The organism is Gottfriedia acidiceleris, assembly GCF_036421055.1.
GTDB classification, from domain to species: Bacteria; Bacillota; Bacilli; order Bacillales; family Bacillaceae_G; genus Gottfriedia; species Gottfriedia acidiceleris_C.
On record NZ_JAZGQS010000001.1, the window covers coordinates 173,015 to 230,685 of the forward strand.

A 57,671-nucleotide genomic window follows, 5' to 3' on the forward strand; every position below is an offset into this window, starting at 1 on the left:
TTACAGGTGGCTGGTCTGGTTTCTTCTTTGCACTTTCACTAGTTGTTGGAGCTTATCAAGGCGTTGAATTAATTGGTATTACAGCTGGAGAAGCAGAAAATCCGAAAAAAACATTAAAAGACGCGATTCAAAGTCTAATTTGGCGTATTTTAATTTTCTATATAGGCGCAATTTTTGTAATTGTAACAGTTTTCCCTTGGGATCAACTAAATTCGCTTGGTAGCCCGTTTGTTGTAACTTTTGCCAAATTTGGTATTACAGCGGCAGCTGGAATTATTAACTTTGTAGTAATTACTGCTGCGATGTCAGGTTGTAACAGTGGGATTTATAGTGCAGGACGCATGCTTTATACATTAGGTATAAATGGACAAGCACCAAAATATTTTACGAAAGTCTCAAATAACGGAGTGCCTTTATTCGGTACGATCGGTGTACTAATAGGTTTAGTAATAGGCGTTATTTTAAATTTTATTGCACCAAAAAACTTATTCGTGTATGTATACAGTGCAAGCGTACTTCCTGGAATGATCCCGTGGTTTGTCATTTTAATAAGTCATATTCGTTTCAGAAAAGTAAAGGGAGATGAAATTAAAAATCATCCTTTTAAAATGCCATTTGCACCATTTACTAACTACTTAACTTTAGCTTATCTAGTAATGGTATTAATCGGTATGTGGTTTAATGATGACACACGTATCTCACTTATTGTAGGAATTATTTTCTTGGGAATCCTAGTTATTTGTTTCTATGCTTTCGGTATCGGAAAACGTGTTCCAATAGATACTCAAACAGATGAAGATATAGCTAACTAATAATTGAATTGGTTTGATGGTAAGTTGTTCCTTCGAACATAGCTTTTCAATAATAAAGTAAACAATCAATGCGTTCGTATGATTAGATCAAACAGTAATAAACTGGATGAGACTAGAATACGAACGCATTTTTTAATTAGCTGAATGATGAAATCTATAAATACTCAGTGCAAAATAAAAAATTTTTTAAACAGTGCAAAAAATAAAAAAATAAATATTTTGACTATTTTTATATTTTATGACAAAATGTTAAAAACTAAATAGTAGGGAATAGGTGTAAATGAATTTAAAAGTTTGAAATCATTTACTTAAAAGGGAAGTTTGGTTTAATTCCAACACGGTCCCGCCACTGTAATAGAGGAGTAAATAAGAAGATGCCACTAATTAAAATAGGGAAGGCTTTTATTTACTATGATTCTTAAGTCAGGAGACCTGCCGATTCTAACGACGCTGTTTGACCTACGAGAGATAGGGAGGTGCCTTATGGAAAGAAAGCTTAAGTTAACGTATTCTAATTATTTATGTTTTCCAACTTAAAGGCATTTTTGTCTCTTATGAGGTAAAAATGCTTTTTTATTTTAGTTAAAAGGAGAGGGAAAGAATGACATGCATAAGTAATCTGGGATATCCGAGAATTGGTGAAAATCGTGAATGGAAAAAAACGTTAGAAAGCTTTTGGCAAAATAAAATTAATGAAGAAGAATTTGAAAAAGAAATGAAATCACTGAGATTAAGCTCAATAAAGAAACAACATGATTTAGGTGTGGAGCTAATTCCTGTAAATGATTTTACGTATTATGATCATGTGTTAGATTTTGCGACTATGTTTGGTTGGATTCCTAGCCGATTTGGTGACATAAATGAAAGACCAAGTCTAGATACATATTTTGCATTAGCAAGAGGGAGTAAAAATATCGTAGCTTGTGAAATGACGAAATGGTTTAATACAAACTATCACTATATCGTTCCTGAATATAATAAAGACAAGCAATCAAGATTACTATTCAATAAGCCATTAGAAGCTTACAAAGAGGCACTAGTTGAGCTTGGCATAAAAACGAAACCTGTCATTCTAGGAATCTATACATTTGTACAGTTAGCTAAAGGTTACCAAGAAGAGGAAAAACGAAACATAATTAGTAATTTAGTATACCTTTATATTCAAATGCTTAAAGAGCTTGAGAATGAAGGTGTTGAGTGGGTCCAAATTGATGAACCATGTTTTGTGTTAGAAGAATCGAGCGAAGATATTCGTTTTATGAAAGAAGTTTATGAGCAAATTGCTAAAGCTGTACCTTCATTATCAATCATGCTTCAAACATACTTTGAAGCGGTTGAACAATATAAAGAACTAATTTTGTTCCCAGTAGCTGGCATTGGTCTTGATTTTGTACATGGTAAAGATGGAAATTTACAGTCGATTATGGAATACGGATTTCCAAATGACAAAGTACTAGGTGTTGGAATAATTAATGGACGTAATATTTGGAGAAATGATTTAAATGATTCCATTGATTTTTTAAATTCTCTCAAAAAAGAAGTAAATCCAAAAGATTGGTGGATTCAACCGTCATCTAGTTTGCTTCATGTACCAGTTACAAAAATTGAAGAGAATTTCTTAAATGAAACATTATTCGAGGCATTATCATTTGCCGATGAAAAATTAAAAGAGTTAGTTTTACTAAAAAGTTTATTTATAAATAAAGCGAACATATTTGAAAATGAAGTTAAATATGTAAGCAATTGTTTAGTAAATTTAAAACAGCTTAGCGAAAAAAATCACTCAACACGTAATGAATTGGATTCAATTAATGAAGAAGATTTTAGAAGACCAGTACCATTTCATTTAAGATATCCATTACAAAATAAAGTAATGAATTTACCGGTTTTACCAACGACAACAATTGGAAGTTTCCCTCAAACGAAGGAAATTAAACAAATAAGACAGCAATGGCGGAAAAAAGCAATTGATGAATCAGAATATATGGATCAAATAAAATTAAAAATTAAAGAATGGATTGAAATTCAAGAAAATATTGATATGGATGTATTAGTACATGGTGAGTATGAGCGTACTGATATGGTTGAATATTTTGGTGAGAAACTTGAGGGATTTGCATTTACGAAAAAAGCATGGGTTCAATCTTATGGATCACGCTGTGTTAAACCGCCAATTATTTATAGTAAGGTCGAATTTACAAAGCCGATTACTGTAAATGAATCTGAGTATGCTCAAAGCTTAACAACTAAACCAGTCAAAGGGATGTTAACAGGTCCAGTTACGATATTAAATTGGTCATTTGTCCGTGAGGATCATACAAGAGAGGAAATAGCAAATGAAATTGCATTAGCTTTACGTAAGGAAGTAAAAGCACTTGAAGCTGCTGGCATTTCAATTATTCAAGTTGATGAACCGGCAATTCGAGAAGGTTTACCTTTGAAGCGAAAAGATTGGGATCAATATTTACATTGGGTAACGAGAGCATTTCGTTTAGCTACTTCAAGCGTTCGAAATGAAACGCAAATACATACACATATGTGTTATAGCAACTTTAGCGATATTATGGAAACAATTATTGATCTAGATGCAGATGTTATTTCAATTGAACATGCAAGAAGTCATCAAGAATTTTCTGCTTATTTATCAGACTCCCCTTATCCATTTGGAATTGGTTTAGGCGTGTATGATATTCATAGTCCGAGGGTACCGTCAATTGAGGAAATGGAAGAAAATATTTTAAGTTCATTAAAAGTTTGTGATGCAAATAGATTTTGGGTTAATCCAGACTGTGGTTTAAAAACGCGCAATGAAGCTGAGGTAATAGATGCCTTATCAAACATGGTAAAATCTGCGAAAAAAGTCCGACAAAAATATTATTCAATTATTTAATGATAGGGTGAAATCGATGAATGGTAGATATGTAAAAGAATCTAGAGTATTTGATAGTAGTAGAATATTTCCAACTGATTTAAATAACCATGGTACATTATTCGGAGGAAAAATGCTTGCCGCAATGGACTTAATAGCCTCTATTTCAGCCACAAAGCATTCAAGAATGGAATGTGTAACCGCATCGATGGATTCAGTAGAATTTTTATGTCCAGTTCGAGAAAGTGACTGCATATATTATGAATCGTTCGTGATCTTAACAGGATCAAGCTCAATGGAAGTATTTGTTCGAGCAACTGCCGAAGACCTACTTTCAGGTGATAAAAGAGTTGCTGCAACATGTTTTGTAACTTTTGTTGCACTTAAAGATGGAAAACCACATAAAGTAGTAGAGGTTATACCGGAAACTGAGGAAGAAGTTAAATTACAGCAATTAGCATTTAAGCGATTAGAAAGTCGCCAATTAAGAAAGAAATTGAGTAAGGAATTGGCATTAATTTGGAAAGAATAAAAAGAAAGCATTGAAATCATACTAAAAGTAAGCTAATATGTAATTAATAATTTTAAGGAGGCATCAAATTTAGACACTATGTACAATATCCGATAACTTTTTAAGCTAACGAATTTTATAGCAAAAAAGTACTCTGCCTGAAATCAGAGAAATTGGATAACTATGTCTATTTTTTGAGCCCATAATTAATATTAAATTAATCCATTGTAGTAAATTGCACGGGTTTATTTACTATTACATTTCATTTGAAATATAAACAACGTATATATTTTTCATATATACTCGGCTTATTAAATCACATCCAATTTACACACAGGCAGATACTGCTTGTGTGTTTTTATTTTCTCTCGTTTTAAGGATGGAATTATAAGAGAGAATGATATTTTAAAATCGGATGGAGTGAAGTATATGTTTATTATAAAAGCAACGAATATAGAAATAGAATTAAATGGAAATACAATATTTAAAAATGGAAACTTAGACATAAAAGAAAGTGAAAGGGTAGCATTAATTGGTGAAAATGGAGTTGGAAAATCAACATTTATTAATGCCCTATTAGGTAATATTCCATTGAAAAAAGGAATGCTGCAAATTCACTATTCAAAAGATGAGATTGGTTGGCTTTTAACAGATGAAGAGAATCAGGAAATTTTGTTGGCAAGGGAAGTGATCGAATCATTTGATCAAGAGCGATATTTCATTAAAAAGAATTTAGAAAAGTATTTACTTGATTTGTCTAATGAAGAAAATCTCGCTAAATATAACGAGAGTTTAAGTAAATATTTAGAATTAGATGGCTATGATTGGGAAACAAAAATAGATCAAGTTTTGAAGAAATTTCAATTACCGCAAGAGTTATGGAATATCCCGTTTAGTCATTTAAGTGGTGGGCAAAAAACAAAAGTTAAATTGGCTAAAGTAATGATGAAGCAACCAAAGCTTTTAATTTTAGATGAACCAACAAATCATTTGGACACTGAGTCAATTAAGTGGTTAACGGAATGGTTACAGAACTTTAAAGGTAGTGTTCTTTTTATTTCGCATGAACGACAATTCATTGATGATGTTGCGACTGTTACAGTTGAATTAACTGAAAATGGTACATTTAAGTATAATGGTGGCTATTCAACATATAAAATACAAAAAGAACATGAGCGAAAAACCCAGCAAGCACAATATGAAAAACAAGAAGCAGAAAAGAAAAAACTTATTGAAACAATTAATCAATATAAACAATGGTTTACAAGCTCGCATAATGCTGCTAGTGAACGAGATCCATTTGCTAAGAAAAAAGCAGCAAAGAACGCATTAAGATTTAAATCTAAAGAAAAGGATTTAGATCGATTAGAGAAAAGAAAAGTCGAAAAACCAAAGGAAGTAAAAACAATTTCAGCGAGCTTTGAAAATGAATCATTTTCAGCAAAACAAATGATCACAATTGAAGGTGTTAATTTTTCATATGATGAAAAATCGTTATTTAACCAAGTGGACTTTATATTAAATCGAGAGGATCGTTTAGCTGTAATCGGAAAAAATGGTTCTGGAAAATCTACATTTTTAAAATTATTAACAGGATTATTGATTCCTAATAATGGATCTGTAAGGCATAATCCACAATTAAAAATAGGTTATTTTATGCAGGAGCTTGAAGCGTTAAATGAGGATTCAACAATTTTAAATGAAATTTTATCACTACCAAATATGACTGAAACAGAAGCAAGAACAATTTTAGCATGTTTCCTTTTTAGAAGAGAGGATGTATACAAAAATATCGCTCAACTAAGCATGGGTGAGAAATGTAGAGTTGCTTTCGTAAAGTTATACTTTTCTGATGCTAATCTACTAGTGCTTGACGAGCCAACAAACTATTTAGATATTCACACGAGAGAAAGAATTGAAGAAGCATTAGCTGCATATCCTGGAGCAGTAGTTGTAGTGTCACATGATCCTTATTTACTAAAAAAGGTCTCAAATCGAGTAATTCATATTGAAAATGGAAATCTTTATGAATTCAAAGGATCTTTTGCGGAATGGAACGGTAGACAGAACATCTCAAACGATCGACAAACTTTATTAAATGAACGAATTAAAATACAACTAGAAATAGCTGCAATGAATGCAGAAGAAAAAGATACGGATGAAGAAAAGAAAGTTCAAATTTCACAAATCGTTAAATTACAAAAGGAACTAGATGGAATAAATGAAAGGTTAAGTGTAGATATAAAAGGAAAAACAATATAAAATAGATTTACAATTCGACTTAACCATTTAATTTCATATAATAACAGATAAAGATGTTACAGACTATTGAAATATGATAACGATTTAAATAAATGGACTAAAGTGCATAAAAAAAACAAATCACTTAAGTTTGAGTACTTAACGCGATTTGTTTTTTGCTTTTCCTAAACCTTTTAACTTGCTTTCAACACATCATTTACATCATGAATAACGACAAACGCTTTTGGATCAATTGTGTGAATTATTTTTTTAAGTTCAAATAGTTCTTTATTATTAAGAATAATGTATAAGGACTCTTTTCTTAGGCCAGAGAAGTGGCCTTTTGCAGGATAAATCGTTACGCCTCGATTCATTTCATTTGATACGATTTGTGCAATTTCATTTGCTTGATCGGAAATAATCGTAATCGCTTTTTTAGGATTTAATCCTTCCATAATAAAATCTAAAACTTTAATACCGATATAAATAGAAATAACAGTATATAACGTTTTCTCAAAGCCGATGACAAAATAACCACCTAAAACGACAATTAGATCAAATAATAGTAAAGATTTGCTAATACTCCACCCAAATGATTGATGAACCATTTGAGCAAGAACCGTCGAACCACCTGTTGTACCACCCGCACGAAAGACAATTCCTAACCCTAGACCAATTAAGACACCTGCAAAAATAGTACCTAGTAAAGTTTCACTAGTTGGTACGCCATAACCGTCGGTAATACGTAAGAAAAATGAAATCGCTACGATTGAAATAACTGTATAAATTATTAGTTGTTTCTTTAAATATTTATATCCAATTATTAACAAGGAAGCATTTAGAACAAAATACACCACATCAGGTGACCAGTTAAATAGATAATAAGTAATCATCGTAATACCGGTAAAGCCACCTTCAGCTAATTTATTCGGTATGGCAAAGAAGTTAACACCGACTGCAAATATAGCTGATCCAACAAGGAGATATAAAATATCTACGAAGTTTTTACGCACAGTTACCCCTCATTTTCTATCAGATTTTTTTCACTTCTATCATTCTACCGAATAATAAGTTTTGAATCAAAATATTTCTATTAAACAAATTATTTATTATTAGTCATAGTAATATCCACATTTTCATAGGTTTATAAAGAGACAAGCTATTAAGGGGGAATAATTATGGTATTTGCTACACCTGGAAAATCTGGTTCATTAATTACGTTTAAAAATCGTTATGACAATTTTATTGGTGGGGAATGGGTACGACCAGTAAGGGAACAGTATTTTGGAAATGTATCGCCTGTAACTGGACAAGTCTTTTGCGAGGTAGCTAGATCCACTTCCGAAGATATCGAAAAAGCACTAGATGCAGCACATGGTGCAAAAGGTAAATGGGGGAGAATGTCAGTAACTGAGAGGGCAAATATTTTACATAAGATTGCTGATCGTATGGAAGCGAATAAAGAATATCTTGCTGTCGCTGAAACTTGGGAAAATGGTAAACCTGTTCGTGAAACTTTAGCCGCAGATATTCCATTAGCAATTGACCATTTCCGTTATTTTGCCGGATGTATCAGGTCGCAAGAAGGATCACTCGGTGAACTTGATGGTGATACAGTTGCATATCATTATAAAGAGCCATTAGGGGTAGTCGGTCAGATTATTCCATGGAACTTTCCAATTCTAATGGCTGTTTGGAAGCTTGCTCCAGCCCTAGCTGCGGGGAATTGTGTTGTACTAAAACCGGCTGAGCAAACGCCAACTTCAGTATTAGTTTTAATGGAACTAATTCAAGATTTATTGCCACCTGGAGTTGTTAACGTTGTAAACGGATTTGGACTTGAAGCAGGTAAACCATTAGCTTCAAGTGATCGAATTGCGAAAATTGCATTTACTGGTGAAACTTCAACTGGCCGATTAATTATGGAATATGCTTCAAAGAATTTAATTCCTGTTACATTAGAATTAGGTGGTAAATCTCCTAATATATTCTTTGAAGATGTAGTAGACAATGAAGAGTTTTTCGATAAAGCACTTGAAGGCTTTACGATGTTTGCTTTAAATCAGGGAGAAGTATGTACATGTCCTTCAAGAGCGCTTATTCATGAATCAATTTATGAGGAATTTATGGATAGAGCAGTAAAGCGTGTTAAAGCGATTAAACAAGGAAATCCATTGGATCCTGAAACAATGATTGGTTCTCAAGCTTCGCACGAGCAATTGAATAAGATCTTATCTTATTTTGAAATTGGAAAGAATGAAGGTGCTGAAGTTTTAGTTGGTGGTAGTCGCAATGTGCTGGATGGAGAATTGAAAGATGGTTTTTATGTAAACCCGACCATTTTTAAAGGGAACAATAAAATGAGAGTATTCCAAGAAGAAATTTTTGGTCCTGTTGTTTCGGTTACTACATTTAAAACAAAAGAAGAGGCATTGGAAATCGCTAACGATACATTATATGGATTAGGAGCGGGTGTATGGACACGTGATATGGATACTGCTTATCGATTCGGACGCAACATCGAAGCAGGTAGAGTTTGGGTAAACTGCTATCACGCATATCCTGCGCACGCAGCCTTTGGTGGATATAAAAATTCAGGCGTAGGTCGTGAAACACATAAAATGATGTTGGACCACTATCAAAATACAAAGAATTTGCTAGTTAGTTATTCACCGAGTAAACTAGGATTCTTTTAATAACTTTTACACTCTAGTATTCATTTACTGGAGTGTTTTTATTTAAGTTGAAAGAAGACATTAAAATAATATTTTCTAAAATCCATACATAAAAACTAGTAGCTATTTAATATGTTAAATAAAAAGTATAAATTGGAGGGACTAAATATGTTAGAGCTAGTAATCTATGTATTGATCATTATAGTACTGTATAGTTTCATTCAATTATATTTAAACCGAAAGTGGAAGTTAATCTATACTACGTTTGGATATGAAAACTATTTTATCATTATTGGTAAATTGAAGAAGAATGGAATTGAGTATAAAACGAAATTACCGATGAATTTTAATGGTAAGAGATTTAATGAGAATACACAATATGATATATATGTAAAAAAAGATATAGAACATTTGGCATTACAGTCTTTATATCAAAATTGATAGATATTATTACAATAACAATCAAATTTTATGAAAAAATATGTAAATTTCCACTGCAAGAAGCTCGCTTTCAAGGGGTGAGATTTAGCTTCCTAGTTTGTTAGCAAAGTAACTTTTAAATTTTGGCTAATAATTTCCTATAGGAAGCGAGCATCCTTTTAAATATAAGGTTATAATATTACTCCAGCAAAGTTTCCACGTAATACTTGTTTATTCTTCTGATTTGTACATAAGAAGGATGACATGATTGATATTCTATTAGCTTGTTTTTCAAATTTCTCGATTGTAACTTCACAGGTTATTGTATCTCCTGAGTAAACTGGGCTTAAAAATTCGAAATTTACCGTTCGTGCTAGTACGTTGTGATCTCCACCTATTTTAGTTGGTAAAGTTTGGAGTTAACAAACCTTGAATGACAAGTCTTCCTTGTTCATCAGGCGTGATATGATGTGCGCCTGCATCACCAGAAACCTTCGTAAACAATTCAACATTTTCAACTGTAAAAGTTCGTTCAAATGTAATAATATCGCCTACTTGTAATGACAATTTTTTCACTCCCAAAAATAAAAGTATTAATTCTCTTAATTAATAGTTCAATTTCTTATCATACTATCCTTCAAGATCGTTAAATAAATGGCAATAATTAATTACGGGGTGCCCATAAAATTACAGACACACCGATTAAACAGATTGCTGCACCAATCCAATCATAAAAATCAGGTGATTTTTTATCGACACCCCAGCCCCATAAGATTGAAAGAACGATAAATACGCCTCCATAGGCAGCATAAACTCTACCAAATGATGGGAAAATTTGAAACGTTGCAATGACACCATAAAGTGCCAAAATAAGCCCTCCTATTAATCCAAAATATGCAGATTGACCTTCTCTTAGCCATAACCATATAAGGTATCCTCCACCAATTTCAGCTAAACCGGCTAATAAAAAAACAAATATTGCAGTTATCAAAATTACTTCTTCCTTTCAATTAAAATATGTTCCTTATTTTAACAATAAAGTATAAAAGAAACTATATTTCTATTTTGTATATCATCGTTCTTAGAAATGAATTTCGGTACTAATAGAACTATTCCTATCATAATTTTGTAGAAGAAAATAATATGAAGGAGGTGTAATGTTAGTTGTTAAAAGTTAAAGTAAATTTACGTCCCGTTGTTAGTAAGATTAATTTACCGACTGTTTTGAAAACAGCTATTCTTCCAGGCGATTCAATTGAAAGACTCTTTATCGCAACACAGGTAGGAGAGATCTTTTACATAGGAAATGGAGAAATCAGGACTTTTTTAGATATTCGCCCTCGGGTATTAAAATTAGGTGAAGAGGGAGGCTATGATGAACGCGGATTGCTTGGGCTAGCATTTCATCCTAATTTTTATCATAATGGGTTGTTTTATCTTCATTATTCAGTAGCTGGTTCTCAGGGTCCAGGTGCTCTTTCTACCCATTTTAAACCTAATCCGTGTGATCCTAAAACATTAAATCTAAAATGGCTAAATAGGGAAACTAAATATAATCATATTGATACAGTTGAAGAATGGGTTTTACAATCAAATGGTCAGCCACAAAAACGACGGACATTATTGAACATCAGAAGACCATTCTTGAATCATAATGGTCTTAATACCTTAAATTTTTCACCTGAAACTAGTAAACTTGTTTTAACAACAGGAGATGGTGGATCGGGCTATGATCCGTTTAATTTAAGCCAGGACAACTTGGAAATTGCGGGTAAAATAATTGAAATTGATGTAGGGAAAAATATAAACGGCAATAATCCCCCTATTGTCACTCGATTTAATGAACTTCCAACAAGTATTCAGGAAACTCTTACAGTAATGGCTAAAGGTGTTCGGAATATAATGGGTATTTCCTATCAAAGATTTTATAATCAATATATCAAATATGTAGGGAATGTCGGTCAGGACTTGGTGGAATCGCTTTTTTCATTTGTTCACTATAAACCTATACCAGTTTCACAGTTAATCCACATGAATTCTGAAGCTGAAATGGAAGGATTTATTAACTTCGGCTGGAGAGGCTGGGAAGGTGCTTTTCCGACCTCAACAATAGAAGGTTGCGCTGAAAATTCAGATTTGGATAAGAAAACAATAGCTTATTACAATGAATCAGTAACACTTTCAGCCAGCCGTCTTCAGCCTTTAACTAGCTATTTTCATAAAGATCCAAGACATGATAAATTCGAAGGAACTGCACTTACAGGAGTCCAAGCATACATGGGGAATGAAATACCTAGTTTAGCTGGTAGCGTCGTATTTACCGATTTGGTACGAAAGGGATCTCAAGCACAAGTTAAAGGAGTTTTAGCTTATACGAAATTAAGACCAGATGGTAAACAAAGTGATTTCAGTGTTATACAAACAGATTATGACTTTGGATCTCAACCGGCCTATTTTGTAGGTTTGGGAACGAATTTAAATCAAACAAAAATCTATTTAGCCGTTTATGGTTCGATGAAAGTGACTGATTTAAACATGGGAACGATTTTTGAAATTGTACAGTGACTTTTAGAATTTTGTCTTTTATGAGTTTATCTATTATGTAGATCATTATAACATTCCAGTTGTTGTAAGGATAAGTCGATCTAAATTTTTGACTGAGAGAAGTAACGTTTGTATCTTTTCCGTATACAAATGTTACTTCTCTTTTTGTTTATAGTTAAAGCTACTGACTATATAAGGAATTTAATTAGTAAAATCCTTCTGTAAACCCTACTTTTTTGTTTAATAGTTTTAAAGAGAGCTACCGGATTTTCAGAATGTAGCTTGTTTTTTTGAAGTAATTGTCAGTTATGTGGAATAAAATGGAATTGTTTGATACAGTAGGATTAAACATATCATCGCATACTGGGGAGAAAATCAATGGGATATATTATGGATTTAAGAAAAGTTGTCGGTAGTCGACCTATCTTAATGGCAGGTGCAAATGTTATTCTACTAGATTCAAAAAAGAGGGTATTATTACAATTAAGAAAAGATAATAAGACTTGGGGATTACCTGGTGGGTCATTAGAGTTGGGAGAAAATTTAGAAGAAGTAGCTAAAAGAGAATTGAAGGAAGAAACTGGACTAACAGCATTGAATCTTGAGTTTTTTAATATTTTTTCTGGGAAAGAATTTTATTATAAATATCCTCATGGAGATGAGGTGTATAATGTAATTGCGACTTATCTTTGTACTGAATATACAGGTCAATTAGAGAAAGAAGAAAGCGAAGTGCTCGAGTTAAACTTTTTTAGTTTTGACCATCTTCCAACAGATATTAATCCACCCGAACTTCCTATTTTAAATTCGTTTAAGGATTCCAACTATTTAGAAAATAGAATTAAGACCAAATAAAGATAAAAAAGGATCTTTTTGTAAGATCCTTTTTTCATTTTCAATTATATATTTTGATATTTTGTTAAACCTTTAAAAATTAAGTTAATTTTTAATAAAGGTCTAGATTACAATATTAGCTTTTTGTTTTATGTTATTTTGTAGTTGAAGTTGCAGCTTCGTTTTTGCAGTTTTCGCAAGTTGAATAGATTTTCACAACTTTTTTATACTCCGCGTATTCAATCGTTTCTTCGCATTCTTTACAGATTAAAATTTGCATTAGAAACACCTCCTAAACCCACTATAACACGTTCGAATCACGATTTCTCCAGGGACTTTACCCACCCTGTGGACGTGAATTGTCCCAGTTGAAAAAACGTTGAAATAGCAAGGTTTGCAAGCAGAAATGGACTTGAAAAAATTTTTTATCGTTTTAAAAAAAACAAAAAATAGTATCGTGTGATTCTGTTTCTGGTATCAATTCTGTCCATGAAAAACAAATAACAATTTATCTATTTTTTTATCTATTTTTTTATTTTAATTAAAGGCTATTTGAAAAGTTAGTTGTTGAAGGGGGAGGTTATCCGTATTTGAGCCAAATAGCCGTTGGTTAGCTCAGATTGTTTCCAGTTTCATTATATTTATTGGTTATATAATGATTGCTTCTTTTACAAAAGGAAAACAGACTTGCATGAAATTAGCAAATACTTATGTAGTGTATAAATAAAGTAAGCTTTTTAAGAAGGAAAGTGCATTCATTTATAGAACTATCAAGTATAATTATTGAAGTAAAACAACTGATTTGACTAATAAAAAATAAGTAGGTGATTCTTTATGACAAATAAAGCAAAGATAAAAGATATTATTGAAGAATTGGAAATGCAAATTGATGGTTATCGTTCATTTGTAAAGATAAAAACTGGTGAAGTTTTTTCGGTTGCTGAAGAGGATCTTATTGATGCTGAAGATGAAAAGCCTATAGATGATGATTTACAAGATTGGCAGGTAGAAAATTTAGAAATCGCAAATGAAATTGTGGGAAATTTTGAGGACTATAAAGAATTACCTTCAAAATATGAAATTGATGAATATAAAATGATGAAAGACTTTTGTTTAACAGTTAAAGATGAGAAAATACAAAACTTATTACTTATAACAATCGAGGGAAAAGGCGCATTTAGAAGATTTAAAGATGTAGTTATAGAGTTAAATATTGATTTGGATTGGTATAGTTATCGTGACAGACGCTATAAAGACTTAGCAATCGCATGGTGTCAAAAAAATGATATCGAATACATAGATTAGGAATTTTAAAAAATTAGAGTTGAGAGATTCGTGCCAGTTTGATTCTAAAGTCAATCAATTAAATATTCGCAAAGTATACATGCAAGGAATGTTGACGAGTCTTACAAATCCAAAAGTATCTTTATTTTTTCTTTCGTTTCTTCCTCAGTTCATCGATACAAACGTCTCAGGTCCTATTCCTTTTCTAATCTTAGGTCTGACTTTTACATTTACAGGTTTGTTGTGGTGTTTATTTGTTGCGTATTTTTCTTCGTATTTTACAAAAAAACTAAGAGGAAACCGAAAAGTTGGCATAGTATTAAACAAACTATCAGGAATAATCTTTATTGGCATGGGGATCAAGCTTCTTCAAACAAAATCTCTTAACTAAATTTATTAAAGCTTAGATCCCCCCTAAAACAATTAAAATGTAAAAAATTCCTTCAGTTCTCGCTGAAGGGATTTTTTACGTTTTCTATGTAATTAGTTAGTTTTGCAGAGCCAATCTTCTAAAAATAAGTAAAGTAATTTCAACCCAGAACCAGCAATAAAAGAAAGAAAATAATAAAATAATTAGAACAGTATTGATTGAAAAAGTATCAGAAAAACTCGGCCCTAAGACTGGAAAGTGGAAAAGAAATAATAGATTCATAATACCTAACATTAAAAGAGTCGCTCCAGCCGCAATAATTGATAATCTCTTTTTAAAAAAGTGAAAAGCTAAGCCTGTACCAAGTCCCAATAATCCTGTTGTAAAAGGAAAGACAATTAGTTCAGTTGGCTGTAAAATGAATAACAACATAATTGTTAGAAAATAGGATTTTACTCCATCAGTTACGGAAAACATGGAACATAATAGAATGGGTGCGGTGGCGAGGGGACTTAAAAATAATCCTATACCTGGTAATAGGCCACCTGCAGCTTGAAAAAGTGCAGCAATACAAGCAAATATAGATGCTAAAATAAATTTTTTGGTTTTATTATGTTTAGTGAATTTTAGTTGAAACAATCGGACCTCTTCAGTGATTGGTTTAAAAAAATACACATTTTCACCTCATTTAATTTTCGATATACATCATTTATATGAGAATAATCACATAGCAATGCGACAAACATGTTAAGGCAGGACGATGTATTGATAACAAACATAAATAAATGTATGATAAATACATTAAGAATTGCATGAAAATTTCAAAATTGAGGGGGAAAGCTATGAATATTAAAATTGATAAAGAATATGTACTACAAACCGCAAAACAATTACTAGAGTTTAATAGCCCAAGTGGTTTTTGCTTTGAAATTATGGAGTTAATTCAGTCTTGGACAAATAGTTTAGGATATGATTTTGAAACGACTAATAAAGGTTGTGGCGTAATCACAATTCCAGGTAAAAGCAATGAGCAAGTCATCGGATTATCTGCACATGTTGATACATTAGGGGCAATGGTTCGATCAGTTACAAGTAAAGGTACTTTAAAATTTACAATTATTGGAGGACCAATCGTACCAACACTTGATAGTGAATATTGTCAAATTAGAACACGTGATGGGAAAATATATACAGGTACATTTTTATCGACAAGTCCTTCAATTCACGTATTCGAAGATAGTAAAACAAAAAAACGTGACCCAGAAAACATGGAAGTTCGTATTGATGAATGTGTTAAGTCAAAAGAAGATGTATTAAATCTTGGAATTTGCCCAGGGGATTTTATTTTCTTCGATCCAAAAACGACAATTACTGAAAGCGGATTTATAAAATCAAGATTTATTGATGATAAAGCAAGTGTGGCATGTTTAATTGGCTTACTTGAATTATTTAAAAGAGAAAAAATTGTACCTACATACACAACAAAATTATTTATTTCAACATATGAAGAAGTTGGTCATGGTTCTTCTTATATTCCATCTGATATTACTGAATTAATTTCAGTTGACATGGGTTGTATTGGAGATGATTTAAGCTGTACTGAATACGATGTCTCGATTTGTGCAAAAGATTCTGGTGGACCATATGATTACAATATGACGACTGATTTAGTCAACTTAGCAAAAGAAAATGAACTTAGCTATGCAGTAGATATCTATCCAATGTACGGCTCTGATACAGTTGCTGCTTTACGAGGAGGACAAGATATTCGTGGCGCGTTAATTGGACCAGGTGTTCATGCTTCTCATGGTATCGAAAGAACGCATTATAGTGCGATGGAAAGTACGATGAAATTATTGTACTTATATTTAACAAAGTAATCATATAAAAGGGGCAGTCCATTGGGACGCCCCTTTTTTTATCTCTAGTACGAGGTATTTATTATTTTAAGTTGAAAAAATGGAGCTTTAGTGAAGAATTTAGCAAAATTTTTATTCTATAGAGTATATATACTAGTTTTCATTTAGAAAGGATCTGTTATTGTACAAGATTTAGTCCAAAAAACCTTAACTGGTATGGGTAATAGTTTAATTTAATTGTGATTCTATGGTATTTAATTGCAGTTTTGCTAAATTTAATTGCGATAACCAGATTTTATTTGCAGTCCACCTTTTTTTCACTATTAAAAAACAAGGCTTCCATTAAAAGTTAGACTTACTGATACCCTCTACTAGTTTAATAATTTAATTTTTGAACGCCATTTAATCGACTATCAAAACGGTCTTCACCATTCGTTTTTATATTTTTCTTTAATGTAAGTGTATAAAAATAAGCAGATACTAACTCACGGTTTTTTTCATGGAGTTTGTCTAATAATAATTTTTTTGTACTAGCACCAACAACGCCATCACTAGTTAAGCCATGATCTAGTTGGAATGCTCTTACTGCCTGATCTGTGCCTTTAGCAAAATAGCCATCGACCCCGTTTGTTGAGTAGCCTAATTTTGTTAATGTATCTTGCAGCCATTCAACCTCTGAACCCACACTTCCAAGTTGTAAACTAGTAGGAATATCTGTTGGTTTTGTTACAACAACACTTCCAGAATCATCATCAAATAAATGATTTGCAACGGCGATGTCTTGGAACGATTGGTTAGATGAAGTGATTAAAACAGTAGCACCTTTTTGAACACGATCATATAACCATTCTACTTCCTCGTCATACATTCGCACACAACCGTGACTAGCATAAGTTCCTATCGAACTTGGATTATTATTCCCGTGGATTGCATAGGTTGTACCCCATGTCCCTCTAGCATTTAAACCTAACCACCGATTACCAAGCGGATTTCTCGGATCACCCCCAGGAATATTCTCTTTATAATAAGGGCGATTAACAATTTTAACGACGATTTTAAACTTGCCTTCAGGAGTTAGATCCTGATTCTTGCCGGTTGCAACTTTAAATACTTTTACCAATTTACCATTTTCATAAAAAGCTAATCTGTTAATTGATTTATTAATAATGATAAATTGTGAAACAGGTTTTGTTTCTGCGGCGAAAGATTGAACAAAAGAAGTGCTCAAAAATAAAAGTAGTACTAATAAAAATAGTAACAAGCGCTTAAACAAAATTTTCACCCCAACAATATATAGAAAATACATAGCTTTATATATTATGAAAGGATCGCTTGTCCTATCTAATAAAATTACAAATTACGAAAAAAATAGATTAATTCAAAAACTAGAATAGGTAAAACGATATAAAAAATGTAAATGGTTGCATTAATGAACAATCTTGTTAAAATAGAAAATGTAAGCGGTTAAATAAGGTATATAAATAAGTGTTTTTTAAAACTAGGGCGCTTTTAATACAAATGAATGCACACGATTGCACAGGTTTGTAAAAGGGTTTGAATGATTTAAAATTTCACATACCATAATTATTTAGAAATGACAATTAAATTTTTTAGTTTTTAAGATTGATACATAATCTAGGAGGCAATTTAAATGGAGAAAAAATGGTGGCATAATAGTGTAGTTTATCAAATATATCCTAGAAGTTTTATGGATAGTAATGCTGATGGAATCGGTGATTTAAGAGGAATAATTGAAAAGCTGGATTATTTAAAGCTTTTAGGAATTGATGTTATTTGGTTGAGTCCTGTATATAAATCTCCTAATGATGATAATGGTTATGATATTAGTGATTATTGTGACATTATGGAAGAGTTCGGAACAATGAATGATATGGATGAATTAATTTCTGAAGCAAATAATCGAGGGATTAAAATCGTAATGGATTTAGTCGTGAACCATACATCTGATGAGCATCCGTGGTTTATTGAGTCTCGCAAGAGCAAAGATAACCCATATAGAGACTATTATGTTTGGAGAGATCCTGTGAATGGCAGTGAACCAAATGACATTCCTTCTGTGTTCAGTGGCAGTGCATGGGAATATGATGAACAAACTAGACAATATTTTTTGCATTTATTTAGTAAACGGCAGCCAGATTTAAACTGGGAGAATCCAAAAGTCCACGAAGAAGTATATAATATGATGAACTTTTGGCTTGATAAAGGAATTGGTGGATTCCGAATGGATGTAATTGATTTAATTGGGAAGATTCCAGATCAAGAGATTACAGCAAATGGTCCAAAGCTACATGAATATTTGCAAGAGATGAATAAAAAGACTTTTGGAAATCATGATGTCCTAACTGTTGGTGAAACTTGGGGAGCAACTCCAGAAATTGCAAAGCTTTATTCGGATCCTGCTCGAAATGAATTAAGTATGATTTTTCAATTTGAGCATATTGGTCTTGATCAACAAGAAGGTAAAGAAAAATGGGATTTAAAGCCATTGAATTTGTTAGAATTAAAAGAAGTTTTTAATAAGTGGCAAACAAAGCTTGATGGAAAGGCTTGGAATAGCCTGTTCTGGAACAATCATGATTTACCACGAATTGTTTCTAGATGGGGGAATGATAAAGAATATCGTATCAAAAGTGCGAAAATGCTGGCTACAATCCTTCATTTAATGCAAGGTACACCATATATTTATCAAGGTGAAGAAATAGGAATGACAAATATTCGATTTGAAAGCATTGATGAATATGATGATATTGAAACGAAAAATATGTATCATGATCGAATTTCAAAAGGATTCAAGCACGAAGACATAATGGAATCGATTTATTCAAAAGGTAGAGACAATGCACGTACTCCAATGCAATGGAATGGAGAAAAGCATGGAGGTTTTACAAAAGGTAAACCTTGGTTAACAGTAAATCCGAATTTTACTAAAATAAATGTCGAACAATCGATAAACGATCCAGATTCAATTTTTCATCATTATCGCAAGTTGATTCAATTGCGAAAAGAAAATCCTGCAATTGTTTATGGTTCTTTCGAAATGCTTGCTGAAAAGGATAATAAAATATTCGCATATGAAAGACAGTATAATGGTGAAAAATTCTTAATTGTAGCAAACTTTACAAATGAGGAATCAAAATTTACTCATAGTAATAGCTATGAAGAAGTAAGTATAATTTTAAGTAATTATAAAGATTCAAGTTTACCGGGTGTGAATAAATATTTAAGACCGTATGAAGCGATCGTGTATAAAATTAAATAAATAAATAAATTATTAAAAATTGTTTGACATTTCAAAGTCCACTCGTATATGATAAGAATATCAAATAAGAAGGAGGTAGGTTAACATGATGATTGTAAGAAAATTAAACGCTGTAGCATCACATAATTTCATAATGATTATGAACCCTATCTCTACGCAGGACGGACCACGTTGAAACATAGATTTCAATTGACGATCTAGCCATGGGTTTATATTACCCATGGCTTTTTTGTGCCAAAAATAAACGGTTCATAACTGTTTATTTTTGGGCGAAACGTTTCTTTATGGCCATGGGGTATGGAAAATATTCCCATGGCCTTTTTTTGTCAAAAAAAGTGGAGGGTTGCGTAGAGTTAGGTTAATTGATACAAGGGAGGTATAAATTTGTCTCGAATTTTAAAATATGTCTTTAGACATAAGCTTTCATTTATTATTGGTTCAATTTCAATGGTTTTAGTAATAGGTGTGGATCATTTAATTCCTTATTTACAAATGATTCTAATCGATGATGGTATTACGAAAGGTAAGGCATCTGTTGTCCTACCAGTAATTGGAGGTATTATAGGTGTTACAATCATTAAATCAATTTTTGGTTATGTGAAAGAATATTTATATGACTTAGTAAGTTCAAAGGTTCATGAAGATATAAAAAATGATATGTTCAAGCATATACAAAGTTTTGAATTTAAGTATTTCGACTCGATGAATACGGGTGAATTACTTTCGAGAATCAATGAAGATGTGGAAAATATCTGGCAAACAATTGCGTTTGGTTTAAGATTGTTTGTTGAAAACATTATTTACTTTACTGTCAGTACGGTTATCTTATTTGTTATTAATTGGAAGTTGGCACTAATCTGTTTAGTAATCATGATCCCAATTGGATATATGGGGACGCGTTTAAATCGCTTACTTAATAAAGGTTACGGTAAAATAAGTGACCATACAGCTGAAATCAATACAACAGCTCAACAAAACATTGCCGGTGTAAGATTGGTAAAAGCATTTGCTAGAGAAAAGCATGAGACGTTGAAATTTTTGAAAATGAATCGTGGCTATTATGATTTAAATATGGCTCAAGCTAAAACAATGCGTAAATATTTTCCTAATATTGAATTTTTAACAAATATTGCGCTTGTCGCAATGATTATTATCGGTGGATATTTCGTTTTACAACAAAGTATGACACTAGGTGAACTAGTAGCATTCAGTGGATATATTTGGAACTTAATTTGGCCGATGAGAATGCTAGGCTGGCTAACAGATGTACTTTCTAAAAACCAAGCTTCTGCGAAGAAGATTTTTGAAATTTTAGATCGTAAAACAGCAATCAAAAACAAAGAAGGTGCATACACACCTAATCTTGTTGACGGTTCAGTGGAATATAAAAATGTAAGCTTTAAATACAATGATGAAATTGTTTTAAAAGATATTAATCTATATATTCCAAGCGGTAGTAAAGTAGCGATTATGGGAACGACAGGTGCCGGGAAATCTTCAATTCTTCATCTGATTGGTCGTTCATACGATGTGGATGAAGGTGAAGTTCTAGTAGATGGCGTTAATGTTAAAGATTTCAATCTAACATCATTACGTCAAAATATGTCTCTCGTTTCTCAGGATACTTTCCTTTTCTCAGATACGATTGAAAATAATATTAAACTAGGAAACCCAGAAGCTACAATGGATGAAATCCGTGATGCTTGCCGTATTGCTTGTTGTTTAGACTTTATTGAAGAGCTAGAGGAAGGGTTCAACACGGAAATTGGTGAACGAGGAATTGGTTTATCTGGTGGGCAAAAACAACGTATATCAATTGCTCGCGCATTACTAAGAAATGCTCCGATCCTAATTTTAGATGATGCAACTTCTGCATTAGATATGGAAACGGAATATGAATTATTACACAATTTAAATAAACGCTTCTCACATAGTACAACATTTATCATTGCACACCGTATTTCAGCAGTAAAAAATGCCGATGTCATTTTATTTGTTGAAAATGGAGAAATCGTTGAAAAAGGAAATCATAAACAATTACTTGATAAAAAAGGAAGATACTTTGAAGTCTACGAAGAACAATTCAAAGATTTTGAAACAGTAGAAAGCGGGGTGGTTTAATGGCACAAAATACGATAAATCGTGATGAAGACCAACTAAATCGGAGTAAAACTGAGCTTATACTTAGGCTCGGGACTTATTTAAAACCTTATAAATTAAAAACATTTACCGTTATTTGTTTAATGCTATTTGTAATGGTAATTGGGATATTAAACCCATATTTACTAAAGGTAGCGATTGATACAAATATTAAAAATCACGATGTAAAAGGGCTAATAATAATTGGAGCAGTACTATTAGCACTAAATTTCTTAGCAATGATTGCTTCAAAAATACGTTGGACGATGATTAGTTCCGTAACGAATAATATTTTAGTTAATATTCGTCATGAGCTATACACACATATTCAAAAACTATCATTTACGTTTTTTGATAATCGACCTGTTGGAAAAATTTTGGCTCGAGTAATGGGGGATATTAGTGCTCTCCAAAATTTATTCAACCAAAGTATTCAAACATTAATTCCGGAATTATTAAGCTTAGTTTGCGTCACAGTCGTCATGTTTATCTTAAATGTAAAACTTGCAATCGCATCTGTATCAATTCTTCCATTTTTAGCAATTGCTATGTTTTATATTGAAACACGTGCACGTAAAAGATGGGATGATTACAGAAAGAAACGTTCAAATTTAATTGCGTTTATACATGAAGATTTTTCAGGAATAAAAGTCGTTCAATCCTTTGCGAAAGAAAAAGATAAAGAAAAAGACTTCAAAGAAAAGGTTTCTGAATTAATGGGATCATTCATGAGAGCAGTAAAAATGAATGACTTCTTCTGGCCATTAGTAGAGCTTTCTTGGGGTGTTGGTACTGTAATTGTATTTTATGTTGGATATAAGCTTGTAACTAGTCAAGATATTGAAGTCGGAACATTAATCGCATTTTCAATGTATATTGGCATGTTCTGGCGTCCAATTATGAACTTATCAAACTTTTATAATACATTAATATCAAACTTCTCGGCAGCTGATCGTATTTTTGACATCATGGATATCGATCCAGAAATTATTAGTGAAGAAAATGCACCTCCAATTGGACGAATTAATGGTGAAGTTCAATTTAGAAATGTGACTTTTGGTTATGATGAAAACTCTACAGTCTTAAAAAATGTGAATTTTACAATAAATCCTGGTGAAAAAATTGCATTAGTAGGTGCAACTGGGGCAGGAAAAACGACGATTGTTTCACTTTTAAGCCGATTCTATGATCCTTTAAAAGGTGAAATTTTAGTAGATGGAAACGATATTAAAAAAGTAGATTTAGAATCCTTTAGAAGTCAAATGGGAATTATGCTACAAGATACATTCCTATTCTCAACATCGATTATGGAAAATATTCGATACGGTAAATTAAATGCTACAGATGAAGAAGTAATTGCTGCAGCTAAAGCAGTCCACGCTCATGACTTTATTATTAAAATGGAGAATGGGTACGATACTGATGTAAACGAGAGGGGCTCAAGACTTTCATTAGGTCAAAGACAATTAATCTCATTTGCTCGTGCTCTACTAGCTGATCCTAGAATTTTGATATTAGACGAAGCTACTTCCAATATCGATACACATACAGAAAAGCTTGTCCAAAACGGAATTGAAAAGTTATTAGAAGGTCGTACTTCATTTGTCATTGCCCACCGATTATCAACAATCCGTGACTGCGACAAAATTATGGTAATCGGAAACGGAAATGTTGAGGAAAGCGGTACACATGAAGAATTATTAAGATTAAAAGGACATTATTATAAGCTATACATGGCGCAATATAGCTTCATTAATGATGGAGCATAATTGATTTGTTTTGATTAGATTGGGGCTGTCTCAAAAGTCAGGTTAACTGACACATGAGCGGCCCTTTCTTTATTGGAAAATGTACTAGTTCAAACTTTGAGGCTATTTCAACGGAGTTTTTTTATTTGCAGTTAATTTAATCAATCTTATATAAGAGTTCTTTTTAGATAGAAGGCATATTTACAAGTTTTCGATTTGAAATGATCTGCTTTTTTATGTTTTTTAGAGTGAAATACTTAACTGGTATGGGTACTTTTTTATTTTAAGTCTCTGTTAAAAAAAGAATGTTGATTTTCTTATTCAGCTAAATGGCAGTTTTGTTCAATAAGACATTTAGAATTCATTATGATAAATTATTATATATGAACCGTTATTCAATGCATTCCATCGAAGGAGAAAATATGAGTATGCAGAATGAGTTAAATCAATTAATTAAGGAATCAATATCAATTGCACCTTTATTTAAAGCAAAAGGATTTAAGAAGAAAGGAAAAAACTTTGCTAAGATATTTTCTGACTTTGCTTGAACTGTTAACATCCAATCTTCTAAATGGAATACAAAAAATGAGGTAGAGTTTCTATTTAATACGGGTATTTACTGCGATAAAGTATATACCACTTTATCAGAAATGAAATCCCCGACATTTCCATTAGAAGTAGATTCGATGTTAAGACTACGAATAAGTGATATAAAGAATATACGTGAAAATTGGTATAAGATATCAGATAAAACGGATATCGAAGAAATAAAAAAGCTGGTGGAAAGTGACATTGTAAATGTAATACTTCCATATTTTGAACAATATCAAAACGTTGAAGATATTATAAATGTTTTGGAGATAATGGATGAAAAAGGGGAGTTTGAATGCCCTCATCATTTAACACTTCTCTATCATTATTACGGTTATCCTGAAAAAGCACAAAAAAGAATGAAAGAAGTGTATTTAACTTCACAAAAAGAGTATATAAAGGAACTTGCCACAAAGATTGGAATAAACGTAAATTAATAGAATACCTTATTCAACTACCATGAAAATAAACTTCTGAAAAATGAGTAAAAAGGCAACACTAAATATAGTTGAAGATCACAAGCTGCTAATATGCGGCTTTTTGTGCGACGGGTATATCTCCTAAATTTTCACTTATTATTGGATTGGCTAACGATACTTGATTTTAATTTGTAAGCATTAATTAAGCTTTAAAAAAAGTAGATTATATAATACAATTTTTTTAGCACATACGTTTGTTCGGTATTTACTAATGGTAGGTTAAATGCTTGTGAGAAAAAATTCAACTAATGGGAGTGAAGGAAATGACAATTTCTGATATTGCCAAACTAGCTGGGGTTGCTAAGAGCACGGTATCTCGTTATCTTAACGGAGGATCAGTTAGTGAAGGAACAAAAAGAAAGATTGAAAATGTTATTATAAACACTGGGTATATTCCAAATACTTTCGCACAAAGTCTCAAAGCAAAGAGAACAAATATTATAGGCACAGTTATTCCTCGACTAGATTCATATGCGGCTGCTAAAACATTAATTGGAATTGATGAGGAATTAAGGGCTTTAAATTGTCAAATGCTTATATCAAATACTAGTCAGGAATTAGACCGAGAGCTTGAAAGCATTTATGGCTTTGCAAGACAAAAAGTAGCTGGAATAATCTTGATGGCTACACAGATAACAGATGAGCATTTAGAGGCGTTTAAAAAAATACAAATACCTGTCATCATAGTTGGTCAACACCATCACGAAATATATAGTTTAATTCATCAAGATTACGAATCTGGTTACGAGATGGGTAAATATGTTTTGTCAAAGGGACATCGTAACATTGCATTCCTAGGTGTTACAGAAAAAGATATTGCTGTAGGTGTTAGACGCAAAGAAGGATTTAAAAAAGCTTTAGAGGAGGTAGTAGATTGCAATGTTAGATTCCATGAAACAAGTTTTAGCATGATGGAAGCTTTAAAACAAGCCACATTGATTATTGAAAAATATAAACCTTCAATTATAGTGTGCGCAACAGATAATATAGCGCTTGGAGTTTTAAAAGCTGCATCTTTAAAAGGGTTAAGGATTCCCGAAGACTTATCAATTACAGGATTTGGTGGATACGATGTTACAGAGGTGATTCATCCAGGATTAACCACTATTAAGTATTTTTATAAAGATGCAGGTAAACTGGCCGCTAGGAATATAGTTAAATTAGTTAATGGGGAAGATGTCAATAAAGTTACATATTCAAAATTTAAATTAATCGAAAGAGAAAGCGTTGACAATCGAATTGTGAATATTTTATAATCAAGTTGAAACCGGTTCCGAAAAGTATGATTTATTTTGAAACCGGTTCCTTTTGAGTATCAAACCAGGTGTTTTGTTTTTTTAATTTATTATGGAACCGGTTCCAATAAAAAAGGGGGTATTTATTTTGGATTTTAAAAAGATTGCAGAAGAGACATTCGAAGCAATAGGTGGAAAAGAGAACATAACTGCCGCGGCTCATTGTTCAACACGTCTAAGACTAGTATTAAAAGATGAAGAAATTATTGATCAAAAAAAATTAGATGAACTAGAAGAAGTGAAAGGGACGTTTTCTACGGGTGGACAGTATCAAATAATATTTGGTGCGGGTATAGTAAATGAAGTGTATAAAGAGCTTGCAAAGTTAGCTGGCATTTCAGAAATGTCAACTAAAGATGTAAAAGATGCTGGTACAAAGAAAATGAATATACTTCAACGTTTTGTGAAAATGCTTTCAGATATTTTTGTTCCAATTATCCCAGCCATTGTCGCTGGAGGCTTACTAATGGGGATTAACAATGTGTTGACGGCACAGAATTTATTTATTGAGGGTAAGTCATTGGTGGAAGCTAATCCTGCACTTGCAGATTTAGCTTCACTTATTAATACGTTCGCTAATGCAGCATTCGTATTCCTTCCAATATTAATTGGTTTTTCAGCAACGCAACGTTTTGGAGGAAATCCATATCTAGGTGCGGCACTTGGGATGTTAATGGTTCATCCGGACTTACTAAATGGATACAGTTATGGTGCAGCATTAATAAAAAATGATATTCCGGTATGGAAGATTTTTGGTTTCGAGATTGAAAAGGTAGGGTATCAAGGTAGTGTATTACCAGTTCTCGTTTCATCTTTTATTCTTGCTAAAATAGAAATAAACTTGCGAAGAGTAATTCCTTCAGCAATAGACAATCTATTAACTCCATTACTTACTATTTTTATTACAGGTATTTTAACTTTCACGGTAATTGGACCAATTACACGTACAGCAGGTAACTTATTAACGGATGGTTTAATATGGTTATACGATACAACTGGATTTATTGGTGGAGCCATATTTGGCCTTATCTATGCACCAATCGTTATAACTGGAATGCATCACAGTTTTATTGCAGTAGAAACTCAATTATTAGCTGATATTGGTAAAACAGGAGGATCATTCATATTTCCAATTGCAGCAATGTCTAATGTAGCACAGGGTGCAGCAACAATTGCCATTTCTCTTATCACAAAAGATAAAAAAGTTAAAAGTACTGCCTCGGCTAGTGGTATCTCAGCACTTTTAGGAATTACTGAGCCTGCAATGTTTGGAATTAATTTAAAATTAAGGTATCCATTTATAGGGGCAATAATTGGATCGTCTGCTGGTTCTTTATTTGTAACGTTATATAAAGTAAAAGCAGTTGCGCTCGGAGCAGCTGGTATCCCTGGTATTATTTCGATAAAACCTACAAGCATTATTCCGTATATTGTTGGAATGGTGATATCTTTTTCGATAGCATTTGTTGTAACACTGGTACTAGCAAAAAGAGATGAAAGAATAACTGCTACTAAAATGTCATCCGAAAAAGCAATTTATTCATAAGTGCTTCAAAAGAAGAGGGGGAATTTAAATTTTCCTCTCTATTATTTTAAAGGAGTGAAAAAAATGGAGTGGACAAAAGAACTACTTTACCGCCAGTTAGAAGAAGTTAGTAATGAAGAATTGGCTGTACTAAAATCTAAAGTAGATAATTGTCCATGGAGGCAATCTTTTCATATTCAACCAAACACAGGGCTTTTAAATGATCCGAATGGATTCGCGTATTTTAATGGGGAATATCATCTGTTTTATCAGTGGTTTCCACTTGGTCCTGTGCATGGGTTAAAATATTGGTATCATGTTAAATCAAAGGACCTTGTACATTGGGAAAACGATGGAATTGGAGTAAAGCCGAATAAATACTACGATAGTCATGGAGTATACTCAGGGTCAGCCATAGAACATAAGAATAATCTGTATTTATTTTATACAGGAAATACACGTGATGAACATTGGGTAAGACATCCTTTTCAATGCATTGCTATAATGGGTAAAAAGGGGGAGATTACAAAACTAGATACCCCTGTAATCTCTTACGTACCACATGGATACACAGATCATTTTCGTGATCCAAAAGTATGGAAGGTAGGAGAATTGTTTTATGCAATAATTGGAGCACAAAGAAGTAATAAAACTGGCTGTGTAGTTTTATATAGTTCACCAGATTTGTTTAAATGGACATTTGAAGGGGAAATTAGGACAAAAATGGATTCATTTGGATACATGTGGGAGTGCCCTGATTACTTCGAATTACAAAATCAAGGAGTACTCATTTTTTCACCTCAAGGTATAGAACCAGAAGGAGACAAGTATCAGAATATTTATCAGTCTGGATATGTGTTAGGTAAAAAATTAGATCTACTGCAAAAAGTTATGGAACATGGAGAATTTATAGAGCTTGATCGTGGCTTTGATTTTTATGCACCCCAAACTACAATTGATTCATCAGGGCGTCGTCTTTTAGTAGGATGGATGGGTTTACCTGAAATTAAGTATCCTACAGATCAAAATGGATGGGCGCATTGTTTAACGATTCCTCGAGAATTGTCAGTACAAAATGGGAAATTAATTCAACAGCCAGTGAAGGAGCTTGAGTCACTTCGTAAACAGGAAGCTAGAACAAAAAATATTATTAATAGAGAATTAAAGATGATAAATAATTTCACAGGAACATCATATGAGATGATTTGTGAGTTTGAAAATATAGATGCATCTGAATTTGGGGTTGAATTTAGGACAAGTAAAAAAGAAAAAACGGTATTGACCTATGATGTTATAGAGAAAAAGGTTATACTCGATCGTACTTTTTCTGGAAAAACCATTGATTCTCCTTTTGGAACGATTAGGAAATGTAGTCAGGAATTAAAACAAGATAAAATTAAGATTCATATGTTTGTCGATGTTTCTTCAGTTGAGATTTTCATAAATGATGGTGAAGAAGTAATCACGAGCAGGATTTTCCCAAAAGAAGAAAGCACTGGAATTCGTTTCTTTGCATCAGGTGGAAGTGTTAAACTTCAAGCAGTGAAATGGGATTATTAACTTTTTAAAATTTTAACATGTTAAAGCTGATAAAGTAGAGACTTTAAAAATGATGAGGTGGAAAAGTGGGACAACTATATTCAATCGGTGAAGTATTAATTGATTTTATTCCTTTACAGAAAGGTAGACCTTTAAAGGATGTTACTTCTTTTGAGCGTGCACCTGGTGGCGCACCCGCAAATGTCGCTGCAGCAGTAGCTAAGTACGGTGGCAGCGCGTCCATGATTACAAAAATAGGAGAAGATGCTTTTGGTGACTTTATATGTGATCAATTATCGGCTGTTGGTGTCAAGATAGATAAAGTTTTAAGAACTACTGATGCTAATACTGGCTTAGCTTTTGTTTCCCTTCAGGAAAACGGTGAGCGTGACTTTTCATTTTACAGAAATCCTTCAGCCGATCTATTACTAACTGAGGAAGAAGTTAAAGATGAATGGTTTACAAAAAACGATATTCTTCATTTCTGTTCCGTTGATTTAGTTGAAAGTCCGATGAAGCAAGCTCATATAAAAGCAATAAAATCAATTATTACAAAAGGAGGAATTGTTAGCTTCGATCCAAATGTACGTCTTCCTCTTTGGAAAAACCCCGAGGCATGTAAAAATACTATTTTAGATTTTATTCCACTGAGTCATATTGTAAAGATTTCTGATGAAGAACTCGAATTCATAACTGGTATTACAGATGTAGAAGAAGCAATTTCTACTTTATTTAGGGGTGAAGTAAAGGCTGTTCTTTATACAAAAGGTTCAAAGGGTGCGGAGCTTTACTTAAATGATAAAAACTTTGAATCAAAAGGATTCAAAGTTGAAGTACAAGATACAACTGGTGCAGGTGATGCTTTTATTGGGGGGATTTTATTCAAATTGCTTGAGAAGAAAGCAACTCAGGTTAATTTAGTGGAATTATTTGAGAAAAACTATCAAGAATTCCTTGCATTTGCTAATGCCAGTGGAGCCCTTACAACAACAAGTAAAGGTGCAATTTCTTCACTTCCAGATCGTGAAACAATTATTCAGTTAATAAATGGATAAAAAATTGTTTAATTAATGCAATTGCTGGTCTATTATTATGCTTATTAACTTTAATATTCACGGAATAATTTAGTTGTATATATGAAATTATTTTCTTCTAATATTATAATTGTAATGTTTCAAATCAAATAAATTAAAAAGTCGATTTTCAAATTTATGAAAATCGACTTTTATTTTCCTATAACTACCGTATATACAAAATGAATTACAGACTAAGACAAATGCAACCAGATTACGATAGTGCGATTCGATTCCACCTTCAAACCACATAATTAATAAAATTTGCAAAAAAAGGGTGGGAAATCCTAATTCCACCCCAAATAAAAAAAGCAAAAAACTGCTTGCAACTTGTCGATTCTCCCTTCTGAAGGCTAAAGAAAATAAATTTCATTTTCAACTAACACATTGCGTTAGTTGTTCAAAAATAGGCTATTGGGGTAGTCTATTTTTTATTTCGCCAGGCAGGAGAATTTAATTAGAAATCCCGAAAAAAACCCAATATATGGTAAAATCAATTGGTTAAGTAACTAATTTTTTTAGGGGGATAGGTATGAAAAGAGATTCATTTATCCTTGAACTAACGCATGCATAAGTTGAATAAAATTTTAAATAATTGAGGTATTTTGAACTCTACCAATATTTTTAAAAATTGAAGGAGCAAATAAGTTGAATAATAATTTAACATTACGAATTAGACCAATTTATGAAGAAGATTTATTTTCACTTTGGACTTTGATGTATAAAGAGAGTTCACCAGAGTGGAAGAAATGGGATGCACCATATTTTGAACATAAAGCTGTCACTTTTGAGGAATATTTAAAAACTAAGAATTCTGTTGTTAATCAAGAGGATAAATGGATTATAGAGGTAGATGGGAAAGTCATTGGAACAGTCAGCTTCTATTGGGAACATAAACCATCTAAATGGCTTGAAATGGGGATAGGTATCTATGATCCCAACTATTGGAGTGGAGGTTTTGGTACAAGAGCTTTAAAACTTTGGATTAATCATTTATTTAATACACTACCTCTTGTACGTGTAGGTTATACAACTTGGTCGGGTAATCATCGTATGATTAAAGTTGGAGAAAAATTGGGAATGACAATGGAAGCAAGATTAAGAAAATGTCGTTTTTATGATGGGAATTATTATGACTCAATTCGTATGGGATTATTGAGAGAAGAGTGGTATGAATTCTTAGAAAAAGATGGTTTAATTGTAGGATAGAAAATATGAATTAAGACATTTAAAAAAATTTCTTATTCAACTAAAGCAGTGCATTAGTTGAAGATCACGAGTCACAAAAATGACTCGTTTTTTTATTGAACAAAATGGCAGTTTAGTTGAATAATTATTAGGAATTTTATGGTAAAATTTATGTAATTTACGGTAAATGTTAGGAGATTTTATGAAGAAAAAAATTATTTTCGTTTTTATTTTTTTAATTACATTTGGCTTAATTGTTAAATCGTACAGTTTCTTTGAAGATGGTCCATTCTATACAAAATTTATAAAATCGACAGACCTTTCAAGTGAAACCTTTGATAGAGTAGGGCTACACGATAATATTAATCGGTCATCTTTCACAAAACGGTTTGGAGAACCTTTGGAAACAGTAGATAATGATTTTTATGATTACTATCTATGGAAAAACGGATTAGAAACGGCTTCAATCATAAGTGGGAAAAACAAAGGAGAAATCGTAAGACTTATTATTGGTGATATAAATAATATGTCACGTCATTCTGAACTCGAAACCATAAAAGGAATAAAATTAGGCAATTCAAAAGAAGATATTATTTTTTTATATGGACCAAATTATTTTAAACGAGTCGAGCAGGGGTGTGACATCATAGGATATGTTGATAAAAAGAATAAAATTATAATTGAATTTTGGTTGGCGGATAAAGTAGTTGAAATTCGTTTAGACGATATAAATACATAACAGACAGAACCAACTTATTAAAAATATTCTTATGGAACTAATTCATGCAATAGTTATATAACATTTTGGAGCTGTGATCGGCTCTTTTTATATTGAAATAACGTAATGCATTATGAAGTAAAAACAATTAATCATTCATTTATCTATTGACTTAGAGTTTACTCTAATCTGTATAATTAAAAAAAATGAAGTTGTACTGTAATCAGTTTAAGATTGGGTATTTTATTAATATATGATTTAGATAAAAAATTCGCTTTGACTAATGAGAACAGTGATTTTTTCGATAAAAAAAGTAAAAGGAATAAAAAATTTAGTAAATTAGAATAAGAATGTTGGGAGTAGGTTTTATGGAGCAATCAAATAAAGCGTTTAGTGATTCATTAATTAAATCATTAAGAGGAGAACGTGGTCATATTCCTATCAAGAATGCTTTGTTGGATATAAACATGGATCTTGCGGGGAGAAGAATAGAAGAGCTACCTTATACTATTTATCAATTAGTCAAACACATGACATACTGGCAAGAATTTCTCTTATTATTCGCACAAGGAGAGAAACCAGAATTACCTTCCGATGTAAAAGAAAGCTGGCCTGTTGAAGAGGGGCCAAGTAATGAGGAAGAATGGAAACAGGTTATTCAACATTTTCTTCAAGGGATAGAACAGGCATGTACGATTGCTAAAACTGTTCAATTGGACAAATCATTGGAGAAATGGCCAGGCGAATCACCAGGTGGTGTACTACGCAATATTGCATCTCATAACTCTTATCATTTAGGTGAAATCGTACTAATACGAAGATTATTTAGCGCTTGGCCACCACCAACTGGAGGATATCCAGCCTAAACTTTGGATCAATAGTAATTTTATAACACATGGGAGCCAATGAGGCTCCTATTTTTCTTTTGAATAGTGTTTAAATTTTGTTCCTTTTAAAGCCATAATAAATCCTCCTATAGTAGACTACCTATCCATTTTATCAGATAGGCTTTTTCGCGTGTCTACCTATAAGGGGATAATATCAGAAAATCGTCTTTTTTAGTACGCAAAAATCAACATTTTAGTTTAACAGAGCCTATTTTAATTGCGATTTTCAGTTTTTAATTGCAGTTCACCAACAAATTGCAACAACCCCTCATAAATTGCGATACTCAAAGACTTAATTACAGAGCAGAGCTTATCGCTATTCATTCTGATTTACAGTTAGGAAATCTATTATTATGCCACAAATTTAAAATTAGAACTTTGAAAATGAATTATTACTAATTTTTAATAAAAGAATTAATTCTATGAATCTTGAAAAGTCAACTTAACATAAGTAGGTAAAATATCTTTATTTTCTGTTTTTTTCTAATGTTAAAATAGTAGTGAATAAAATATTTTTGTGAAAATGGAGGTCAAGTATGAAGCTTAATTATGAAATTAAATTGGATGATTATATTGAATTTAATTTACATCATTTAAAACACTCAAAAAGTGTTCAAAAGTCGTTAATTAATCAACGAATTGCTGTGAGTTTAATCTATTTAGTAATACCATTTTTAATTTCCTTTCTTTTCAAACAACCGCTTTTTGGTTATTTACTTGCCTTTTCGATTGCAGCCATTCTTTGGTTCATTTATTTTCCAAAGTATTTTTACCGTTCATCAAAAAATAAATTGATTAAGCATTTAACTGAAAAAACCGATCAATCATTATTTGGAGAACATTCTTTAAAAATCGATGAGAATGGGATCAAAGAAATTACACAATCAAGTGTTCATGAAATTAAATGGAATGACATAGTTGAAATAAAAGGAACGAAGAATTACTTTTATATTTATTTTACAAGTATGCAAGCCATTGTATTGCCTTTAGAAGCCATAAAAGATGATATGGAGAGATTGTTACAATTTTACAGAAAATATAATATTCAAGTTTTATATTGCTAGTTGGATAGTACATTCTGTTCTCTAAAAAGTTCAAGTTATTTTAACTTGAGCTTTTTTATTGTTAATTTTCATTCTTAATCAAGAAAGTAGATTTATGATAAAATGTAAAAAAGGAGGGTACTCACTTGGAGAATTGTATAAAGGTTTCAGTTCGAACGCTTGTTGAGTATGCTCATACAGCGGGAAGTATCAATGTAACTTATAAAAGTTCGGTTTCATTAATTGAAGGGACAAAGGCACATCAAAAAATCCAAACAGAATATGGTGAACAGGATGTAAAAGAGCGACCTATTTCCGGCACTATAACATTAGATCAATTGGTGTTTCAGATAGAAGGCCGTTGTGATGGATTATTATTTAAGGATGATCAATATATAATAGAAGAAATTAAATCGACAATGAAGGATTTAAATGAAATAAATGAAAACTCATATCCTGTTCATTGGGCTCAAGCAAAAGTTTATGGGTATTTTATTTGCGATGAATTACAGCTTAAAAAGATTACACTTAGACTTACATATATTAATATTTTAACTGAGCAAAGAATAAGCTTCGATCTTTTGTTTACAAAGGATGAATTAACAAATTACTTATATAAAATGCTAGCCGTTTATTATCCTTTTGCAAAATGGAAATACGATCATATTGGATTAAGGAATGAGACAATAAAAGAATTAAATTTTCCTTTTCCTTCTTTTAGAAAAGGTCAAAGAAAGTTAGCTGGTGCTGTTTATCAAACGATTCAGGAAGGTAATAATTTATTTGCTGTTGCACCAACCGGAATAGGAAAAACGGTATCGACTATTTTTCCAACTGTTAAAAGTATTGGTGAAAATAGTATAAATCGAATGTTTTATTTAACTTCTAAAACAATTACTAGGACTGTTGCTGAAGAAGCATTTAAGCGCATGACAGATCAAGGACTTTGTCTAAAGTGTACGACGATTACAGCAAAAGATAAAATCTGTTTTAAAGAAGAGACGATGTGCCAAAAGGATTATTGTGAATTTGCCAATGGTTATTATGACCGGATAAATGATGCTGTTCTTGACATTCTTTCATCGGAAAAAGCGCTAACCAGGGAAAAAATAGAAGAATATGCAAGAAAACATACAGTCTGTCCTTTTGAATACTCATTAGATTTATTAAATTCTTCAGATGCTATTATTTGTGATGTAAATTATATTTTCGATCCACGGGTATCGTTAAAACGATTATTTGATGAACATAAACGAAGTTCAGTTTTATTAATTGATGAAGCACATAATCTTGTTGATCGTGCAAGAGAAATGTATTCTGCAAGTCTATTCAAATCCAAATTTTTAGAGTTGAAAAATCGACATAAAAATTTAAAGGACGAACTTTATGCCATTATAAATGAAATAAATAAGCGATTTATTGAACTAAGAAAGCAGTGGAAGGCCGTTGTAAACCCAGTTTCAAAGGAAATTGATGGGGATTTATTGGAACTTCTACATACATTTAATGAAATCGTAGAAATTAAATTACAGGAAATGGACGAGGACGAAAATAAACAACTACTACTAGATACTTATTTTGAGACACTCAACTTCGTCAAAATTGCAGAGTTTTTTGATGAAAATTACGTTTGCTATTATGAACTATATAAAAGTGAGGTACATTTAAAGTTATTTTGCCTTGATCCTTCTAAAGTAGTAAATGACGTTATAAAAAGATTTCGCTCAACAATTTATTTTTCAGCAACTTTAACGCCAATACAATATTTTCAAGATATGCTAGGTGATCAAAGTCGCGATTATACAATTTCAATCGATTCTCCATTTCATAGAGAACAACTACAAGTAACAATTGACTCTTTATCAACTCGATACCAAGATCGTGAAAGAAATTTAGAAAGGTTAATTGATTCGGTTTATAAAGAAATTTCGAAAAGAAAAGGTAATTATTTAGTCTTTTATCCGTCATATCAATATTTAACTCAAAGTTTTGAATTATTTAAAGAGAAATACCCTAATATCAAAACAATCGTTCAAGAAAATGGTATGGCCGAAATTGCACGAGAAGAGTTCCTTTTACAGTTTGATAGTCTCAATGAGGAAACGTTGGTTGGCTTTGCTGTATTAGGTGGAATATTTTCTGAAGGGATCGATTTGAAGGGTAATCGATTAAACGGTGTCATAGTAGTTGGTGTAGGATTGCCACAAATTTGTTTAGAAAGAAATATTTTAAAGGAGCATTTTCATTCGGTTGGTAAAAATGGGTATTATTATGCATATGTGTTTCCAGGTATGAATAAAGTAATGCAAGCGGGTGGTAGAGTTATTCGATCTGAATCAGATGAAGGGACTTTATTACTAATTGATGATCGATATAAGAGCACACTTTATCAAAGTTTATTACCTGATGAATGGAAAAGAAAAGCAGATAATTAAATAACGAAAAAAAATGATTGATAATTATCAGAGTTTTTAATATACTTATCAATATAATTTAATAATCTTATCAAGAGCGGTGGAGGGACTGGCCCGACGAAACCCGGCAACTCTAGTGAAAACTAGAAAGTGCTAAATCCTGCAGGTGAAAAACCTGGAAGATAAGAGCGATATGTATATTTTGCGGACATAACCACTTCTTATTTTTTAGGAAGTGGTTTTTTATTTGACTAAAATGGAGGATTTATAATGACCAACACAAAAGAGGCTTTAAACACGAATAAAAAATCGATTGAAACAGTAGCTGTACATGGAAGTAAAGGCTATGATTCATTAACTGGTGCGATTAGTTATCCAATTTATCAATCTGCAACATTTAAGCATGCAGGACTTCATCAATCGACTGGATATGATTATGCAAGATTACAAAATCCAACTCGGGAAGAAGTCGAAAATACTGTAGCAAAATTAGAAAGTGCAAATTATGGTGTTGCATTTTCAACAGGTAATGCAGCCGTTACAGCAGTGTTAAGCTTATTTAAAAAAGGTGACCACCTAATTGTTTCAGATGATTTATACGGTGGTACATATCGTTTATTTGAAGAAATTTATTCGCCATATGGACTTGAGCATAATTTTGTGGATACGACTGAAATTGAAAATATTCTTGATGCAATTAAACCGAACACAAAAGGTATCTTTATTGAAACACCTTCAAATCCAATGATGAAAGTAACTGATTTAAAAAGTGTAGTAGAGATTGCAAAAGAACGAGATATTACTGTGATCGTTGATAATACATTTTTAACACCTTATTTTTTTAGACCAATTGAATTGGGGGCAGATATTGTTGTTCATAGTGGAACGAAATATTTAGGTGGCCATAATGATACACTTGCTGGTTTTGTTGTCACAAATTCAGAATATACAAATGAGCGAATTCGCTATTATCAAAAATCGACTGGTGCTACATTGGCTCCATTTGACTCTTGGTTAATCTTAAGAGGCATAAAAACATTACATTTACGCATGGAATATAGTCAAAAAAATGCGATTGTACTTGCAAAGTTTTTAGAAAATCATCCAAATGTTACTGAAGTATATTATGTTGGGTTACCAACGCATAAAGGGTATTCAATTATTAAAGAACAAGCTACTGGATTTGGAGCAATGATTTCATTTAAAGTGAAGGATTTAAGTTTAGTTGAACAGGTTTTAGGAAGCGTAAAAGTAATCACATTCGCAGAAAGCTTAGGTGGAGTTGAATCATTAATTACGTATCCACATACGCAAACTCATTCAGAAATGCCAGAGGATTTTAAAAGAAAGCTTGGTCTAGATGACCATACACTACGTTTATCAGTGGGAATTGAACATATAGATGATTTATTAAATGACTTAGAAAATGCATTGGGGTGATGAGGATGCAATTTGGAACGAAATTAATTCATAACGGAAATGAAATAGATCAGGCAACAGGTGCATTAAGTATTCCGATTTATCAAACTTCAACATTTCATCAATTCGATATAGAGAATTTTGGTAAGTACGACTATGCAAGAAGTGGAAACCCTACAAGAGAAGCATTAGAAAATACAATTGCAAAATTAGAAAATGGCGTTCGCGGTTTTGCATTTTCATCAGGTATGGCTGCAATCTCATCGGTATTATCTTTGTTCTCGGATGGAGATCATATTGTCATTTGTGAAGACGTTTATGGAGGAACATTTCGAATAGCCACAAAAGTGTTAAATCGTTTCGGAATTGATTTTACTTTCGTAGATGCATCTAATCTACAAGAGATTAAAGCTGGAATAAAGCCTAATACAAAAGGACTTTATTTAGAAACACCGTCTAACCCACTTTTGAAAATTACTGATTTAAGTAGTGCAATCAAAATAGCAAAAGAAAATAACATACTTGTCATTGTAGATAATAGCTTTTTATCACCATATTTACAAAGACCATTAGATTTAGGAGCTGATATTGTCGTTCATAGTGCAACAAAATTTATTGCAGGCCATAGTGATGTAATCGGAGGGCTAGCGGTCGTAAATTCGGAAGAACTTGCAAATGATTTATACACAATTCAAAATTCATTCGGCGCAATTTTAGGTCCACAAGACTGTTGGCTAACATTAAGAGGATTAAAGACCTTAAAAGTTCGAATGGATGCATATGAACAAACTGCATCCAAATTAGCAAATTGGCTTTTAGAACAAGAAGAAGTTGAGGATGTGTATTACCCAGGACTAAAAGGTCATCCTGGTCACGATGTTCATTTTGAGCAAGCTACTGGAGGAGGAGCAGTCCTTTCATTTACCCTAAAAACGATTGAACAAACGACAAGTTTTCTGCAGTCAGTCGAAAATGTTGCAGTTGCAGTTTCACTAGGTGGAGTTGAAACAATTGTTTCATATCCTGTGAAAATGTCCCACGCTGCAATACCGCTCGATGTTCGTGAAAGATTAGGCGTTAAAGATACATTAATAAGAGTGTCTGTTGGTTTAGAAGATATAGAAGACTTGATTGCAAGTTTCAAAAAAGCATTAAATACAGGAGTAAGAGAAAAACAAGAAGTCCAAGAATAAGGGGAAAACAATTAATTAGAAACACAAATAAATTATAAACTAAAATCCCACAATGGAATTTCTGTGGGATTTATTTATTTATTTATTTATTTAATATTTTTTTAATTTTGCAAATTAGAAGGTGATTACATTAGATGAAATTTTAAGTAGTATAATTGATTTTATATTTACACGATCATGAAATGAATATCTCACCATCGCTAATTTCCTCTTCAATTACCTCAGCTGCACCAATAAGTGCCAATGCATTCCCGACTAGTTGAATTGAATCAGAAAGCACGATTTTTCTTTGTAACTCAAGTAAATTCTTTTTATCTGAAGTGAACAATTGCTTAGAAACGTAAAATGCTACAGATAACTGACCAGCTGTACCAATCCACATTCCCGATATAATATCTTTTTTCCCTTGAAAGATTGGATCTTTATCAATTGAATATAATTTTGATAATATAATCGTCTCATATAATTGTGCAACTGCCTTAACCCATGATGCAGCAACAATTTGTTTTTCAAGATTTGTTTTTAAACCGTCATCTTCTATAGTAGTTATCTGATTTTGGTCTTTCCCTTCCTTTTCCTTGATATTTTCTTCTAGCATCTTTTCCATCTCCAATATAAAATATCTGTTATTTATATAACTATTCAACTTGATGTGATTGTGATTCTATCTAATAGGATATTTTCGTAATTCAATCATTAACTTTGAGTTAAATTAGGATGAAATAAAAAAATAGTTAAATGTTAAATCGTCTGATGTTAATTAATTGATATTCAAGTTTGAATTGTCTAATATTAGATAAATAAAGCTAGTTGGCATAGGAAAATAGCAAATGAAAAGGTTTCACTTTGTTTATAAACGAATATTTTTTAAGTGAATTACAAAAAATGTTCGTGTTTTTACTTGAAACGTTTTCTTATTGATGGTATTCTATTTTAGGTTGATCAAATGAAATAATTTAAACCTTATTTGGAGGTATATATAGATGTATGATGTTATAGTTGTTGGAGCAGGACCTGCTGGAATCTTTACTTGTTATGAATTAACTTTAAAAATGCCTAATGCTAAAGTACTACTTGTTGATAAAGGACATGATATATTCGCAAGACATTGTCCGATTTTACAAAAGAAAATTGAAAAATGTCCGCCTGCTGCAGGGAAAAAAGAATTTTCAGGTTGCTTACCAGCTTGTTCAATTACAAATGGTTTTGGTGGTGCTGGAGCATATTCAGATGGAAAATTTAATATTACAAGCGAATTTGGTGGATGGATGACAGATTACTTATCAGATTCACAAGTAGTTGAGTTAATAAAATACGTAGATGAAATTAATTTAGAACATGGTGCGACTGAATCGATTACGGATCCTTTAACAGAAGAAGTTAGAGATATTGAACGCCGTGGTTACGCAGCTGGACTTAAATTATTACGTGCCCAAGTGCGTCATTTAGGAACGGAACAAAATTTAGAAATTCTAAAAAGCATTTATGAGTATTTAAAAACGAAAATCGATATGAAGTATAAAACTGAAGTAGAGGACTTAATAACTGAAAAGGTTGAAGGTACTCATATCATAAAGGGAATTAAATTAAAAAAAGGTGAAGAATTACATGCTGAGAAAGTTGTAATTGTACCTGGTCGTGATGGATCAAAATGGTTAACTGATGTTATGAAAAAACGTCGTTTAAAAATGTCAACGAATCAAGTTGATATTGGTGTTCGTGTTGAGACTTCAAATGTAGTAATGGAAGAGATTAACAAGCACTTATACGAAGGGAAATTCGTATTTAATACTAGCGTGGGTACAAAAGTTAGAACATTCTGTAGTAATCCGTCTGGACACGTAGTAGTAGAAAATCATTCAGGAATTATGACTGCTAATGGACATGCTTATAAGGATCCTAAATTAGGTAGTCCAAACACTAACTTTGCCTTATTAGTATCGCATCAATTCGCAGAACCATTTGATAAACCAAATGAATATGCGCACGAGGTTTCACGCCTTGCGAACATGCTTTCACACGGTGGCGTAATCGTACAAAAATACGGAGATATCTTAAAAGGTCGCCGTTCAACTGAAAAACGAATTAAAGAAGGCTTTTTAGAACCTACTTTAAAAGAAGCAGTACCCGGTGATTTAGGATTAGTTTTACCATATAACACAATGAAAAGTTTAATTGAAATGGTAGAAGCTTTAAACCATGTGACTCCAGGTATCGCTGCAGAACACACACTTTTCTACGGTGTAGAAGCAAAATTCTATTCAGCTCGACCGAAGCTAAATGAACACTTTGAAAGTGAAATCTCAGGCCTATATCTAGGTGGGGATGGAGCAGGTGTTACTCGTGGTTTAGCTCAAGCAAGCGCATGTGGCGTATGGATCGCGCGTGATATCGTTAGAAAGATCGGAAGTAAAGAAAAAGAATTAGTGACTATTTAATACTTAAATTAACAACCTCTAGTGCATTGTTGTAGCATTAGGGGTTTGTTTAGTTAGATAAAAAATTAATAATTATCTTGCCATGTAAAACTAATGGAATAAAAGAGACGTTAAGAGTGATGAAACCTAGAGGGTATTTAATCTCTTTAGATTTGTTTATGGATAAAAATATATGGAAATGAAAAAGCTCTATTAAATGACTTAAAGAATAATGGAGTTTCTGAGTTGTACACCGCGGAACTTAGTAAAGTAATGAAATTGACAAAAATTTTATTGAAAAAAAGTATTAGGAAGTGCGATAATTTTGTGGTAGGAAATGGAAATAAGATTTTAGCAATTTTTAATTGAGTATAAGTCTTTATAAAACAATATTTTGTTCGAGAAAGAAGGTTTAGCAGAATTTAGATTGAAGTGAAAAAAATAAACTACATATAAGTTATGAGTTTAAATAAAAAGCCAAAGAGAAAATTTATTATAAGCGTGGTACAGAAGAATTAAAAATGAAAAATATATGTGCCCATAAACTTGTACGAGAGTTTAATAATCTAGATGTGGAATCTTTTGAAAGAAAAGAAGAAATATTGAATGAGCTGTTTGGATCTGTAGGTGTAAATCCAAGTATTGAGCAAAATTTCCATTGTGATTTGGTTATAACATACATGTAGGGGATCATTTCTATGCTGGTTAAAATTGTACAATCTTAGATATGGCAGAAGTGAAAATTGGAAATAACTGTATGATTGGTCCGAATGTAGGGATTTATACAGCTAGTCATTCGATCGAACCAAAGGATCGAAATAAGAGCGGATATGCGATTCCAATCCATATTGGAGACGATGTGTGGATAGGAGGTAGTTGTACAATTTTACCAGGCATTACGATTGGTGATCACTCAATTGTAGCAGCAGGTTCTGTAGTTACGAAAGATCTTCCTTCTAATACTGTAGTGGCGGGTAATCCTGCTAAAGTTATAAAAAGTATATAGAATGAAATTTGTAGTGAATTAAACCATTAACAATTTAGATGAAATGATAATCAAAAGATCAATTTAAATGAGGTGCGAAAACAATGAATAATTGTGCAGATGTGTTAATCGTAATCGATTTGCAAAATGGAGTATGTTACAGCGGTGAGCATCTATTTGAATTAGAAACTTTAATTAGTAAAGTTAATAAAAGAATCTCAATATATAGGGAATTAAATAAACCAATTATTTTTGTGCAACATTGTGATGAAGAATTAGTACCTGGAGAAGAACTTTGGGCAATAAATCCTAATCTAGATGTTCGAGAACAAGATATTTTCATAAATAAAATACATGCAAATTCTTTTTTTAAGACAAATTTGAAAAATCATTTGGATCAATTAGCAGTACAAAAAATAGAATTTTGCGGTGCCCAATCTGAATACTGCCTGGATGCAACCATTAAATTTGCACATGGATTAGGTTACGAAAACTTCATGGTAAAAGGAGCAACTTCTACATTAAATAATCCATTCATGTCTGCAAAAGAGACGATAGATTTTTATGAAAAAATTTGGAACCGTAGATTTTTAAATTTTATAGAGGTAAAATAAAAGGGTTTTTACAGCAAAAAATTAACTACTCCTGATTAAAGAGGCGTGTGAGAAATACTCTCTAGGACTATTTAAAAATCTAGTGAATATAATTTAGTAGATTTGAATAGAAGTGGGGGGGAATAAATGAAAAGAATTGCATTTTGCATCTTCTGTTTCTTTTTGTTGTTCTTATCTAATGTCTCAATCTCAAATGCAACATCGCGCTATTTAGATCAAATAGATAAGAATAATCGTAAGGAAGTTAATTATTATGTTAAGAAATCAACCGTGATTGTCGAACAAAAAGAATTTAGTTTAACAAATAAGGAAAAAAACACAAATGAAAATGTAGTGGCTATTGCTGCAAAATACGATACTGTAAGAGATCGTTTCTTTAAAACAGCGAATTATGATACGTATTTACTTGATGAAAAAACAGGAGAAATACTAGATCCAGGAAAATTTGTTTCATCAAAAATATATGATGAGTTTATAAACCAACATAAAAATGATGGAGAAAATGATTTTAGATGGAAAAATTCATTAATCGTTTTAGCATTAATATTTATTACAATCATAATCATCCCAATTTTTGCTTCAAAATTTAATGAGTAATACGAAGGCTGTTTCGGCAGTCTTTTTATTATGCTAAATAGATGATTAATTGAGAAAGAGAATAGTACTAGATTGAAAAATAGATCAACTAGTAGTACCTTAAATAGAAAACATGTTAGGAGACAATTTAATGATCCAGTCAATCGTTCATATTGCATTAGTCGTAAAAGATTATGATGAAGCTATTGAGTTTTATACGAAGACACTTCATTTTAATTTAATTGAAGATACATATCAGCCTGAACAAAATAAGAGATGGGTAGTTGTAAGTCCACCTGGTTCGTCTGGAACGACTATTCTTCTTGCAAAGGCATCGAAACAAGAGCAAGAGCCATTCATTGGCAATCAAGCTGGTGGGAGAGTTTTTCTATTTTTAGGAACGGATGATTTCTGGAGAGATTATGAAGAAATGATTTCAAAAGGAATTGAGTTTGTAAGAGTACCAAAAGTAGAAGATTATGGTACGGTTGCGGTATTTAAGGATTTATACGGAAATTTATGGGACCTAATACAATTCAGTGATAATCATCCGCTTGCAAAAAGAATAAAGTAAAAGTTTACTTGAGTATTAAAAAATATTTTAGTAATGACAGTTAAACGATTTTTATTAATGAGAATTTATAAAGTAATTAAAGGAACCTTCATTCTGCTGAAGGTTCCCAATTTCATAAACATTATAAATGGAATAAATGCATAAATAAAAAAACAATAGGAGGAATCAGTAATGATGGTAGAAGGTTTAAAGTATTACATTTCTTAATCCCCAAAATACTTAGGCCTGAAGCTATAATTAATATACCTCCGACAATCGTCACTTCATTTAATAGATCATTGCTTAAGGAATTCTTCATTAGGATTGCAATTAAATAGATGGAACCTTGCCATGTAAATAAAGCGATACCAGCAAAAATGATTCCGATCCCAAAAGTGGATGCTAAAACAATTGAAGTAATGCCATCCAACGTACCATTTGCAAGGAGGTACGTATAATCACCTTTTAACGCTGCTTCTACTGGTCCTAAAATCGATAATGTTCCAATACAAAATAATAAAATAGCAGTTGATAACCCTTCAGCCAAATTACCTTTCGAATATTTATTTACTAAAGTATTAAATCTTGATTCCAACTTGAGTTTTTGCCCAATTAATCCACCTATGGCTAAACTTACAATAAAAAGCACTGGATATTTGCTCGATGGCAAATGTTGTACAAGTGAGTTGATCCCCAATCCCAATGCTACTAATCCCATCGCCTGCATAAGAATTTCATGATATTCTTCTTTTATTCCTTTTTTAAAGATGCTTCCGATAAAGCTCCCGACTACAATCATCAATGTGTTAAAAATCGTGCCAAACATAATTCTTTTTCCCCTTTTATTAATAGTATATTAATAAAAAATAAACCCTCTAGTTACTAGAGGGTCAATAGGGTTTTCATTAAATTGACTCGAAAGGTAATAAAATTTCCGTGACATGCTTTTCTTCATCGTTCGTAAAGCCATAATCAATAAGTGTAATTTCAAAGGAATCGTCTAACAGTGCATAATTATGCTTTTTCATATAGGTCAACAATTTTTTATAATAACCACCTGCATCAATATGGGTACCTTTAAATCGAACTCTTAAGTAGTCTCTTGAAGGAATAAGAATAGAGGTTGGAGGTATCTGATCACCATCTTCAAGTATCATGAAAATACTAGAATATTTATCAAAGACATTATTTTTCAAATTAGAAGCAGAGATCGAGATGCCGATTTTCCCTAAAAATATTTCCTCATTAATGCCAAAACTGTTCCTTAATTCTGTAATGGGTAATTCAATATCATCACCTATAACATAATCATGGCGTAAATAGACTACATGCATTTCGGGAAGTGTTATTTCCGTCATTTTATCTAAAGGAGAACTAACAGCATCTTCAATTTGCAATAGGCGGCGTGATATTTTTGTTTCAATAATCTCTAATTCTTTCTTTTTTTGGGCAACTTCATCTTTTTGTTTTTTTAACATTTCAACAAGCGCATCAATTTCTCGATAATTAAAAAAATCTATCATTTCGTTTATTGGTAAATCTAAAGCCCTCAAATATTTAATTGAATTCAACCTTTCAAATTGCTGTGTTGAATAATATCGATAGTTTGTCTTTTTATCGATAAATTCTGGACGTAAGAGACCAATCTGATCATAATACCTAAGAGTCGCAATTTTAACTTGGAATAATTTTGATACCTCACCAATTGTAAAAAACTCTTTCATTTCTTAAAAACTCCTCTATTTGTCATGAAAATAATGTCCCTTATAATCAAAAATTCATTAACTTACCTTACGAAATGATTATTGTAATTTAAATAATACATTCAATTTAGGCCGTCATCAATTAATAAAAAATGTTCAATAGGTGGATCAGAAAATACAATGATCAAAATTAGGACGGTAAATGATAATATAAGAAAATAGAGAGAAAATTTGTAAAATTAATTAATTAATTAAGTAGGAGCAGATTATATGGAAAAAGAGATTTATCTAATTAGACACTGTGAAGCAGAAGGACAGTCATTTGAGGCAAATCTAACGAAGCGAGGTTCAATGCAGGCTAAGCATTTGAGTGATTTTTTCTCAAAGATTAAAGTTGACCAAATTATTTCAAGCCCTTTTTTACGTGCAATTTTATCAATAGAACCGACAAGTAATGAAAAGAAAATAAATATTGTTCTCGATGAGCGATTGTCTGAACGTAAACTAAGCTCGATTGATTTACCTGATTGGCTTGAAAAATTAAAAGCCACATTTGAAGATATGGAATTGAAATTTGATGGTGGTGAATCAAGTCAAGAAGCTACGAACCGTGCAATAAGCGCAATAGATGAAATCATCAAAAGTGATAATCAAATTACAATCGTTATAACTCATGGGAACTTGATGTCTTTAATTTTAAAACAGTTTACCAAAGAATTTGGATTTGAGAATTGGAAAAGTTTAAGCAATCCTGATATTTATCTTTTGAAGTTTAAGAATAATGGGTTTGATTGTGAACGTTTGTGGGAAGTTGAATAAGAGAGTTGGTATCAAAAAATTTAAGTTAATTAAATTATAGCTTGTTAATTAAAATTGTTCAGTTTCTTATGAAACTAAATAATAGTTTAAATGAGGAATCTATCAAACTTTCATTATAAACTATTATTTATTATTTGTTTTTAGCTGACATAAATTTCAAACTTAGTTGGAAACATTATTGGTTTTGTACCTTTTGGTTTCATCTTACCAATATTATTAAAAGGGTTCAAAAATTATAAAGTTATCGTAATTGCAACTTTTAGTTTAAGTTTAACTTACGAATTAATTCAGCTAATATTTGACTTTGGAAGTTTTGACATTGATGATTTACTTTTAAATACTTTTGGAGGTTTTTTTTGTTATTTAGCAATTAAACTCATTCAGTTAATTAATAATAGGAAAAACCATTTGAAAATAACCACCGATTTATAATAAAAATATGATTAAACTATTCAACTAACTGTTAAGGTCGTCGTATTGGTAAATGAATAAAAGCCCATAATAACAATAGATAAAATGATAAAGGAGACATCCTATGATTTATATTTATAATGATTATGGTGGAACGCATACGACTTCTATTGCTGCAGCATATCATCTAAAAAAATTACCTCAGTCTGAAAGAAAACTTTCAACTGAGGAAATATTAAATGTAGAATATTTTAATAAACTAACAAAAAAAGATTTTGGAAAGCTTATTTTCCATGGGAGTGATGAAGATGGCAACTCCGTTTATACAATTGGTCGAAAAAGGAACAAGCTTCTTGTTCCTGCACTTAAAGAATTGACTTTACTTCTACAATATCATTTTCATTTTAATGAAAAAATAGTTTTCTCCAATACTTCACCAACTGTCCCAATTGCTATGTCATTTGGGGGATTTTTCTCGAGAGGTTTGAAAATTGACTCTATCGGTGTACCGTTATTAATAATGGGTGCTAAACAATGCTGCGATAATATTTACCGGTTGGTTGAACACACGAAACATATTGGTCATACTTCTTATAATGAAAACGTGATTATTTTAGAAAATGAAATGTTTAAATAAATTCATATAACAATATATGTAATACATATTTCCCATAAAAAAATTTAAATCTATAAATATTTGATTGTTGAAACGACCAAAAGCTATTTGGTCGATTTTTTGCGATTGCTAACCAAGATTGTTGAAGAGAGTCAAGAAAAACATGATAGAAAATATCGTGCTTTTGAACAGTAAAACATCTAGAATATTTGTTTTAAACCTTTAAACCTATAGGAAATTAAAATAATAGAAAAATCCCAGTTTCTCACTATTTTATTAAGAAATTAGGATTTTTCTATTATTTTTTGAAGAAATTTGCATACAAACAATAAGAAAGCAAATTTTTTAGTAAAACCAGTTTATTTGCATAAGTTGAGATAGGTAATCATAACATGAATAGTTCACATTATGCATAACCAGTAAGGGGAGGAATGATACAATGTCTAGCGATAACACTTTTGATTTTATTGTGATTGGTGCTGGAACAGCAGGCGGTGTAATTGCAAAAAAATTATCAGATGACAAAATTACATCAGTATTGGTCCTTGAACCCGGCACAAATATGGTTCAAGAGCTAAGCAGTCCTTCAGGTGCAGTATCAGGTGTTTTGTCTGCTGATAATAGGCATTCCTTTAATATGTTTACAAATATACAACCTGGAATTGGAAATCAACAACTCAGAGTATCGAGCGGTAGAGCAATTGGTGGGAGCTCTGAGCATAATGCCATGTATGCTGTACGGGGAAGCAAGGAACTTTATGATGAATGGGCACGTCTAGTTGGATCTCAATGGAGCTATAACAGTCTAAGGCCACTATTCAAAAAAAATGAAACTTATACTGGAAAAACTCAACAACCAGAAGAACGAGGTAAAAAGGGCCCTATTTTTATCAGACAACAAATCATTCCTAGGGATGGGATTACAGTTACATTAGCAAAAGCAACATCAGAAATATTAGATATTCCCATAGTAGAGGATTACAATACAGGTATAAGGGATTGTACTTTCTTTAAATCACAGTTTTTAAATAAGGAAGTAAATGGAATGTTTGTTCGCTCATCTACTGCAACAGGATATTTAAACAGTAAAATAGTGACACAAGGAAATGAGTTCCATCCAGATGAAGTTGGAGTTGGCGGCAGAGAGTTAGTTATTTTAGTAAAAACAACAGTAAATAAAATTTTATTTAAGCAAGACGGAAAATTTCAAGTTGCAGTTGGAGTTGAATTTGTTAGAAACGGCAAATCAAATAAAGCATTCGCTAAAAAGGGGATAATTGTAAGTGCAGGCAATTTTTCTTCGCTTATTTTACAACGATCAGGAATTGGGGACCCAGATGATCTGAAAAGAGCAGGTATAGAAACTTTAATTTATAGTCCAAATGTAGGGAATAACTTTCAAACCCAATTTACAACAGGAATGGGAGTTGAAGTTAAAACCAATCGGATTTTAGAACTCATGTCTGCTGACCCAGACAATCCAATTACACTAGGTGCATTTAATGCAGAACGAGGTAAAGGTGGCCGCCGACTACAAATAATAGGATCACCTACACCGTCGTTTCTCCCAGCCTCAGTGGTATTGGAAAATAACTGGGATTTCGATCCTAAAAAGAAGAGCAATATTATAAGCTTTGGTCTCTTTGACAATAATCCAAAAAGTAAGGGTACTATTATGATCTCGCACAGTGATCCTGAAGCATATCCTACTATAGACCTTAATCCGCTTGGAGATGCTGATGACCTGAATTTCATGATTGATCAGTTTATTAAGACCTTCAACATTATGAAGAAAGCACGTGAAATCGACCCCGAAGGAATATACAAAGTCGTATTTCCACCTGAAAAAATCTTTGAGATAGAAAATATGGATGAAAAGCGTAAAAATTTAGAAAGTTTCGTAAGATCCTCATATCGTAATGTTTTCCACTTTGGAGGTCAATGCAAAATGGCTAGGAGTGTTATGGAAGGTGTTGTAGATGGGCAATTGAATGTTTTTGGAACAAGAAACCTTAAGGTAGCCGATCTTTCAGTCGCTCCTATATTACCGGATGGTAACACTTCACTCCCTTCCCAAATAATCGGTTTAAATGCCGTACGATTCATTCAAGAATAATCTCTAATTTATCAATGAGTTGGTGCTGTTTTTAGCACCATTTTTTATTCTATTTAGAAGTTGGTGTCATTTTTCAATAGCTCCCTAGTTAAACTATTCTACCTAGAATACCATAGAATATTGAGTTATTAGTTATTAGCTATTGACCGCTAATAACTAATTTGGATGCGATGCCTTTAAATGAGAAGCATGCTTTGTCTTTCAATCATAAAATTAGTTATTGGTTATCTAAGTAATTCTGCAGCTTTGAAAGCTGATGGTCTAAAAAACGACGGATATTATTGCAATAGCTGTACTTTTGGACTAACTTAAAGTAACGGGGAGGTTGAAAAACCCCTCTCGAATTATGAGAAGGGCTATTGTCATTAAGCACTTTGGGAAATTTTTTCATAACCATGTCTTTTAAATATCAATTTTCCTAGTACCGGCATGATCCAACGATCCAATCCAATTTTCCCTGCATTCATACCTGCTACAATAATAAATATTCCTAGAAAGACCATTTGGGGATTTGTACTTGTTGTACCTGAAAACATATAAGCAAAGTTCATCGTTAGCCCCATTAGTATTGAAAATGATGTAAAAATACCTAAAATTAATCCGAGACCCACTAAAAATTCTCCCCATGGAACTAGGACATTAAAAAGATCAACGTGTGGTAATGCAACTTCTTTTAAAAAATTTCCCCACCAAGATTGAACAGCAGGATGTTCACCAGATACCTGCTTTACTGCTCCGTTTAAAAAGCCACTTGCATCGAATTTGCCACTGGAGATTTTACCCCAACCAGCATTTAGCCATTCCCATCCAAGATAGACTCGAAATACTGTAAGAAGTAGTGATACAAAACGATTTTCCCTTAAAAATTGGATAAACACGATAATTCCTCCTAAATAATGAAAACATATAATGACATCGATTATCATTATCAATTATTTTGCTGTAATAATCAATAAGAGAATGGTAACGAAAATATGTTAAGGATAGATATATCTTCTTAATTTAGGAAGATATAATCAGCATTTACTTCCTTTCTGATCCTTTTTGAAATTTTAATACTTCCTTTTCATTGTTTTTTTCGTTAGGAAAGGTAATGAACATGGCTCACATGCTTGTTGTTACAAATGCTGATACATCCGTTACGAAATTGAAAGTAAAATTATAGATGAAGTTTATATGAAATTGTAATTAGTTTCTTACTAAACAAATGCGTTAGTTAATTAAAAACAAGAGTCGCAATTGCGACTTTTTTTCTTGATGAAAAGGGCAGAATAGTGTAAGAAGGTTTAAAATCATTTGAAAGGAAATTGATTTAAATGAAAGGAAATACACCATTCTTTATTCTAATGCTCCTAATAGTGATTTGGTTTATTTAAGTGAGAATTAAATAGTATCCAATAGCAAAAAATGGCCAATAAACTGGAGAAGCTGAATCAAAATATGACTATAAATAAATTAAAAAAGTAATACCTAAAAAAATGATGAATCGGTGTATTTTTTTTGTATTTTAACCTTCCTGTATACTCAGAAATGCCTTTTATTTTGGCTTATATCCTTGCAATAGCTAATGGTCTTTTTACTTATACTCAGTTTAAAACTTTGTATTGAATGGGAGCAAGATTTCAAGAAAATAGAGTGAAAAAGAAAAAGTCAGTATCTAACTAACTCATCCGATAGTTTAATAACACTTAGTAGCTGATAGCGTTTAATCAGCTACTATTAGACTATTGGGTTTAAGTTTCCTAAGTGAATGTAAAAAGAACGATTATTTAGTAGATTATCGTTCTTTTTATTTTTTTCATTTTTTATAAGCCGTAGAACATGCGATCGAACGTTTCGGTGGAGCTCATTTTATTTTACAGAGGTTTAGCTTACTTAAAACTTTGCAATAGAACCTTACAGCCAAATTTTTGCTAATTGAGATACTCCTTCTATTATCTTTTTTTCACATAAATTCCCCAATCCAAGTTGAATATGTGGATATTGTGGTTTATATTTCGAGAAATATCTTGAACAAGGATATACTATAATCCCGTGTTCATATGCCCTGTCAATTAGCATTTTTTCACTCATCTCTGTTTTTACTTCAATAATAACGAAAATTCCGGAGCTACCACCTTTTATTTCAATAAAATTCTTAAAGTGTTTTAGTAATTCCCTATTCAATAGATTCATTTTACGTTTATACAAAGCTTTCATCTTCCTTAAGTGTGAGTACCAATATCCTTCATTCATAAAGGTAGCCATTGTATGCTGATGAATTGATGAGGATGTTTGCTCAAGCAAAGGGAGTATCTTTTTATATTCGCTTAACAGCCTATTAGGCAAAACCATATAACTGACACGGATAGAAGGTAATAGTGCTTTTGAAAAAGTTCCTAAATAAATTACCCTATCATTAGGATCTAAACTTTGAAGAGACGGAATAGGTTGATGGATGTATCGAAATTCACTATCATAATCATCCTCAATAATATATCCTTCCACCCTTTTTACCCACTTAATTAACTTTAATCTTTCATTGACGGGGATAGTCACTCCATATGGAAACTGGTGTGTAGGAGTGACATATAAAAGCCTAGAAGGCGATTTTAAAAGGAGATCGACTTGGATACCTTGTTCTTTTACCGGGATTGGATCAATGATAAATGATTGAAGAGCAAATAGTTCCCTTGCCACATTATATCCAGGGTCTTCTACTGCCAGATAATGATAGTCTTTCCTTAGTAACAGTGACAAAAGTAATAACAAGTGCTGTGTGCTACTGCCAATAATAATGTGTTCAGCAGAAGTATTAACTCCTCTTGATTGAAATAAGTAATCTGCTAGTGCCTTTCTTAAGTTAATGTCGCCTTGTTTTTCACCGTATGAAAACATGCTAGAGTCTTTAATGATTTTGTTAGTAATCATTCTCCATTTTTTCAAAGGGAAGTTCTCTTGATCTACTGTCCCAATTTTAAAGTCAATCGTTTTCATGGCAACTTGATTATTTTCATGATGCCGCCCTCTAATGGGTTCATAATTTAGCGTCTCATCCGTTATAGTAGCCTCTACAAAAAATCCCTTTTTGTTCTCGCTTCGGATATATCCTTCCGATTGAAGTTGTTCATATGCTACCTGAGTAGTGTTTCTGCTCACCTCTAATTGGAGAGCAAGTTGTCTAATCGATGGCAACTTAGTATTCTTTTCAAACTTACCAGATAAAATCTGAGTACGTATGTATTGATAAACTTGCTGGTACATAGGAGTGTTACTTTCTCGATTAATATTAAATAGTAGTTCATTCATCATTGAAATACCTCATCTGTCATTTGTATTTATTGTAAACTGTACCTTTTAGAAATGACAGTGAAAATGAATAATGAATGTAGAAAAAAATTTTTGGAGAGATAACTCATGACAATATTTATGTACATATTTTGTTTGATTATATGGGGACTCAACTTTATTGCAGTAAAAATACAAGGAACCCCTGTTAGCTTGGAATTATCCTTAACTTACCGTCTAGTTATGACTGCTTTTATATTTTTGATTCTTGTTTGGTTTCTTAGACCAAAAGGGTTACCAACTAGAAAAGATATCCCATTTGTAATAGTTTTTGGTGTATGTAATTTTGCATTAAGTTACTTATGCCTTTATTACGCCACAATTTTGAGTTCTGCAGCAATTGTAACATTGGTTTTTTCACTAAAGGTGATTATGACTCCGATTACTCTTCGGATTTTTTTAAAAGAAAAGTTACATTCACGCGTTTTGGTGGGAGGGATTTTTGGTGTATTTGGCATATGTATTCTCATCTATCCGAATTTGAACAACTTTCAAGGAATCAGTGATATAAAAGGAATTATGGTTGCGATTTTAGGTACGCTACTTACAGCAATAGGTGATGCCAGTTCAGCACGAAATGCAAATCACAAGGTGAATCCTATCTATGCAAATGCCATTGGATTTACAGTGGGCAGTATATTGATGGGAGTAGTTGTATTATTTCAAGGTCAAGAATTTATATTTCCAACATCGGTTTCATATTTATCTGGGTTGCTATATTTAACTCTAGTTGCTTCATTTTTAGCATGGTTATTTTATTTGAAGCTTGTAGAAAAAATTGGAGGAGCTCGAAGTGGCTATATGGTTGCACTTTTCCCGGTAGTTGGAGGAATAGCTTCCGTTTTAATCGGTGAGTCAGATCCCACTTTGTACTTGATTGCTGGTTGCATTTCTAGCTGTATTGGCGCTGCCATCGCATTAGGATTTAGAACTCGGAACAAAGTTGCAACCAAGGTGCAAAATAACCTCTAAATAGAGTTTAGTAGAGGTTTGTAATTTTTTTAAATTCATAGAAGACGCTGATATAGGTAAACAAGATCTACTTAATAATAGAGACAAATTCAACAGAAGGACAATTTTTTGGAAAGATGGAGTAAATGCAACCAACAATTGCTTTAGTTGTACAGCATAAGTTGCTTATTGCGACTCATTTTTTACCTAATTAAAACTTGCTTAAAATATTCTATATTTATGATAACAAAAAATGACACCTCCAATGGTTAGTTAAGTTTTCTAACAATTGGGGTGCATTTGCTAATGGCTAATTAGTTTTTAAATACTATTTATGGAATAATCCAGTTTGAATTCAATTCACAGAATATAAATTAAGGTACCATGTATTTTATATTACTTCCTATTAAACTGACGATTCATACTTCAATAACTCTTCTAAACTTGATTTAACTTAACTCCTGAATACACTCTTGAACAAGAGTTACCCCTTGGCTGACTGCTGCCCCACCACCAAATGCAGCAGTCACTCCGATAGCTTCTAGAATTTCTTGTTCAGAACATCCTTGATCAAGACATCCTTTTGTATGATAGATGATGCAATATTCATCCTGAGCATAAAGGCTAATTCCTAGCGCAATTAATTGTTTTTGTTTTTGAGATAAAGCCCCTTCTTTAAAGCATTCTTCTGTAAAAGAGTTAAATTTATTTACAAAGTCAGGAAATTTCTGATTAAACAATCCAAGTCCTTCTTTATACTTCATTAGTGCTGATTGTGTAGTGTTTTTTGACTCATATGTCATATTATTAAAGCCCCTTTTCTACTTAGTTAATCAATAATATTATTAGCGTTATAGATAAAAATATTAAAATTTTATAAATTATATCGAAATAAAAAAGAAAAGGATTACTTCAAGAATGATAAAAATGCGTTCTTTGAAATTAAACTATGAACACGGTTTGAATCGTGGTTTTACTTCAAAATGGTATTTTAATGTAAATTATTAAAACATTGTTTTTATGTATGCCTTTTATAATTAGTATTTTAACAATATTTATAGTTGGAGTTGATGAAGTAGGTAGTTAATTTCATCGGGGGATTAGTTCTTTTTTCCGCTTTCACTGGTCGAGTACCTTTTTTGTAGCCTGTTTACCTTATGCATTGGTTTTTTATTTAATCAAGGTTTTAAGGGTCATTCCTTAAATGAAAAGAACACTACTTTAGATAGTCAAAAACAGTAGTGTTCTTTATTAAGGTGTATCTTAAATTTTGAAGTTAATGTTTATTCTTTGATAACAAGAGTTTCCATCCATCATAATTACCACCGAATTGATCTGAAGCTTCAATTAAGAAATCAGTTAATTCATCAATGCTATCTAAATCAACATGATCTATTCTAGAAATACGTATGGTAAAATCGTACTCTTCATCTAGATCTTCATCAATATTTGAATACTTTTCTTCAAAATTAAAACTTTCTTTTGCTATTTCTCTAAATTAAAATTTTATGACTTTTATCGCTTCACACGAATTTCTAATTCTTCAAGCTTAAGTGCCAATTTATCTTCATTAATATTAATTTTTAAATCTTCAAATGTATACTCAGCAAAATGTGGTATATCAATTGTAATGGCAGAAAGCTCTTTGCTAATAAAAGTAGAGTCTTTCCCAGCTTCTAATTTCTTTTTGTAGCGATTAAATTTAGAATCAAGATTTTCCATATTCTCATACAATTCTTCAACTGAGTTGTAAAGTTGAATTAATGGAATAGCCGATTTTTCTCCTACTCCAGGGCAACCAGGTATATTATCACTTGAATCCCCTAATAAGGCTTTTACATCAACCCATTGTTTTGGATGAATCCCATAATCATTACTAAAGTGCTCTAGGGAGTATACAATTTCACCAGTTTTTTGAGCAATGATTTGAGATGTATGCTCGTTTATTAATTGTAATAAGTCTCGATCATTACTATAAATATAGCATTTATTTTTAACAGAATTAGACCAATTATTAGATAAAGTACCCATTAAATCATCTGCTTCATAAGGTGCCATTTCTAGTTGAGCAATACCGATTTCTTCTAATGCTGTTTTTAAAGTGAAATATTGTTCGATAAGTGGAGTTGGTAGTTCTCCACGAGTTGCTTTATAAAAATCATATTTATTTCGACGATCAGTTTCTTCACGTTTAACATCCCAAGTAATTGCTAGATGAGTAATGTCATGCTCTTTAATTAAGTTAAAAAGCTTAGGAATAAAAACTCTTAATGCATTTATATAAACGCCATCTTTCGTCTTAGAAAGTTGTTCATCACTTCTCCCATAAGAAGTTGCAAAATAACCTCTACTTAATAAGTTGAATCCATCAATTAATAATAAAGATTGATTTTCCATTTTATAAATCACCTAATATCTATATATTTAATATGAAAATGATAGCATATCCTACCGAAAATGATAACTAGTGTATTACTGCCAATTAGAATGAAAGTAGGGATCTTAAGCATTTTATTTCTTTTATGTATAATGACATAAAACTTTCATTAGAAAATTGAATTTTCTGTTTATTTATTCACTAACTTTTACTATAATGGAATTTATATAAAAAAATGCAAAGGGTAGGTAGTTATATGGAGAAAGTAAAAAGTACTGTTAAGATTGAGGAAATTTTAGTTGCCTATAATACGTTAAAAGAAGTGACGAATAAAACACCTTTGCAGATTAGTACAATGCTTAGTGAAAAATATGATTGTAACGTATTTTTAAAGCGAGAGGATTTACAAATAATCCGCTCATTTAAGCTTAGAGGAGCATATTACAAAATTAGCAACTTGTCCTATGATGAGAGACATAAAGGGGTTGTATGTGCAAGTGCAGGCAATCATGCTCAAGGCGTAGCATATACATGTAATCATTTGCAGGTGTATGCAAAAATATTTATGCCATCAACAACACCGAATCAAAAAGTGTCACAAGTGAAATTCTTTGGTGGACCATTTGTTGATGTTATATTAATTGGTGACACCTTTGATATTGCTTTTCAAAATGCACAAAGTTATTGCAATGAAAATCAAATGACCTTTATTCATCCATTTGATGATCAAGATGTAATTGCAGGGCAAGGAACAGTAGCAGTTGAAATTTTAAATGAAATTGATCGTCCAGTAGATTATCTTTTCGTGGCAATCGGTGGAGGTGGATTAAGCTCTGGAGTCGGAACATACATAAAAGGAATTAGCCCTTCAACTAAGGTCATTGGAGTAGAGCCAATGGGTGCTGCTTCGATGGCTGAATCGATTGCAAGTGGAAAAGTTGTATCTTTACCTTTTATTGAGAAATTTGTTGATGGAGCAGCGGTTGGCCAAGTTGGTTATTTAACATATGAAATCTGTAGAGATGTACTTGATCAAATTGTCGCTATTCCAGAAGGTGAGATTTGTACAACAATCTTAGAGCTTTATAACAAAAATGCAATCATTGCAGAGCCTGCTGGAGCTTTGTCTGTATCAGCTTTAGAATTATTTAAAGATGAAATAAAAGGAAAGAATGTTGTTTGTATCGTGTCAGGTGGAAATAATGATATTGACCGCCTTCAAGAAATAAAAGAAAGATCATTAATTCATGAAGGAC

At 32.0% G+C, this 57,671-nt stretch carries 51 protein-coding genes, 3 pseudogenes and 2 riboswitches (2 of these 56 running past the window's edge); of the genes and pseudogenes, 40 read left to right on the forward strand and 14 right to left on the reverse strand.

All coding sequences use genetic code 11. The features are described 5' to 3' along the window. The 4 genes from RAH41_RS00785 to abc-f form a co-directional block, all read left to right on the forward strand. Window positions 1-812, forward strand: the 3' portion of a protein-coding gene (locus RAH41_RS00785) for an amino acid permease (RefSeq protein WP_331219893.1). 577 nt of this gene lie to the left of the window's left edge; only the last 812 of its 1,389 coding nucleotides appear in the window; its start codon lies off the left edge, out of view; its stop codon occupies window positions 810-812. A 255-nt stretch (window positions 813-1,067) separates the two neighbouring features. Continuing rightward, window positions 1,068-1,267, forward strand: a riboswitch (cobalamin riboswitch). Between the two features lie 146 nt (window positions 1,268-1,413). Next, window positions 1,414-3,702, forward strand: coding sequence for a 5-methyltetrahydropteroyltriglutamate--homocysteine S-methyltransferase (gene metE / locus RAH41_RS00790; protein WP_331219894.1), 2,289 nt, complete (start codon window positions 1,414-1,416; stop codon window positions 3,700-3,702). 16 nt (window positions 3,703-3,718) lie between these two features. After that, the gene (locus tag RAH41_RS00795) at window positions 3,719-4,213 is read left to right on the forward strand and encodes an acyl-CoA thioesterase (protein ID WP_331219895.1); all 495 of its coding nucleotides are present in this window, start codon (window positions 3,719-3,721) and stop codon (window positions 4,211-4,213) included. Window positions 4,214-4,621: 408 nt separating this feature from the next. Further along, window positions 4,622-6,454: a ribosomal protection-like ABC-F family protein gene (gene abc-f / locus RAH41_RS00800; RefSeq protein ID WP_331219897.1), complete on the forward strand. Its 1,833-nt coding sequence runs from the start codon at window positions 4,622-4,624 to the stop codon at window positions 6,452-6,454. Window positions 6,455-6,627: 173 nt separating this feature from the next. On the opposite strand, the gene RAH41_RS00805 is transcribed toward abc-f, so the two are convergent. Then, on the reverse strand, window positions 6,628-7,446 hold the full coding sequence (locus RAH41_RS00805; RefSeq protein ID WP_331219899.1) for a YitT family protein: 819 nt from the start codon (window positions 7,444-7,446) through the stop codon (window positions 6,628-6,630). A 165-nt stretch (window positions 7,447-7,611) separates the two neighbouring features. Between RAH41_RS00805 and RAH41_RS00810 the strand changes: the two genes are divergently transcribed. Together RAH41_RS00810 and RAH41_RS00815 are read left to right on the forward strand one after the other, a co-directional pair. Beyond that, window positions 7,612-9,129 carry an aldehyde dehydrogenase family protein gene (locus RAH41_RS00810; RefSeq protein ID WP_331219906.1) on the forward strand — a complete coding sequence of 506 codons (1,518 nt, stop codon included), beginning with the start codon at window positions 7,612-7,614 and terminating at the stop codon, window positions 9,127-9,129. A gap of 147 nt (window positions 9,130-9,276) precedes the next feature. Further along, window positions 9,277-9,549, forward strand: coding sequence for a hypothetical protein (locus tag RAH41_RS00815; RefSeq protein WP_331219908.1), 273 nt, complete (start codon window positions 9,277-9,279; stop codon window positions 9,547-9,549). A 170-nt stretch (window positions 9,550-9,719) separates the two neighbouring features. Here RAH41_RS00815 and RAH41_RS00820 read toward each other — a convergent pair. Further along, window positions 9,720-10,095: pseudogene (locus RAH41_RS00820) on the reverse strand (enoyl-CoA hydratase). A 97-nt stretch (window positions 10,096-10,192) separates the two neighbouring features. After that, a complete protein-coding gene (locus RAH41_RS00825; RefSeq protein WP_331219910.1) occupies window positions 10,193-10,519 on the reverse strand; it encodes a YnfA family protein in 327 nt (108 codons plus the stop codon). A 173-nt stretch (window positions 10,520-10,692) separates the two neighbouring features. On the opposite strand from RAH41_RS00825, the gene RAH41_RS00830 reads away from it, so the two are divergent. Beyond that, the gene (locus tag RAH41_RS00830) at window positions 10,693-12,093 is read left to right on the forward strand and encodes a PQQ-dependent sugar dehydrogenase (protein WP_331219912.1); all 1,401 of its coding nucleotides are present in this window, start codon (window positions 10,693-10,695) and stop codon (window positions 12,091-12,093) included. A gap of 357 nt (window positions 12,094-12,450) precedes the next feature. Beyond that, entirely contained in the window at window positions 12,451-12,927 is a 477-nt protein-coding gene (locus tag RAH41_RS00835; protein ID WP_331219913.1) for an NUDIX hydrolase, read from the forward strand. A 133-nt stretch (window positions 12,928-13,060) separates the two neighbouring features. Here the strand turns inward: RAH41_RS00835 and RAH41_RS00840 are convergent, their stop codons facing one another. Beyond that, window positions 13,061-13,186, reverse strand: coding sequence for a GapA-binding peptide SR1P (locus tag RAH41_RS00840; RefSeq protein WP_331219914.1), 126 nt, complete (start codon window positions 13,184-13,186; stop codon window positions 13,061-13,063). A gap of 554 nt (window positions 13,187-13,740) precedes the next feature. On the opposite strand from RAH41_RS00840, the gene RAH41_RS00845 reads away from it, so the two are divergent. Then, window positions 13,741-14,211 (forward strand): UPF0158 family protein, encoded by a 471-nt coding sequence (locus RAH41_RS00845; protein ID WP_331219915.1) that lies wholly within the window; start codon window positions 13,741-13,743, stop codon window positions 14,209-14,211. Between the two features lie 52 nt (window positions 14,212-14,263). Further along, window positions 14,264-14,581, forward strand: a pseudogene (locus RAH41_RS00850) (LysE family translocator); the annotation flags it as partial. A gap of 96 nt (window positions 14,582-14,677) precedes the next feature. Here the strand turns inward: RAH41_RS00850 and RAH41_RS00855 are convergent. Continuing rightward, window positions 14,678-15,199 (reverse strand): hypothetical protein, encoded by a 522-nt coding sequence (locus RAH41_RS00855; protein WP_331219916.1) that lies wholly within the window; start codon window positions 15,197-15,199, stop codon window positions 14,678-14,680. 203 nt (window positions 15,200-15,402) lie between these two features. Between RAH41_RS00855 and RAH41_RS00860 the strand changes: the two genes are divergently transcribed. Next, complete coding sequence (locus tag RAH41_RS00860; RefSeq protein ID WP_331219917.1) at window positions 15,403-16,440, forward strand: M42 family metallopeptidase; 1,038 nt, start codon at window positions 15,403-15,405, stop codon at window positions 16,438-16,440. Window positions 16,441-16,795: 355 nt separating this feature from the next. Here the strand turns inward: RAH41_RS00860 and RAH41_RS00865 are convergent, their stop codons facing one another. Further along, window positions 16,796-17,692, reverse strand: coding sequence for a L,D-transpeptidase family protein (locus RAH41_RS00865; protein WP_331219918.1), 897 nt, complete (start codon window positions 17,690-17,692; stop codon window positions 16,796-16,798). A gap of 378 nt (window positions 17,693-18,070) precedes the next feature. Here RAH41_RS00865 and RAH41_RS00870 point away from each other — a divergent pair, with 378 nt between their 5' ends. From RAH41_RS00870 to RAH41_RS00945, 16 genes are all read left to right on the forward strand, one after another. Further along, a complete protein-coding gene (locus RAH41_RS00870) occupies window positions 18,071-19,699 on the forward strand; it encodes an alpha-glucosidase (RefSeq protein ID WP_331219920.1) in 1,629 nt (542 codons plus the stop codon). Window positions 19,700-20,083: 384 nt separating this feature from the next. Further along, a complete protein-coding gene (locus RAH41_RS00875; RefSeq protein WP_331219921.1) occupies window positions 20,084-21,820 on the forward strand; it encodes an ABC transporter ATP-binding protein in 1,737 nt (578 codons plus the stop codon). Further along, the gene (locus tag RAH41_RS00880) at window positions 21,820-23,607 is read left to right on the forward strand and encodes an ABC transporter ATP-binding protein (RefSeq protein ID WP_331219922.1); all 1,788 of its coding nucleotides are present in this window, start codon (window positions 21,820-21,822) and stop codon (window positions 23,605-23,607) included. Before RAH41_RS00875 ends, RAH41_RS00880 begins: the two co-directional genes overlap by 1 nt. Before the next feature lie 401 nt (window positions 23,608-24,008). Further along, window positions 24,009-24,134 carry a hypothetical protein gene (locus RAH41_RS00885; protein ID WP_331219924.1) on the forward strand — a complete coding sequence of 42 codons (126 nt, stop codon included), beginning with the start codon at window positions 24,009-24,011 and terminating at the stop codon, window positions 24,132-24,134. Between the two features lie 9 nt (window positions 24,135-24,143). Continuing rightward, window positions 24,144-24,614, forward strand: a complete 471-nt coding sequence (locus RAH41_RS00890; RefSeq protein WP_331220416.1) for a DUF4304 domain-containing protein — start codon at window positions 24,144-24,146, stop codon at window positions 24,612-24,614. A 305-nt stretch (window positions 24,615-24,919) separates the two neighbouring features. Next, entirely contained in the window at window positions 24,920-25,912 is a 993-nt protein-coding gene (locus RAH41_RS00895) for a LacI family DNA-binding transcriptional regulator (RefSeq protein WP_331219925.1), read from the forward strand. Window positions 25,913-26,039: 127 nt separating this feature from the next. Next, window positions 26,040-27,497: a sucrose-specific PTS transporter subunit IIBC gene (locus tag RAH41_RS00900; protein WP_331219927.1), complete on the forward strand. Its 1,458-nt coding sequence runs from the start codon at window positions 26,040-26,042 to the stop codon at window positions 27,495-27,497. A gap of 63 nt (window positions 27,498-27,560) precedes the next feature. Next, the gene (locus RAH41_RS00905; RefSeq protein WP_331219929.1) at window positions 27,561-29,036 is read left to right on the forward strand and encodes a sucrose-6-phosphate hydrolase; all 1,476 of its coding nucleotides are present in this window, start codon (window positions 27,561-27,563) and stop codon (window positions 29,034-29,036) included. A 65-nt stretch (window positions 29,037-29,101) separates the two neighbouring features. Continuing rightward, entirely contained in the window at window positions 29,102-30,070 is a 969-nt protein-coding gene (locus tag RAH41_RS00910; RefSeq protein WP_331219931.1) for a carbohydrate kinase, read from the forward strand. Window positions 30,071-30,736: 666 nt separating this feature from the next. Next, complete coding sequence (locus tag RAH41_RS00915; RefSeq protein ID WP_331219932.1) at window positions 30,737-31,297, forward strand: GNAT family protein; 561 nt, start codon at window positions 30,737-30,739, stop codon at window positions 31,295-31,297. 181 nt (window positions 31,298-31,478) lie between these two features. Continuing rightward, entirely contained in the window at window positions 31,479-32,015 is a 537-nt protein-coding gene (locus RAH41_RS00920) for a hypothetical protein (protein WP_331219933.1), read from the forward strand. 347 nt (window positions 32,016-32,362) lie between these two features. Beyond that, window positions 32,363-32,860: a DinB family protein gene (locus RAH41_RS00925; RefSeq protein WP_331219934.1), complete on the forward strand. Its 498-nt coding sequence runs from the start codon at window positions 32,363-32,365 to the stop codon at window positions 32,858-32,860. Window positions 32,861-33,417: 557 nt separating this feature from the next. Further along, on the forward strand, window positions 33,418-33,945 hold the full coding sequence (locus tag RAH41_RS00930; protein ID WP_331219936.1) for a YcxB family protein: 528 nt from the start codon (window positions 33,418-33,420) through the stop codon (window positions 33,943-33,945). 125 nt (window positions 33,946-34,070) lie between these two features. Then, window positions 34,071-36,359: an ATP-dependent DNA helicase gene (locus RAH41_RS00935; protein WP_331219938.1), complete on the forward strand. Its 2,289-nt coding sequence runs from the start codon at window positions 34,071-34,073 to the stop codon at window positions 36,357-36,359. A gap of 64 nt (window positions 36,360-36,423) precedes the next feature. After that, window positions 36,424-36,527, forward strand: a riboswitch (SAM riboswitch). An 81-nt stretch (window positions 36,528-36,608) separates the two neighbouring features. Then, window positions 36,609-37,778 carry a PLP-dependent aspartate aminotransferase family protein gene (locus tag RAH41_RS00940; protein ID WP_331219940.1) on the forward strand — a complete coding sequence of 390 codons (1,170 nt, stop codon included), beginning with the start codon at window positions 36,609-36,611 and terminating at the stop codon, window positions 37,776-37,778. A gap of 5 nt (window positions 37,779-37,783) precedes the next feature. Next, entirely contained in the window at window positions 37,784-38,950 is a 1,167-nt protein-coding gene (locus RAH41_RS00945; RefSeq protein ID WP_419471542.1) for an aminotransferase class V-fold PLP-dependent enzyme, read from the forward strand. A 175-nt stretch (window positions 38,951-39,125) separates the two neighbouring features. Here the strand turns inward: RAH41_RS00945 and RAH41_RS00950 are convergent, their stop codons facing one another. Beyond that, entirely contained in the window at window positions 39,126-39,548 is a 423-nt protein-coding gene (locus RAH41_RS00950; RefSeq protein ID WP_331219942.1) for a hypothetical protein, read from the reverse strand. Window positions 39,549-39,933: 385 nt separating this feature from the next. On the opposite strand from RAH41_RS00950, the gene RAH41_RS00955 reads away from it, so the two are divergent. From RAH41_RS00955 to RAH41_RS00980, 6 genes are all read left to right on the forward strand, one after another. Further along, window positions 39,934-41,388 (forward strand): NAD(P)/FAD-dependent oxidoreductase, encoded by a 1,455-nt coding sequence (locus RAH41_RS00955; RefSeq protein ID WP_331219944.1) that lies wholly within the window; start codon window positions 39,934-39,936, stop codon window positions 41,386-41,388. 500 nt (window positions 41,389-41,888) lie between these two features. Next, entirely contained in the window at window positions 41,889-42,053 is a 165-nt protein-coding gene (locus tag RAH41_RS00960) for a maltose acetyltransferase domain-containing protein (RefSeq protein ID WP_331219946.1), read from the forward strand. A gap of 41 nt (window positions 42,054-42,094) precedes the next feature. Continuing rightward, window positions 42,095-42,373, forward strand: coding sequence for a DapH/DapD/GlmU-related protein (locus tag RAH41_RS00965; RefSeq protein ID WP_331219947.1), 279 nt, complete (start codon window positions 42,095-42,097; stop codon window positions 42,371-42,373). Between the two features lie 83 nt (window positions 42,374-42,456). Further along, a complete protein-coding gene (locus tag RAH41_RS00970) occupies window positions 42,457-42,966 on the forward strand; it encodes a cysteine hydrolase family protein (RefSeq protein ID WP_331219949.1) in 510 nt (169 codons plus the stop codon). A gap of 126 nt (window positions 42,967-43,092) precedes the next feature. Continuing rightward, window positions 43,093-43,563, forward strand: a complete 471-nt coding sequence (locus RAH41_RS00975; protein WP_331219951.1) for a hypothetical protein — start codon at window positions 43,093-43,095, stop codon at window positions 43,561-43,563. A 130-nt stretch (window positions 43,564-43,693) separates the two neighbouring features. Next, a complete protein-coding gene (locus RAH41_RS00980; RefSeq protein ID WP_331219954.1) occupies window positions 43,694-44,116 on the forward strand; it encodes a VOC family protein in 423 nt (140 codons plus the stop codon). Between the two features lie 121 nt (window positions 44,117-44,237). On the opposite strand, the gene RAH41_RS00985 is transcribed toward RAH41_RS00980, so the two are convergent. Together RAH41_RS00985 and RAH41_RS00990 are read right to left on the reverse strand one after the other, a co-directional pair. Continuing rightward, entirely contained in the window at window positions 44,238-44,921 is a 684-nt protein-coding gene (locus RAH41_RS00985; protein ID WP_331219955.1) for a DUF554 domain-containing protein, read from the reverse strand. A gap of 79 nt (window positions 44,922-45,000) precedes the next feature. Beyond that, the gene (locus RAH41_RS00990; protein ID WP_331219957.1) at window positions 45,001-45,819 is read right to left on the reverse strand and encodes a MerR family transcriptional regulator; all 819 of its coding nucleotides are present in this window, start codon (window positions 45,817-45,819) and stop codon (window positions 45,001-45,003) included. A 249-nt stretch (window positions 45,820-46,068) separates the two neighbouring features. Between RAH41_RS00990 and RAH41_RS00995 the strand changes: the two genes are divergently transcribed. The 5 genes and pseudogenes from RAH41_RS00995 to RAH41_RS22550 form a co-directional block, all read left to right on the forward strand. Continuing rightward, window positions 46,069-46,617 (forward strand): histidine phosphatase family protein, encoded by a 549-nt coding sequence (locus tag RAH41_RS00995; RefSeq protein WP_331219958.1) that lies wholly within the window; start codon window positions 46,069-46,071, stop codon window positions 46,615-46,617. A 210-nt stretch (window positions 46,618-46,827) separates the two neighbouring features. Further along, window positions 46,828-47,049, forward strand: a complete 222-nt coding sequence (locus RAH41_RS01000; RefSeq protein WP_331220417.1) for a VanZ family protein — start codon at window positions 46,828-46,830, stop codon at window positions 47,047-47,049. A 103-nt stretch (window positions 47,050-47,152) separates the two neighbouring features. After that, the gene (locus RAH41_RS01005) at window positions 47,153-47,665 is read left to right on the forward strand and encodes a DUF3189 family protein (protein ID WP_331219959.1); all 513 of its coding nucleotides are present in this window, start codon (window positions 47,153-47,155) and stop codon (window positions 47,663-47,665) included. A gap of 418 nt (window positions 47,666-48,083) precedes the next feature. Then, complete coding sequence (locus RAH41_RS01010) at window positions 48,084-49,760, forward strand: GMC family oxidoreductase (protein WP_331219961.1); 1,677 nt, start codon at window positions 48,084-48,086, stop codon at window positions 49,758-49,760. Between the two features lie 180 nt (window positions 49,761-49,940). Next, window positions 49,941-50,061: pseudogene (locus RAH41_RS22550) on the forward strand (transporter); the annotation flags it as partial. Window positions 50,062-50,125: 64 nt separating this feature from the next. Here RAH41_RS22550 and RAH41_RS01015 read toward each other — a convergent pair. After that, a complete protein-coding gene (locus RAH41_RS01015; RefSeq protein WP_331219962.1) occupies window positions 50,126-50,638 on the reverse strand; it encodes a DoxX family protein in 513 nt (170 codons plus the stop codon). A gap of 1,018 nt (window positions 50,639-51,656) precedes the next feature. Beyond that, entirely contained in the window at window positions 51,657-53,051 is a 1,395-nt protein-coding gene (locus RAH41_RS01020) for a PLP-dependent aminotransferase family protein (RefSeq protein ID WP_419471543.1), read from the reverse strand. Between the two features lie 105 nt (window positions 53,052-53,156). On the opposite strand from RAH41_RS01020, the gene RAH41_RS01025 reads away from it, so the two are divergent. Further along, on the forward strand, window positions 53,157-54,059 hold the full coding sequence (locus tag RAH41_RS01025) for a DMT family transporter (RefSeq protein WP_331219964.1): 903 nt from the start codon (window positions 53,157-53,159) through the stop codon (window positions 54,057-54,059). Window positions 54,060-54,487: 428 nt separating this feature from the next. Here the strand turns inward: RAH41_RS01025 and RAH41_RS01030 are convergent, their stop codons facing one another. From RAH41_RS01030 to RAH41_RS01035, 3 genes are all read right to left on the reverse strand, one after another. Then, window positions 54,488-54,841 (reverse strand): carboxymuconolactone decarboxylase family protein, encoded by a 354-nt coding sequence (locus RAH41_RS01030; RefSeq protein WP_331219966.1) that lies wholly within the window; start codon window positions 54,839-54,841, stop codon window positions 54,488-54,490. Window positions 54,842-55,314: 473 nt separating this feature from the next. After that, a complete protein-coding gene (locus tag RAH41_RS22555) occupies window positions 55,315-55,527 on the reverse strand; it encodes a ribonuclease E inhibitor RraB (RefSeq protein ID WP_419471551.1) in 213 nt (70 codons plus the stop codon). Between the two features lie 26 nt (window positions 55,528-55,553). Beyond that, complete coding sequence (locus tag RAH41_RS01035) at window positions 55,554-56,435, reverse strand: 5'-3' exonuclease (RefSeq protein WP_331219968.1); 882 nt, start codon at window positions 56,433-56,435, stop codon at window positions 55,554-55,556. A gap of 236 nt (window positions 56,436-56,671) precedes the next feature. Here RAH41_RS01035 and ilvA point away from each other — a divergent pair, with 236 nt between their 5' ends. Continuing rightward, window positions 56,672-57,671: the 5' portion of a threonine ammonia-lyase IlvA gene (gene ilvA, locus RAH41_RS01040; RefSeq protein WP_331219970.1), read on the forward strand. Its footprint extends 260 nt past the window's final position; 1,000 of the gene's 1,260 nt are visible here — the first part of the coding sequence; the start codon lies at window positions 56,672-56,674; the stop codon falls past the right edge of the window.

Excerpts from the sequence above, each read along its gene's own strand:
- metE (WP_331219894.1), top strand. The coding sequence starts at position 1,414 with ATGACATGCATAAGTAATCTGGGATATCCGAGAATTGGTGAAAATCGT.
- RAH41_RS00795 (WP_331219895.1), top strand. The coding sequence starts at position 3,719 with ATGAATGGTAGATATGTAAAAGAATCTAGAGTATTTGATAGTAGTAGA.
- abc-f (WP_331219897.1), top strand. The coding sequence starts at position 4,622 with ATGTTTATTATAAAAGCAACGAATATAGAAATAGAATTAAATGGAAAT.
- RAH41_RS00810 (WP_331219906.1), top strand. The coding sequence starts at position 7,612 with ATGGTATTTGCTACACCTGGAAAATCTGGTTCATTAATTACGTTTAAA.
- RAH41_RS00815 (WP_331219908.1), top strand. The coding sequence starts at position 9,277 with ATGTTAGAGCTAGTAATCTATGTATTGATCATTATAGTACTGTATAGT.
- RAH41_RS00835 (WP_331219913.1), top strand. The coding sequence starts at position 12,451 with ATGGGATATATTATGGATTTAAGAAAAGTTGTCGGTAGTCGACCTATC.
- RAH41_RS00840 (WP_331219914.1), bottom strand. The coding sequence starts at position 13,186 with ATGCAAATTTTAATCTGTAAAGAATGCGAAGAAACGATTGAATACGCG.
- RAH41_RS00845 (WP_331219915.1), top strand. The coding sequence starts at position 13,741 with ATGACAAATAAAGCAAAGATAAAAGATATTATTGAAGAATTGGAAATG.
- RAH41_RS00860 (WP_331219917.1), top strand. The coding sequence starts at position 15,403 with ATGAATATTAAAATTGATAAAGAATATGTACTACAAACCGCAAAACAA.
- RAH41_RS00870 (WP_331219920.1), top strand. The coding sequence starts at position 18,071 with ATGGAGAAAAAATGGTGGCATAATAGTGTAGTTTATCAAATATATCCT.
- RAH41_RS00880 (WP_331219922.1), top strand. The coding sequence starts at position 21,820 with ATGGCACAAAATACGATAAATCGTGATGAAGACCAACTAAATCGGAGT.
- RAH41_RS00885 (WP_331219924.1), top strand. The coding sequence starts at position 24,009 with ATGAGTATGCAGAATGAGTTAAATCAATTAATTAAGGAATCAATATCA.
- RAH41_RS00895 (WP_331219925.1), top strand. The coding sequence starts at position 24,920 with ATGACAATTTCTGATATTGCCAAACTAGCTGGGGTTGCTAAGAGCACG.
- RAH41_RS00905 (WP_331219929.1), top strand. The coding sequence starts at position 27,561 with ATGGAGTGGACAAAAGAACTACTTTACCGCCAGTTAGAAGAAGTTAGT.
- RAH41_RS00920 (WP_331219933.1), top strand. The coding sequence starts at position 31,479 with ATGAAGAAAAAAATTATTTTCGTTTTTATTTTTTTAATTACATTTGGC.
- RAH41_RS00925 (WP_331219934.1), top strand. The coding sequence starts at position 32,363 with ATGGAGCAATCAAATAAAGCGTTTAGTGATTCATTAATTAAATCATTA.
- RAH41_RS00930 (WP_331219936.1), top strand. The coding sequence starts at position 33,418 with ATGAAGCTTAATTATGAAATTAAATTGGATGATTATATTGAATTTAAT.
- RAH41_RS00940 (WP_331219940.1), top strand. The coding sequence starts at position 36,609 with ATGACCAACACAAAAGAGGCTTTAAACACGAATAAAAAATCGATTGAA.
- RAH41_RS00945 (WP_419471542.1), top strand. The coding sequence starts at position 37,784 with ATGCAATTTGGAACGAAATTAATTCATAACGGAAATGAAATAGATCAG.
- RAH41_RS00950 (WP_331219942.1), bottom strand. The coding sequence starts at position 39,548 with ATGCTAGAAGAAAATATCAAGGAAAAGGAAGGGAAAGACCAAAATCAG.
- RAH41_RS00955 (WP_331219944.1), top strand. The coding sequence starts at position 39,934 with ATGTATGATGTTATAGTTGTTGGAGCAGGACCTGCTGGAATCTTTACT.
- RAH41_RS00960 (WP_331219946.1), top strand. The coding sequence starts at position 41,889 with ATGAAAAATATATGTGCCCATAAACTTGTACGAGAGTTTAATAATCTA.
- RAH41_RS00965 (WP_331219947.1), top strand. The coding sequence starts at position 42,095 with ATGGCAGAAGTGAAAATTGGAAATAACTGTATGATTGGTCCGAATGTA.
- RAH41_RS00970 (WP_331219949.1), top strand. The coding sequence starts at position 42,457 with ATGAATAATTGTGCAGATGTGTTAATCGTAATCGATTTGCAAAATGGA.
- RAH41_RS00975 (WP_331219951.1), top strand. The coding sequence starts at position 43,093 with ATGAAAAGAATTGCATTTTGCATCTTCTGTTTCTTTTTGTTGTTCTTA.
- RAH41_RS00980 (WP_331219954.1), top strand. The coding sequence starts at position 43,694 with ATGATCCAGTCAATCGTTCATATTGCATTAGTCGTAAAAGATTATGAT.
- RAH41_RS00985 (WP_331219955.1), bottom strand. The coding sequence starts at position 44,921 with ATGTTTGGCACGATTTTTAACACATTGATGATTGTAGTCGGGAGCTTT.
- RAH41_RS00990 (WP_331219957.1), bottom strand. The coding sequence starts at position 45,819 with ATGAAAGAGTTTTTTACAATTGGTGAGGTATCAAAATTATTCCAAGTT.
- RAH41_RS00995 (WP_331219958.1), top strand. The coding sequence starts at position 46,069 with ATGGAAAAAGAGATTTATCTAATTAGACACTGTGAAGCAGAAGGACAG.
- RAH41_RS01005 (WP_331219959.1), top strand. The coding sequence starts at position 47,153 with ATGATTTATATTTATAATGATTATGGTGGAACGCATACGACTTCTATT.
- RAH41_RS01010 (WP_331219961.1), top strand. The coding sequence starts at position 48,084 with ATGTCTAGCGATAACACTTTTGATTTTATTGTGATTGGTGCTGGAACA.
- RAH41_RS01020 (WP_419471543.1), bottom strand. The coding sequence starts at position 53,051 with ATGATGAATGAACTACTATTTAATATTAATCGAGAAAGTAACACTCCT.
- RAH41_RS01025 (WP_331219964.1), top strand. The coding sequence starts at position 53,157 with ATGACAATATTTATGTACATATTTTGTTTGATTATATGGGGACTCAAC.
- RAH41_RS01030 (WP_331219966.1), bottom strand. The coding sequence starts at position 54,841 with ATGACATATGAGTCAAAAAACACTACACAATCAGCACTAATGAAGTAT.
- RAH41_RS01035 (WP_331219968.1), bottom strand. The coding sequence starts at position 56,435 with ATGGAAAATCAATCTTTATTATTAATTGATGGATTCAACTTATTAAGT.